The 55111-nt window shown below is 63.6% G+C and carries 60 protein-coding genes, 2 tRNA genes and 1 pseudogene (2 of these 63 only partly in view); 19 read left to right on the forward strand and 44 right to left on the reverse strand.

Annotation, left to right across the window (positions count from 1 at the left end; translation table 11 throughout):
- The 4 genes in view from ctaD to ACXMDM_RS08110 are tightly spaced (at most 7 nt apart) and all read right to left on the reverse strand, a layout consistent with a single transcriptional unit that may run on beyond the window.
- Positions 1-131 carry the 5' portion of a cytochrome c oxidase subunit I gene (gene ctaD / locus ACXMDM_RS08095; protein ID WP_071801319.1) on the reverse strand. Its footprint begins 1573 nt before the window's first position, so only the first 131 of its 1704 coding nucleotides appear in the window; it begins with the start codon at positions 129-131; the stop codon falls past the left edge of the window.
- Between the two features lie 7 nt (positions 132-138).
- Positions 139-1080 carry a cytochrome c oxidase subunit II gene (locus tag ACXMDM_RS08100; RefSeq protein WP_071801320.1) on the reverse strand — a complete coding sequence of 314 codons (942 nt, stop codon included), beginning with the start codon at positions 1078-1080 and terminating at the stop codon, positions 139-141.
- A complete protein-coding gene (locus ACXMDM_RS08105; RefSeq protein WP_071801321.1) occupies positions 1077-1676 on the reverse strand; it encodes a DUF2231 domain-containing protein in 600 nt (199 codons plus the stop codon). Before ACXMDM_RS08105 ends, ACXMDM_RS08100 begins: the two co-directional genes overlap by 4 nt.
- A complete protein-coding gene (locus ACXMDM_RS08110) occupies positions 1676-2173 on the reverse strand; it encodes a DUF2231 domain-containing protein (protein WP_259723059.1) in 498 nt (165 codons plus the stop codon). Before ACXMDM_RS08110 ends, ACXMDM_RS08105 begins: the two co-directional genes overlap by 1 nt.
- Before the next feature lie 131 nt (positions 2174-2304).
- On the opposite strand from ACXMDM_RS08110, the gene ACXMDM_RS08115 reads away from it, so the two are divergent.
- Positions 2305-2835: a DUF308 domain-containing protein gene (locus tag ACXMDM_RS08115; protein WP_071801323.1), complete on the forward strand. Its 531-nt coding sequence runs from the start codon at positions 2305-2307 to the stop codon at positions 2833-2835.
- Between the two features lie 27 nt (positions 2836-2862).
- Here ACXMDM_RS08115 and ACXMDM_RS08120 read toward each other — a convergent pair whose 3' ends face one another.
- From ACXMDM_RS08120 to ACXMDM_RS08145, 6 genes and pseudogenes are all read right to left on the reverse strand, one after another.
- The gene (locus ACXMDM_RS08120; RefSeq protein ID WP_259723058.1) at positions 2863-3009 is read right to left on the reverse strand and encodes a hypothetical protein; all 147 of its coding nucleotides are present in this window, start codon (positions 3007-3009) and stop codon (positions 2863-2865) included.
- Between the two features lie 45 nt (positions 3010-3054).
- On the reverse strand, positions 3055-4404 hold the full coding sequence (gene ggt, locus ACXMDM_RS08125; RefSeq protein WP_499569351.1) for a gamma-glutamyltransferase: 1350 nt from the start codon (positions 4402-4404) through the stop codon (positions 3055-3057).
- A gap of 67 nt (positions 4405-4471) precedes the next feature.
- Positions 4472-4855, reverse strand: coding sequence for a gamma-glutamyltransferase (locus ACXMDM_RS08130; RefSeq protein ID WP_499569353.1), 384 nt, complete (start codon positions 4853-4855; stop codon positions 4472-4474).
- Positions 4842-6713 (reverse strand): hydantoinase B/oxoprolinase family protein, encoded by a 1872-nt coding sequence (locus ACXMDM_RS08135; RefSeq protein ID WP_499569355.1) that lies wholly within the window; start codon positions 6711-6713, stop codon positions 4842-4844. Before ACXMDM_RS08135 ends, ACXMDM_RS08130 begins: the two co-directional genes overlap by 14 nt.
- A 374-nt stretch (positions 6714-7087) precedes the next feature.
- Positions 7088-8554 (reverse strand): annotated as a pseudogene (locus ACXMDM_RS08140) (hydantoinase/oxoprolinase family protein); the annotation flags it as partial.
- 19 nt (positions 8555-8573) lie between these two features.
- Positions 8574-9065, reverse strand: coding sequence for a YajQ family cyclic di-GMP-binding protein (locus ACXMDM_RS08145; protein WP_259723055.1), 492 nt, complete (start codon positions 9063-9065; stop codon positions 8574-8576).
- Between the two features lie 65 nt (positions 9066-9130).
- Between ACXMDM_RS08145 and ACXMDM_RS08150 the strand changes: the two genes are divergently transcribed.
- Complete coding sequence (locus tag ACXMDM_RS08150) at positions 9131-9580, forward strand: MAPEG family protein (RefSeq protein WP_259723054.1); 450 nt, start codon at positions 9131-9133, stop codon at positions 9578-9580.
- 35 nt (positions 9581-9615) lie between these two features.
- On the opposite strand, the gene ACXMDM_RS08155 is transcribed toward ACXMDM_RS08150, so the two are convergent.
- A complete protein-coding gene (locus ACXMDM_RS08155; RefSeq protein ID WP_259723053.1) occupies positions 9616-10491 on the reverse strand; it encodes an SPFH domain-containing protein in 876 nt (291 codons plus the stop codon).
- A 134-nt stretch (positions 10492-10625) separates the two neighbouring features.
- On the opposite strand from ACXMDM_RS08155, the gene ACXMDM_RS08160 reads away from it, so the two are divergent.
- Entirely contained in the window at positions 10626-11063 is a 438-nt protein-coding gene (locus ACXMDM_RS08160) for an NfeD family protein (RefSeq protein WP_259723052.1), read from the forward strand.
- An 11-nt stretch (positions 11064-11074) separates the two neighbouring features.
- Here ACXMDM_RS08160 and ACXMDM_RS08165 read toward each other — a convergent pair whose 3' ends face one another.
- Positions 11075-11587, reverse strand: coding sequence for a DNA recombination-mediator protein A (locus ACXMDM_RS08165; protein WP_259723051.1), 513 nt, complete (start codon positions 11585-11587; stop codon positions 11075-11077).
- 27 nt (positions 11588-11614) lie between these two features.
- Positions 11615-12733 carry a phosphotransacetylase family protein gene (locus ACXMDM_RS08170; RefSeq protein ID WP_259723050.1) on the reverse strand — a complete coding sequence of 373 codons (1119 nt, stop codon included), beginning with the start codon at positions 12731-12733 and terminating at the stop codon, positions 11615-11617.
- 95 nt (positions 12734-12828) lie between these two features.
- On the opposite strand from ACXMDM_RS08170, the gene ACXMDM_RS08175 reads away from it, so the two are divergent.
- Positions 12829-13557: an NAD-dependent epimerase/dehydratase family protein gene (locus ACXMDM_RS08175; protein ID WP_071801331.1), complete on the forward strand. Its 729-nt coding sequence runs from the start codon at positions 12829-12831 to the stop codon at positions 13555-13557.
- On the opposite strand, the gene map is transcribed toward ACXMDM_RS08175, so the two are convergent.
- Entirely contained in the window at positions 13554-14417 is an 864-nt protein-coding gene (gene map, locus ACXMDM_RS08180) for a type I methionyl aminopeptidase (protein WP_071801332.1), read from the reverse strand. The genes ACXMDM_RS08175 and map overlap by 4 nt on opposite strands.
- A 55-nt stretch (positions 14418-14472) precedes the next feature.
- On the opposite strand from map, the gene ACXMDM_RS08185 reads away from it, so the two are divergent.
- The 7 genes from ACXMDM_RS08185 to gltX all read left to right on the forward strand — a co-directional run bounded on the left by ACXMDM_RS08185 (position 14473) and on the right by gltX (position 17845).
- Positions 14473-14784: a peptidase gene (locus ACXMDM_RS08185; RefSeq protein ID WP_071801333.1), complete on the forward strand. Its 312-nt coding sequence runs from the start codon at positions 14473-14475 to the stop codon at positions 14782-14784.
- Positions 14785-14825: 41 nt separating this feature from the next.
- Entirely contained in the window at positions 14826-15278 is a 453-nt protein-coding gene (gene rplS / locus ACXMDM_RS08190) for a 50S ribosomal protein L19 (RefSeq protein WP_071801334.1), read from the forward strand.
- A gap of 79 nt (positions 15279-15357) precedes the next feature.
- Positions 15358-15430 (forward strand) — tRNA-Trp (locus tag ACXMDM_RS08195).
- A 36-nt stretch (positions 15431-15466) separates the two neighbouring features.
- Positions 15467-15655 carry an SH3 domain-containing protein gene (locus ACXMDM_RS08200; RefSeq protein WP_006043540.1) on the forward strand — a complete coding sequence of 63 codons (189 nt, stop codon included), beginning with the start codon at positions 15467-15469 and terminating at the stop codon, positions 15653-15655.
- 24 nt (positions 15656-15679) lie between these two features.
- Complete coding sequence (locus ACXMDM_RS08205; protein ID WP_259723049.1) at positions 15680-16180, forward strand: NADPH-dependent FMN reductase; 501 nt, start codon at positions 15680-15682, stop codon at positions 16178-16180.
- Between the two features lie 111 nt (positions 16181-16291).
- A tRNA-Asp gene (locus ACXMDM_RS08210) sits at positions 16292-16365 on the forward strand.
- A gap of 40 nt (positions 16366-16405) precedes the next feature.
- Positions 16406-17845: a glutamate--tRNA ligase gene (gene gltX / locus ACXMDM_RS08215; RefSeq protein ID WP_259723048.1), complete on the forward strand. Its 1440-nt coding sequence runs from the start codon at positions 16406-16408 to the stop codon at positions 17843-17845.
- Here gltX and ACXMDM_RS08220 read toward each other — a convergent pair.
- Complete coding sequence (locus tag ACXMDM_RS08220) at positions 17816-19108, reverse strand: cation:proton antiporter (protein WP_233830698.1); 1293 nt, start codon at positions 19106-19108, stop codon at positions 17816-17818. The genes gltX and ACXMDM_RS08220 overlap by 30 nt on opposite strands.
- A 132-nt stretch (positions 19109-19240) precedes the next feature.
- On the opposite strand from ACXMDM_RS08220, the gene polA reads away from it, so the two are divergent.
- Together polA and ACXMDM_RS08230 are read left to right on the forward strand one after the other, a co-directional pair.
- On the forward strand, positions 19241-22174 hold the full coding sequence (polA, locus tag ACXMDM_RS08225; protein WP_259723047.1) for a DNA polymerase I: 2934 nt from the start codon (positions 19241-19243) through the stop codon (positions 22172-22174).
- An 85-nt stretch (positions 22175-22259) separates the two neighbouring features.
- Positions 22260-22715, forward strand: coding sequence for a hypothetical protein (locus ACXMDM_RS08230; protein WP_071801338.1), 456 nt, complete (start codon positions 22260-22262; stop codon positions 22713-22715).
- On the opposite strand, the gene ACXMDM_RS08235 is transcribed toward ACXMDM_RS08230, so the two are convergent.
- Genes ACXMDM_RS08235 through ACXMDM_RS08250 form a run of 4 tightly spaced genes read right to left on the reverse strand, consistent with a single transcriptional unit; the run spans position 22712 to position 26950 of the window.
- On the reverse strand, positions 22712-24697 hold the full coding sequence (locus ACXMDM_RS08235) for a polysaccharide biosynthesis protein (RefSeq protein WP_259723046.1): 1986 nt from the start codon (positions 24695-24697) through the stop codon (positions 22712-22714). The genes ACXMDM_RS08230 and ACXMDM_RS08235 overlap by 4 nt on opposite strands.
- Entirely contained in the window at positions 24694-25206 is a 513-nt protein-coding gene (locus ACXMDM_RS08240) for a hypothetical protein (RefSeq protein WP_259723045.1), read from the reverse strand. Before ACXMDM_RS08240 ends, ACXMDM_RS08235 begins: the two co-directional genes overlap by 4 nt.
- Complete coding sequence (locus ACXMDM_RS08245; protein ID WP_259723044.1) at positions 25203-26114, reverse strand: archaeosortase/exosortase family protein; 912 nt, start codon at positions 26112-26114, stop codon at positions 25203-25205. Before ACXMDM_RS08245 ends, ACXMDM_RS08240 begins: the two co-directional genes overlap by 4 nt.
- Positions 26111-26950 (reverse strand): HpsJ family protein, encoded by an 840-nt coding sequence (locus ACXMDM_RS08250; RefSeq protein WP_259723043.1) that lies wholly within the window; start codon positions 26948-26950, stop codon positions 26111-26113. Before ACXMDM_RS08250 ends, ACXMDM_RS08245 begins: the two co-directional genes overlap by 4 nt.
- Positions 26951-27086: 136 nt before the next feature.
- Between ACXMDM_RS08250 and ACXMDM_RS08255 the strand changes: the two genes are divergently transcribed.
- Positions 27087-29465: a GumC family protein gene (locus ACXMDM_RS08255; RefSeq protein WP_259723042.1), complete on the forward strand. Its 2379-nt coding sequence runs from the start codon at positions 27087-27089 to the stop codon at positions 29463-29465.
- A 113-nt stretch (positions 29466-29578) separates the two neighbouring features.
- Here the strand turns inward: ACXMDM_RS08255 and ACXMDM_RS08260 are convergent, their stop codons facing one another.
- Positions 29579-30256, reverse strand: a complete 678-nt coding sequence (locus ACXMDM_RS08260) for a hypothetical protein (protein ID WP_259723041.1) — start codon at positions 30254-30256, stop codon at positions 29579-29581.
- A gap of 508 nt (positions 30257-30764) precedes the next feature.
- Positions 30765-31577, reverse strand: coding sequence for a hypothetical protein (locus ACXMDM_RS08265; protein WP_499569366.1), 813 nt, complete (start codon positions 31575-31577; stop codon positions 30765-30767).
- Positions 31578-31829: 252 nt separating this feature from the next.
- Here ACXMDM_RS08265 and ACXMDM_RS08270 point away from each other — a divergent pair, with 252 nt between their 5' ends.
- Both ACXMDM_RS08270 and ACXMDM_RS08275 read left to right on the forward strand, forming a co-directional pair.
- Positions 31830-32885, forward strand: a complete 1056-nt coding sequence (locus tag ACXMDM_RS08270; RefSeq protein ID WP_259723039.1) for a hypothetical protein — start codon at positions 31830-31832, stop codon at positions 32883-32885.
- Positions 32886-33343: 458 nt separating this feature from the next.
- A complete protein-coding gene (locus ACXMDM_RS08275; RefSeq protein WP_499570386.1) occupies positions 33344-33544 on the forward strand; it encodes a type II toxin-antitoxin system PemK/MazF family toxin in 201 nt (66 codons plus the stop codon).
- A gap of 90 nt (positions 33545-33634) precedes the next feature.
- On the opposite strand, the gene ACXMDM_RS08280 is transcribed toward ACXMDM_RS08275, so the two are convergent.
- The 13 genes from ACXMDM_RS08280 to ACXMDM_RS08340 all read right to left on the reverse strand — a co-directional run bounded on the left by ACXMDM_RS08280 (position 33635) and on the right by ACXMDM_RS08340 (position 41937).
- Complete coding sequence (locus tag ACXMDM_RS08280) at positions 33635-34051, reverse strand: type II toxin-antitoxin system VapC family toxin (protein WP_259723038.1); 417 nt, start codon at positions 34049-34051, stop codon at positions 33635-33637.
- The gene (locus tag ACXMDM_RS08285) at positions 34038-34277 is read right to left on the reverse strand and encodes a FitA-like ribbon-helix-helix domain-containing protein (protein WP_259723037.1); all 240 of its coding nucleotides are present in this window, start codon (positions 34275-34277) and stop codon (positions 34038-34040) included. The genes ACXMDM_RS08280 and ACXMDM_RS08285 overlap by 14 nt, the downstream gene beginning before the upstream one ends.
- A 162-nt stretch (positions 34278-34439) precedes the next feature.
- Entirely contained in the window at positions 34440-35414 is a 975-nt protein-coding gene (locus ACXMDM_RS08290; protein ID WP_259723036.1) for an MraY family glycosyltransferase, read from the reverse strand.
- Positions 35411-36337 (reverse strand): hypothetical protein, encoded by a 927-nt coding sequence (locus tag ACXMDM_RS08295; protein ID WP_259723035.1) that lies wholly within the window; start codon positions 36335-36337, stop codon positions 35411-35413. The genes ACXMDM_RS08290 and ACXMDM_RS08295 overlap by 4 nt, the downstream gene beginning before the upstream one ends.
- Positions 36334-36720, reverse strand: coding sequence for a type II toxin-antitoxin system VapC family toxin (locus tag ACXMDM_RS08300; protein WP_259723034.1), 387 nt, complete (start codon positions 36718-36720; stop codon positions 36334-36336). Before ACXMDM_RS08300 ends, ACXMDM_RS08295 begins: the two co-directional genes overlap by 4 nt.
- Positions 36720-37001: a type II toxin-antitoxin system Phd/YefM family antitoxin gene (locus ACXMDM_RS08305; RefSeq protein WP_259723033.1), complete on the reverse strand. Its 282-nt coding sequence runs from the start codon at positions 36999-37001 to the stop codon at positions 36720-36722. Before ACXMDM_RS08305 ends, ACXMDM_RS08300 begins: the two co-directional genes overlap by 1 nt.
- A 90-nt stretch (positions 37002-37091) precedes the next feature.
- Positions 37092-37652 (reverse strand): ElyC/SanA/YdcF family protein, encoded by a 561-nt coding sequence (locus ACXMDM_RS08310; protein ID WP_259723032.1) that lies wholly within the window; start codon positions 37650-37652, stop codon positions 37092-37094.
- Positions 37653-37665: 13 nt separating this feature from the next.
- On the reverse strand, positions 37666-38427 hold the full coding sequence (locus tag ACXMDM_RS08315) for a glycosyltransferase (protein ID WP_259723031.1): 762 nt from the start codon (positions 38425-38427) through the stop codon (positions 37666-37668).
- Positions 38428-38486: 59 nt separating this feature from the next.
- Positions 38487-39344, reverse strand: a complete 858-nt coding sequence (locus ACXMDM_RS08320) for a glycosyltransferase (protein WP_259723030.1) — start codon at positions 39342-39344, stop codon at positions 38487-38489.
- Between the two features lie 55 nt (positions 39345-39399).
- The gene (locus ACXMDM_RS08325; protein WP_499570388.1) at positions 39400-40551 is read right to left on the reverse strand and encodes an IS3 family transposase; all 1152 of its coding nucleotides are present in this window, start codon (positions 40549-40551) and stop codon (positions 39400-39402) included.
- Positions 40500-40961 (reverse strand): helix-turn-helix domain-containing protein, encoded by a 462-nt coding sequence (locus ACXMDM_RS08330; protein WP_313772235.1) that lies wholly within the window; start codon positions 40959-40961, stop codon positions 40500-40502. The genes ACXMDM_RS08325 and ACXMDM_RS08330 overlap by 52 nt, the downstream gene beginning before the upstream one ends.
- A gap of 57 nt (positions 40962-41018) precedes the next feature.
- A complete protein-coding gene (locus ACXMDM_RS08335; RefSeq protein WP_499569371.1) occupies positions 41019-41366 on the reverse strand; it encodes a hypothetical protein in 348 nt (115 codons plus the stop codon).
- 10 nt (positions 41367-41376) lie between these two features.
- A complete protein-coding gene (locus ACXMDM_RS08340; RefSeq protein WP_313772327.1) occupies positions 41377-41937 on the reverse strand; it encodes a WcaF family extracellular polysaccharide biosynthesis acetyltransferase in 561 nt (186 codons plus the stop codon).
- A gap of 35 nt (positions 41938-41972) precedes the next feature.
- Here ACXMDM_RS08340 and ACXMDM_RS08345 point away from each other — a divergent pair, with 35 nt between their 5' ends.
- Both ACXMDM_RS08345 and ACXMDM_RS08350 read left to right on the forward strand, forming a co-directional pair.
- A complete protein-coding gene (locus ACXMDM_RS08345) occupies positions 41973-42221 on the forward strand; it encodes a FitA-like ribbon-helix-helix domain-containing protein (protein WP_313772328.1) in 249 nt (82 codons plus the stop codon).
- Positions 42221-42631 (forward strand): type II toxin-antitoxin system VapC family toxin, encoded by a 411-nt coding sequence (locus ACXMDM_RS08350; protein WP_313772329.1) that lies wholly within the window; start codon positions 42221-42223, stop codon positions 42629-42631. Before ACXMDM_RS08345 ends, ACXMDM_RS08350 begins: the two co-directional genes overlap by 1 nt.
- On the opposite strand, the gene ACXMDM_RS08355 is transcribed toward ACXMDM_RS08350, so the two are convergent.
- The 3 genes from ACXMDM_RS08355 to ACXMDM_RS08365 all read right to left on the reverse strand — a co-directional run bounded on the left by ACXMDM_RS08355 (position 42604) and on the right by ACXMDM_RS08365 (position 44987).
- Complete coding sequence (locus tag ACXMDM_RS08355; protein WP_499569374.1) at positions 42604-43620, reverse strand: glycosyltransferase family 4 protein; 1017 nt, start codon at positions 43618-43620, stop codon at positions 42604-42606. The genes ACXMDM_RS08350 and ACXMDM_RS08355 overlap by 28 nt on opposite strands.
- Positions 43621-43698: 78 nt before the next feature.
- Positions 43699-43821, reverse strand: a complete 123-nt coding sequence (locus ACXMDM_RS08360) for a hypothetical protein (RefSeq protein WP_499569376.1) — start codon at positions 43819-43821, stop codon at positions 43699-43701.
- Positions 43818-44987: a glycosyltransferase family 4 protein gene (locus ACXMDM_RS08365; protein ID WP_499569378.1), complete on the reverse strand. Its 1170-nt coding sequence runs from the start codon at positions 44985-44987 to the stop codon at positions 43818-43820. Before ACXMDM_RS08365 ends, ACXMDM_RS08360 begins: the two co-directional genes overlap by 4 nt.
- A gap of 612 nt (positions 44988-45599) precedes the next feature.
- Between ACXMDM_RS08365 and ACXMDM_RS08370 the strand changes: the two genes are divergently transcribed.
- Positions 45600-46634: an IS5 family transposase gene (locus tag ACXMDM_RS08370; protein ID WP_499569380.1), complete on the forward strand. Its 1035-nt coding sequence runs from the start codon at positions 45600-45602 to the stop codon at positions 46632-46634.
- An 87-nt stretch (positions 46635-46721) separates the two neighbouring features.
- Here the strand turns inward: ACXMDM_RS08370 and ACXMDM_RS08375 are convergent, their stop codons facing one another.
- From ACXMDM_RS08375 to ACXMDM_RS08405, 7 genes are all read right to left on the reverse strand, one after another.
- Complete coding sequence (locus tag ACXMDM_RS08375) at positions 46722-47276, reverse strand: hypothetical protein (RefSeq protein WP_499569382.1); 555 nt, start codon at positions 47274-47276, stop codon at positions 46722-46724.
- A 5-nt stretch (positions 47277-47281) separates the two neighbouring features.
- On the reverse strand, positions 47282-48088 hold the full coding sequence (locus tag ACXMDM_RS08380; RefSeq protein ID WP_499569384.1) for a glycosyltransferase family 2 protein: 807 nt from the start codon (positions 48086-48088) through the stop codon (positions 47282-47284).
- A 6-nt stretch (positions 48089-48094) separates the two neighbouring features.
- Positions 48095-49264, reverse strand: a complete 1170-nt coding sequence (locus ACXMDM_RS08385; protein ID WP_499569386.1) for a glycosyltransferase — start codon at positions 49262-49264, stop codon at positions 48095-48097.
- Complete coding sequence (locus ACXMDM_RS08390; RefSeq protein WP_499569388.1) at positions 49261-50400, reverse strand: glycosyltransferase family 4 protein; 1140 nt, start codon at positions 50398-50400, stop codon at positions 49261-49263. The genes ACXMDM_RS08385 and ACXMDM_RS08390 overlap by 4 nt, the downstream gene beginning before the upstream one ends.
- An 11-nt stretch (positions 50401-50411) precedes the next feature.
- On the reverse strand, positions 50412-52220 hold the full coding sequence (locus ACXMDM_RS08395; protein ID WP_313772444.1) for an ABC transporter ATP-binding protein: 1809 nt from the start codon (positions 52218-52220) through the stop codon (positions 50412-50414).
- Positions 52220-53353: a DegT/DnrJ/EryC1/StrS family aminotransferase gene (locus ACXMDM_RS08400; RefSeq protein WP_313772443.1), complete on the reverse strand. Its 1134-nt coding sequence runs from the start codon at positions 53351-53353 to the stop codon at positions 52220-52222. The genes ACXMDM_RS08395 and ACXMDM_RS08400 overlap by 1 nt, the downstream gene beginning before the upstream one ends.
- A gap of 570 nt (positions 53354-53923) precedes the next feature.
- A protein-coding gene (locus tag ACXMDM_RS08405) for an IS5 family transposase (protein WP_499569391.1) crosses the window boundary here: on the reverse strand, positions 53924-55111 show its 3' portion. It continues 384 nt past the right edge of the window; 1188 of the gene's 1572 nt are visible here — the last part of the coding sequence; the start codon falls outside the window, past its right edge — the gene reads right to left on this strand; its stop codon occupies positions 53924-53926.

Consider the following 55111-nt stretch of genomic DNA (forward strand, 5'->3'; position numbering starts at 1 on the left):
GTGGCGATGTATTGAATCCCGATCACCTTGGCATCGGTGTTGAAGCTGAAGTAACGCTTCCAGCTGTTCGGAGCCTTGGGCTGCGGCGTGGGGGCGGCGCTGAGGCCCGGATCGAAAGGGGTGATGGTCATGGCGCGATCAACCGTCGTGGGGAAGGGTGTTGGAGCCGGGGACGTTCACCATCGGCGGCGGCGCAGGAACCACAGTGGCGTATCCCGACGGCCGCGTGCGGCTCTGGCGCAGGGCGTACTCCCTGGAGGCATCGCTGAGTCCGGGCTGCAGCGGCAGGCGGCTGGCCCGGCGCAGCCAGTCCTGGTAGTCGGTTTCGCTCTGGACCACCACATCCACCTGGTTGGCGGCGAACCAGGTGCCGCTGTATTCCGAATCCCGCAGCCGGTAGCGGCCCTCCCGGGTGGGCGTGAGGAAAAAGGCAATCGAGCGGCCCGGGATCACCTGCTGCTTGAGCCGGAACGCCGGCACATAGAAGCCATGGATCACGTCTTCGCTGCGCAGCTGCAATCCCACCCGGCGATCCAACGGCAGGTGCAGCTCGGTGGCGCTGACTGCCGCACCGGGGTAGCGGAACTCCCACGACCACTGGCGGGCGATCACCTCGATCTCGGCCTGCGGGGCCACGGCGGCACCGCTGGCGGGCTGCTGATCACTGGCCAGCCGATCGCCGTGCACATGGTCCATCGGTCCGATCAGACCGATCTGGCGGTTCACATCGATCGTGTAATAGGCGATCCCCATCACCAGCAGCAGTGGAATCACCGTCCAGATGATCTCAAGCTTGGTGTTGCCTTCGATCGGCTCGGCGTCACTGATGTCGTACTTCGCCGCCCGGTTGAACAGCATCACCCAGGCCATTACCGACACCACCCCGGCGAAGACAAAGGTGGCAACGGCTGTCTCGAAGCTGAACAGGCCATCCACCAGGGGTGCGGCGCTGGAGGCCTGCACCGGCAGCCAGCCGAAGGACTGCTGGCCCATCCAGAAGCTGAACCAGACCAGCAGCCCGATCCAGAAGACCAGCCCAGCGATGGCTGGCAGGTTGGGGCGCGACGGCGTGCTGGTCATGGCAGGGCCTCGTTGAGATCGGCACCGGCCGCCAGCAGCTGGTTGGCCGTCACATGCACCCCGAACTCAACAGCCAGCTGGGCGCCGAGGGTGCCATGCCAGGCCATGGCGCCCAGCAGCAGCACGCCGGTGAGCAGGTAGCTCCACTGCACCTGACGGCCCATTTCGCTGCGCCAGTCGAAGCGCTGGAAACCGCGCCAGAGCGTCATCGCCACGATCGCGAACAGCAGGGCCACGCCGCCGGCTCCATGCCAGAGCATGGTGGCGGTGCTGCCCATGCCGAAGCTGCTGACGACGCCCGGCAGCGGCACCGCCAGCTGCATCTCCACGAAGCCAGCGGCCACGGTGAAGAAGCTGATCAGGCAGCAGGCCAACAGGTTGTACCAGCCCACATCGTGAAAGCCGGCGCGGGTCACCGGCAAGGCCAGGAAACGGAACAGCCGTTTCTCCAGGGGAAACACCGCCCCGGCGATGTCGAAGGCAATCGCGATCACGAACAGGCCGATGCTGAGATGCACCAGGTTCGGATGGATCGGCAACCGGTAGGGCAGGTTGTTGGCACCCAGGCTCAGCAGGTGCAGGTTGGCTGGATCCATCACACCTGTCCTGCCCGCATCGCTTCCACCACCCTGACGGTGTGCAGCCCGTAGACCCAGATCAGCTGGTTGCCCAGTATCACCTGCACCACCACCAGGGCACTGAGCAGCGAGCCGGCCCCCAGGAAGGCCAGGGGCAGCTTGAGCGGGTCACGGCTGCGGATCACGTAACGCCAACCGGTGAGCACCGAGAGCACGCCGGCGAGCACCCAACCGAGGGTGCTGTGCAGGTTGAGGATGTCGCGCGAGGCGCCGTAGGGGTTGGCCAGTCCGGCCTCCACCTGGCCGAAGATGATCGCGATGAAGATCGCCGCGGTGGCGAACAGCAGATTCCAGAAGCTGACTTCAAACAGAGCGGGCTTCCTGGCGCACACCCCAATCAGGTCGAAGACGAAGGCGATCAGGGCCATCGCAATCACGAAGTGCACGACGATCGGATGGATCGTGTCCATCCAGGGAAGGTTGCGATCGTTGAGCTGGGGCAACAGCTCGAACATGGGCGGGGATGAAGCTGTCCCCCCATTCCAGCTTGCGGAGGGGCCTTCTGCGAACCCTGCTCGCTTATCCAAACGCTCCTTGAGCTTGTGGATCGGACCCCCCTTAGCCTGAACGCACTCGTTTTTTCGCTTTGACGGCTCCCGCCTCCCGCCCGCTGCGCTGGCTTACAGCCGGTTTGCTGTTTGCCGCCGCCGGCCTTTCGATCGCCCTTCCTTTCGTCTCGGCCACCCTGCTGACCATCGGCATCGGTGGGGTGGCGATCGCCGCCGGGGTGGCCCAGCTGATCCGACTGACCGGCAGCGGCAGCCTCAGCGACAGGGTGTTTCGCGGCTTCTCCGCCCTGCTCTACATCGGCACCGGTGTCTGGATTCTTCTCAATCCGGTTGGCAGTGAGGTGAGTCTCACCCTCTTCGTTGGCCTGCTGGTGGCCTTCGAGGGGGTGATGGAACTGGCCGCCGCCGCTGCCAGTGCCGTTCCGGCTCGGGGTCTGGTTCTTATTGATGGGCTGATCACCACCTTGCTCGGGGGACTGCTGGTTGCCCAGTGGCCCAGCGACAGCCTCTGGGCCCTCGGCACGCTGTTCGGTGTGGCCCTGGCGCTCTCGGCCGTGAATCTGTTAACGGCGCCAGCTTCGGCTGCAGAGGCCGCTTCACCCAGCTGAAGGTTCGTTCTGTCAGCAGCTCATTTTTTATTCCTCCTTGCGCCGTCCCACCAGCCAGAAGGCTCCGAGCACGGCGCCAAGGAGCACGGCAATCTGGATCAGGCCGCCGCTCCACATCCACTCCTGGGAGGTCATCTCGGCAACAGGGCCCAGGGGGGCGAGAGAAGCAAGCAAGGATCCAGCTGCAAAGGCGCTGCCCACAGTCTGCGGGAGTGAGCCTCATTCGCCGATGGCCAGGGATCCGGAGCGGCGGGGGTCGGCCACCCCCAGGCTGCCGCCTTCCGGCAGCGCTTCCACCGAATGGGCCGAGCCCATCGCCCGTGATGGTTGCAACTGGTGGCCCAGGTTTTGCAACAGCCGCAGGGTGTCGGGGCTGAGCCCCTGCTCGTGGCTGAGTTGATCGGGCCAGAGTTGGCTGTGGATCCGGCTGGTCGCCACGGCTGAAGCCAGGTTGAGGCCGTGCTCGAGGCGATTGAGCAGCACCTGCAACACGATGGTGATGATGCGGCTGCCACCCGGGCTGCCGGTGGCCAGGAGTGGCCCGCCGCGTGGGTCGAGCACCAGCGTGGGCGCCATCGAGGAGAGTGGCTGTTTGCCAGGCGCGATCGCGTTGGCCTCCCCTTGCACCAGGCCGAAGGCGTTAGGCACGCCCGGTTTGGAGGTGAAGTCGTCCATCTCGTTGTTGAGCAGGAAACCGGCGCCGGGCACGCTCACCCCATTGCCGTAGGAGAAGTTGAGCGTGGTGGTGGTGGCCACCAGGCTGCCGTCGCGGTCGATCACCGAGAGGTGGGTGGTATTGGGCCCTTCCGGGAGGCCGGGCGCCCGCGGCGAGAGCTGCTGGGAAGGCACGTGTCGGTTGGGCTGGATGCGAGCCCTTTGGCGGGAGGCGTAGGCGGGGCTGAGCAGCTCTTCCAGGGGCATCGCCACGAAGCGGGGGTCACCGAGCAGGGCGTTGCGATCCAGGTAGGCCAGGTTCATCGCTTCCACCATCACGTGCAGGCTGGCGGCGCTGTTGAGCCCCATGGCTGCCAGGTCGAAGCCCTCGAGGATGCGCAGCAGCTGGATCAAGGTGACGCCACCGGAGCTGGGCGGCGGCATGGCGATGACGGCATGGCCGCGCCAATCCCCGATCAGTGGCGTCATCGCCCTGGCGCGGTAAGCGCGGAGGTCGGCGGCGCTGATCAGCCCGCCTTGCTCACGCATCAGAGCCACCAACTGGTTCGCCACCGGCCCGGCGTAGAAACCCGCTTCCCCTTCGCGGGCGATACGGCCGAGGGTGGCCGCCAGCAGGGGCTGGCGCAGCCGATCACCGGGCGCGTAGGCCAGACCGTCGGGTTTGAAGAACAGTTGGGCCGATGTGGGGTCGGCCTTGAGCCGTGGGGCCGCCGCCTTCAGGGAAGCCGCCAGCTCCGGGCTGACCACGATTCCATCCCTGGCCAGGGCGATCGCAGGGGCGATCACGGCGGCGAGCGGCAGGCGTCCGTAGCGGCGCTGGGCCAGCACCAGCCCGGCCACGGTGCCAGGCACGCCCGTGCTCAGCAGGCTGCGGGTGGCCTTGAGGCGATCCACCGATCCATCGGCAGCAAGGAAGAGATCGGCCCGGGCAGCCAGGGGGCCTTCTCCCGGAAATTGATCGTCACCGCCCGCCCCCGTCCCACCCGCGTCTCCCCTCCAGCAGGGGCGCTCCTGCCGTTGCCGTGTCGGGCCGCCACAGCACCAGAAAACCGCCGCCGCCGATGTTGCCGGCCTGGGGCAGCGTCACCGCCAGGGCGAAGGAGGTGGCCACCGCGGCGTCCACGGCATTGCCACCCCGGCGCAGGATGTCACGCCCTACCCGCGACGCTTCAGCTTCCTGGCTCGCCACCATGCCGCCACTGGAGCGCACCGGCGAAAAGCGCTCTCCGCCTTCCTGCAGCACGTTGGCGCTGGCCAGAGGTGTCAGCAGCAGGCCGCTCCCCAGAAAGCACTTCGCCAGCAGGCCCCAACTCAGAAGGCCCAGCCGCTGTTCAGGCCTTGCCATAGCCACCGCCACCGGGAGTTTCGATGATCAGTCTGTCGCCGGCCTCCACGGCCAGCTCAATGCTGCCACCCAGCTCCTGCTCGCGGCCATCGGCGCCGATCCAGCGGTTGCGGCCCGGCTGGCCAGGACCACCGCCGGCGAGGCCGAAGGGCGCCACCTGGCGCGATCCGGAGAGGATCGCAGCGGTCATCGGCTCGAGAAAGCGGATCTCCCGCACCACCCCGTCGCCACCGGGCCAACGGCCGCTGCCACCGCTGCCCCGCCGCAGGGCGAACGATTCCAGGCGCACCGGAAAGCGTTCCTCAAGGATTTCGGGATCGGTGAGGCGAGAGTTGGTCATGTGGCTCTGCACGGCCGAGGCGCCGGCAAACCCCACTCCATCCAGCTGGCGGCCGGCGCCGCAACCACCGCAGATCGTCTCGTAGTACTGGTGGCGGCTGTCGCCGAAGCTGAGGTTGTTCATCGTGCCCTGGGCCGCGGCCATCACGCCGAGCGCTCCAAACAGGGCGTTGGCAATGGCTTGGGAGGTTTCGACGTTGCCCGCCACCACGGCGGCCTCTGGCCCCGGGTGCAGCAGGGAGCCGGGCGGCACGATCAGCTGCAGCGGCCGGAAGCAGCCGGCGTTGAGCGGCACCGCTTCCCCCACCAGGCAGCGGAACACGTAGAGCACCACCGCCTGGGTGATGGCCAGGGGCGCGTTGCGGTTGCCGCCGTCCTGGCGGGAGGTGCCGCTGAAGTCGATCACGGCCCGGCGGCCGCGGCGATCGATGTGCACCGCCACCTCAATCACCAGGCCGCCATCGAGGGGCAGGCGGAACTGACCAGAAGCGAGGCGATCGATCACCCGCCGCACCGCTTCGGCACCGTTCTCCTGCACGTGGGCCATGTAGGCCCGCACCACCCCCAGCCCCTCGCGCTCGACCAGGGCCTGCAGCAGCCCGGCGCCCAGCTGGTTGGCGGCCACCTGGGCCTGCAGGTCGGCCAGCAGCTGCTCGGGGTTGCGCACCGGCCAGGGGCTGGCCGCCAGTCGCCGCCGCCAGTCATCGGCCAGGAGTTTGCCCTGCCGCAGCAGCGGCACGTTGTCGAGCAGCAGCCCTTCCTGCGCAAGCGTCTGGCTGAAGGGGGGCATCGAGCCTGGGGTGATCCCGCCCACATCGGCGTGGTGGCCGCGGGAGGCCAGGAAGAAGTCGGGGAGTGGGAAGGACTTTTTGTTGCCATTGCTGTTGCCCTTACTAGTGCTGTTGCGATTCCCATCCGCGAACACAGGAGTAATCACGGTGAGATCGGGCAGGTGGGTGCCGCCGTGGGCGGGGTGGTTGGAGACGATCCCATCGCCGGGCCGCAGCGCTGGATGGTCGCCGCGGCGCACCGCCGCCAGCAGGCCGGCGACGCTGGCCCCCATCGAGCCCAGATGCACGGGAATGTGCGGTGCATTGGCCACCAGCTCGCCGGCCGCGTCAAAGAGAGCGCAGGAGAAATCGAGGCGCTCGCGGATGTTCACCGAGCGGGCGCTCTGCTGCAGCCGCACGCCCATCTGCTCGGCCACGGCGCTGAAACGATGGTTGAACAGCTCCAGGCTGACTGGATCGACGGCCTCGCGGCCCCGCTGAGCCGCTGCCTCGCCTGACACTTCGGCGTGGGTCAGCAGCAGGATCCCGCCGGCCTGCAGTTCCGCCGTCCAGCCAGGGGCGAGCACCAGGCTGCCGGTGGCCTCCACCACCAGCGCCGGCCCGCTGAGCAGCGCTGCCGGCGGCAGATCCTCGCGACGGTGCAGGGGAACGTCGTGCCAGTTGCCGCCCCAGTAGAGGCGGATGCGTTGATCCTTGCCCCTTGCGGCGTGGCCGCTTTCAGTGAGCAAACAGCTTCCGGTTCGGGGCCCGGGTCCACCAGCTCCACCAGCAGCCACTCCACCACCAGATCAAGACCTTCTGGCCCGTCGCCCTCGGGGCCATGGCCGAAGCGCTGGCGATGGGCCCGCTCGAAGGCCTCGCGCAGGGCCGGCGCCGCAGCCAGGGGCAACGGCAAGGTCAGCTCACTGGCGGCGAGCCGCACCCCAACACTGAACTCGGCCCTGGGGGCGGGATTCGCTTCAACCAACGCGGCGGCCCGCTGCCGCAGGCGCTCCACCAGTGCCGCATCAAGGGGTTCGCGCACCACCTCCTCGCGTAGCAGCCGCTGGTCGGCCAGGCCGATGCCATAGGCCGAGAGCACCCCGGCTAAGGGATGGAGCAGCAGCCGGCGGATGCCCAGCCGCTCGGCGAGGGCGCAGGCGTGCTGGCCGCCGGCGCCGCCGTAGCAAACCAAGGTGGCACCGCGGATGTCATGGCCGCGCTGGATCGAAATCCGCCGGATCGCTTCGGCCATGCGGTCGTTGGCGATCGCCAAGGCACCTTCCGCCAGGGCTTCAGGCGTGCTCGCCTGTCCCGTCGTCAGGGAAACCCGCTTGGCGAGCTCCTGAAACAGCTGGCTCACCCGCTCGAGATCGGGCCCCTGATCGCCGCCGGGGCCGAACACTGCCGGAAAGGCCGCCGGCTGCAGGCGGCCCAGCAACAGGTTGGCGTCGGTGATGGTGAGCGGCCCGCCGCGGCGGTAGCAGGCCGGGCCTGGATCGGCCCCGGCCGAGGCCGGCCCCACCTGCAATCGCTGGCCATCGAAGTGGAGCAGGGAGCCACCCCGGCCGCCACGGTGTGGATCGGCAGCCGCTCCGCCTGCAGGCGGAGCCCGGCGATCTCCGTCTCCTCCAGCCGCTCCCAGCCACTTCCACTGCCAACGCCATCGCCACGTCCATTTCCACTGCCGGGCCCGGCGGCCTCGGCATGGAACACATCGGTGGAGGTGCCGCCCATGTCGAAACCGACGATCGGCGTGTACCCGCCCGCCAGCTTGACGGCGGCCACCAGGCCCCGGCGGGGCCCGAGAGGATCGTGTCCTTGGCGCAGAGCAGTTCCGGGGCGATCAATCCCCCGCTCGACTGCATCACCCGCAGGCGGCAATGCGGCCCCAGCTCCCGTTGCAGCCGCTCCAGGTAGGCCGCCAGCACCGGGGCGACGCAGGCCTCGACCACGGCGGTCTGGGCACGGGGCAGCAGGCGGGGGCGCAGGCCCACCCGGTGGGAGAGCACCACCGGTTTGAAGTCGAAGCGCTGCAGCCAGTCGCCCAGCTGCCGCTCATGGCGGGGATGGCGGCAGCTGTGCAGCAGGGCGACGGCGCAGCTGCTGATTCCGCCGGCCCGGGCCTGGCTGATCGCCTCCTCCAGCTCGGCATCGAGCCGTAAGGGGGCCAGTTCCTGGCCATCGGCCGCCAGCCGCCCCTCCACCTCCAGCACCTGGCGATACAGGGGGCCGGACGCTCGATGCCAAGGGCAAACAGATCGGGGCGGTGCTGATCGCCGATCCAGAGCGCATCGGCGAAACCGCGGGTGATCAGCAGCAGCGTCGGGGCGCCCTGGCCCTCCAGCAGGGCGTTGGTGGCCACCGTGGTGCCCAGCCGCACCTCCTCCACCGCCCCTGGCGGCAGCGGCAGGCCAGCGCCCACCCCCAGCAGCGTGCGCATGGCGGCCACGGCGGGATCTCCCGGCTGCCCGGGTTGCTCGGAGAGCACCTTGCGCACCACCAGCTCGCCGCTGGGGGCGCGACCGACCAGATCGGTGAAGGTGCCGCCCCGGTCGATCCAGAACTGCCAGCCGGAACCGGGGCTCACGGCTTTCAGGGAGCTGGCTTCAGCGATAGTTCTCGAACTGCAGCGGCAGCTCCAGATCCTCGGCGCGCAGCAGCTGGATCACCTGCTGCAGGTCGTCCTTGTTTTTGCCGGTGACCCGCAGGCTCTCGCCCTGGATGGCCACGGTCACCTTCTTGATCTGATCGCGCACGGTTTTGGAGAGCTTCTTGGCCAGCTCCTGGCTGAGGCCCTTGCGCAGCTTCACCACCTGCTGGACGCGGTTGCCACCCACGGGCTCGGCGCTCTGAAAGTCGAAGATCTTCAAGGACAGCTCCCGTTTGGTGGCCTTCTGGCGCAGTACGTCGGTGACGGCCTCCAGGGTCATGTCGCTGGCGGTGGTGATCGTCAGGCTGGCTTCCTCCAGCTCGATCTCGGTTTTGGAATCCTTGAGGTCGTAGCGCTGGCCCACTTCGCGGCGCGCCTGATCAATGGCGTTCACCAGCTCCTGCCGATCGAAATCCGAAACCACGTCAAAGGAGTAGCTGTCGGCCATGGCAAGGGAGCGCGGCGAGGGGGGCGCCCAGCTTAGAAAGAGGCCTCCGACCCTCCGCAGCCGCCATGTTTGCGACCCTTTCCGCCACTGTCTCCTTGGGCAGCCCGGCGGCAGCTCCGGCCTGGTCGTTGCTGCTCGCTGGCGCCGTGGTGATCCTCAGCCTGGTGCCGCTTGGCATGGGCCGCGCCAAGGCCGATTTCACCCCCGCCGATCTGGCCGCCCCGCGGGCGATGTTCGAGCGCCTGCCGGCTTGGGGCAAGCGGGCCAGCTGGGCCCATCAGAATTGCTTCGAGTCGTTCAGCCTGCATGCGCCGGCCTGCCTGCTGGCGCTGCTGGCCGGCGTCGATGCCCCGCTGGCGATTGCGGCGGCCTGGCTGCATCCACTGCTGCGCGTCGCCTACATCGGCGCCTTTGTGGGGAATGTGCCACCCCTGCGCGGTCTCTGCTGGCTGGTCGGTCTGCTCTGCAGCGCCGTGCTCTACGGCGAGGGGCTGAAAGCGGTGCTGGCGGGCTGAAGCGGCTGAAATCTGGCGAGCCTGGTGCTGGCCGCTCACCCCTGCTGCAGGCCGCGCAGGGCGGTGAGCAGCGAGGCCGGGCTCTGGGGATCCACCATCAGCACGCTGCCGCCCTTGGCGTTGCTGAGCTCCTCTCCCATGGTGATCCAGTCGCGGGCCAGCAACAAGCGCAGGGCTTCGGAGCCCGATGGGCTCGAATCGATCAGTCGGGCCAGTTCGCCGGCGGCCAGGGCCCTGGCCTTGGCCAGCATCTCCTGCTGCTGGGCCTGGGCTTCGGCATCGAGCAGCACCGCTTCGGCCCGCCCTCTGGCGGCATTCACCTCGGCCTCCCGCAGCCCTTCAGAGCGCAGCACCGCCGCCCGCTTCTCGCGCTCGGCGCTCATCTGCAGCTCCATGGCCTGCTGAACGCCAGGGGAGGGCATGATGTCGCGCAGCTCCACCCGGGTCACCTTGACGCCCCAGGGGTCGGTGGCCTGGTCGAGTTCCCGCAGCAGCATCTCGTTGACGTCCTGGCGGGTGGTGAAGGTCTGGTCGAGGTCGAGCTTGCCCATCTCGGCCCGGATCTGGGTGAGCACCAGATTCACCATCGCCGCCTGCAGATCATCAACGGCGTAGTGGGCCTTGGCATGCTCCAGCAGCTGCCAATACACCACCGCATCCACCGTGATCGAGACGTTGTCGCGGGTGATGCACTTCTGCGGGGCGATATCGAGCACCCGTTCCTTCAGCGACTGGTTGCTCACCACCCGCTCCAGGCCAGGCAGCACGAAGGAGAGGCCTGGCTGCAGCTGGCGGTCGTAGCGGCCCAGCCGCTCCACCAGCAGGGAGCGGCCGCCGCTGGTCACCTTGACGCCGCTGGCACCGAGGACGGCGATCACCAGCAGGGCGGGAATCGAAAGCAGACCTTCCATGGGGTGCCAGTGCGCAGGACAACTCCCCTCAATCGAGGAGCCGAACCAGGCTAGGGACGGCGCGTTCTCGCCCCGAGCAGGCAGTTCCTCCAGACTGGATTTCGCCGCCCTGTTTCGATGAGGCCCCTGCCCTGATGATCCCCCTGATCTGGCTGGTGGCCGGAGGTGGCCTGTTGTTGCTGGAATGGATCTTTCCCAGCATCGATGGCCTGCTGATCGGCGCTGTCGCCGCCCTGTTGCTCTCGGCGCTGACCGCCCTGTGGCCGGGCCTGGCCGCCGGATTGCAGCTGGCGGGATTCCTGGTTCTGTTCCTGGCGGGCTACGGCGTTCTGCGCCGCTGGTCGTTGCGGGGTCGCCTCCAGCCCGACGCACTCAGCAGCCCCGGCAGCGAACGGGCTGAAGTGATCCAGGCCTTCAACCATCTCGGTAAGGGCCGGGTGCGCTGGCAGGGCCAGAGCTGGCGGGCCGAACTGCTTGAAGGGCCCGCCGGCAGCCTGGCTCTGGGCGATGAGGTGGTGGTGCTGCGCCGCGTCGGCACACGGCTGGAGGTGCTGGCCGCCCCTGATCCCTGATCGGGGGCTGATCAATCGAAGAACATCAGGCTGACCACCTTGCCCATGTCCTCGGCGGTGCGGCAGCTGGAGAGCAGGGTTTCGCTGTCGTGGAAGGCGAAGCAGATCAGCTGGTCGGAGCGGCCGATGATCTCCTGGTTGCAGAGGCTGCTGGCCATCGGCAGGGGCAGGTCGTCGTGCTCGGGCTTCTCCACGAGGTGCAGCACCTTTTCGAGCTGGTCGCGCGATTCGCCGGGTTGGCGCTCCAGGCTCTGGGGCAGCAGCACCGTCAGCCGGCCCGGGTCGATGCTCAGCACGCCGCGGATCACCGCCGCGTTGACCCCTTGGGAGCCGGAGGTGACCAGGTTGTGCCCTTCCTGGGCCAGGGAACGCGACACCAGCTCCACCAGGTGGATCGAGACCACCGGCACGTGGCGGCTGCCGAGGATGGCGATCCGGCGTTTGCCCGTGTCCTGAAGCAGGGCCAGCTCCTGGGCGAGGGTGTCTATCCGGTCCAGGGAGGGCAGATCAAGAGACCGGGTCACCGAGATCAGGCAATCGACCGCAAGAAACTAGCAGCGCCCTTGCGGGGCAAGCCCATTCGCCAGCTGCAGGCGCTCGAGCAGGCGTTCGAAGCGGCAGTGCTCCTCCACCAGCCGCATGGCATAGCTGGCTTTGACCGACTCGTGCAGGCGCACATGGCCGAAGGCGCGCTCGATCACCTCCACGGTGGTGAGCGTGTCGTGATCCACCTTGAGCACTGGAACATCCAGTTCTTCGGCGCGGCTGATCAGCTGGGCCAGCGGTTCACCGACACCGGTGAGGATCAGGCACTGGGTGGAGGCTTCCAGGGCCGCCAGCTGGATGTCGGTGCGATCAGCGCCGGTGACCACGGCCATGTTGCGACGACGGCGGAAGAACTCCATGGCGGAGTTGACGTTCATCGCCCCGATCGAGAGGGTTTCCACCAGCAGATCGAGCCGCTCGGGGCAACACAGCACCCGGGCGCCGAGGCGCTCAACCAGTTCCTCGACGGTGACGCTGCGCAGCAACGGACTGCGCGGCATCACACCGAACACCGGCAGCCCGAGCCGTTCGATCGCTGGTACCACCTCAGCGTTCATCTCCTCCACGTCCTCAGGGTTAACGGCATTGAGCACGACCCCGGCCAGCCGCTCACCAAGCTGAGAGCGGGCCTGCAGCAACGGCTCCACGCTGCGGCTGTCGGCCCAGAGGTGGACCAGCACCACCGGCGCTTCAAGGCCTTGGGCCAATTGGGAGAGGCTGAGCCCGTAGAGCAAGCCTTCACTGAGGCTGCCGGCGGCTTCCAGCAGGTTGATGCCATCGGGATAGGCCTGCAGCTGCTGCTGCAGCTGGGTGAAACGATCACCGGCGCTTAACGACCCCGCCAGCAGGCGATCGCTGGCCGTGTCCGGGTGCTGCAGATCCAAGGACGGCAACAAGTTGGCTGCGGCCAGGCCCAGCATGCTGCCGATGAAGGCAACGTCATCGTCGATCAGGCGTGTCTCGCCATCGTCTTGGCCGGAGCGACCGAGGCGAAGGCTGGTGGCCAGCGGCTTGCCGAAGCGCACGGGCACGCCCTGGCGGGTGAGCATGCGCGCCAGACCGAGCACAAGGGCCGACTTGCCGCTGAAGGGATCGCAGGACCCGATCAGCAGGGTGCTGCTCATGAATGATCCGCGCCAGGGAGAACCAATCTAGGTGGGGGCCGCTCAGCCGTTGGCAACCGGCCACCGACACTGGGTGGCCGTGTGATTCCCTGCCGGTGTTCCGCCCCCTTCTTCCCCTGCGCGATCGAACCGTGGCGGTCAGTGGCGCCGCTGGTTCTCTGGGTCAGGCCCTGCTGCGCCGCTTCGATGGCCAGGGAGCACGGCTGATCGGCCTGACCAGCCAGACCAGCCCCCTCAGCATCGCGGGCAGCTCCGGTGCGCCGATTCCCCTGCGTTCGGTTCAGTGGCGCTGCGGGGAGGAGCAGGCCCTCGGCGCGTTGCTCGAGCAGGTGGACATTCTGGTGATCAACCACGGCGTTAATAGCTTTGGTGACCGCAGTGCTGGAGCGGTTGAGCGCAGCCTGGAGGTGAACGCGCTCAGCGCCTGGCGGCTGGTGGAGCTGTTCCTCTCCCTGCCGGAGCGCCCGGCCGGTAGCCCGGCCCGGGAGCTGTGGGTGAACACCTCAGAGGCGGAGATCCTGCCGGCAGTGAGCCCGCTGTATGAGATCAGCAAGCGGCTGCTGGGACAGCTGCTGAGCCTACGGGCCCTCGATTGCAGCGGCGCCAACCCCTGCCGCATCCGCCGCCTGGTGCTAGGGCCGTTCCGGTCCGGCCTCAATCCCTACGGCGTGATGGGCGCCGACTTTGTGGCTGGCCAGGTGATCGCCCAGGCACGCCGCCATCTGGGCCTGATCATCGTGACCCCCAACCCGCTCACCTATGCGCTGATGCCGCTGGTGACGGCCCTGCGCCACGGCTACTTCCGCTTGACCAGTCGGGCTTAGAAGTCGCGGTCGGTGAGGATCTCGCAGCCGTCACTGGTAACCACAATCGTGTGCTCCCACTGGGCCGAGAGGCTGCCATCGGCGGTGACCACGGTCCAGCGGTCGGCCAGGGTGCGGCAGACCTTGCTGCCGGCGTTGAGAATCGGCTCCACCGCCAGGGTCATGCCGGCACGCAGCTTGACGTTGGGCAGGTCGTTGGTGCGGAAGTTGAACACCGAAGGCTCTTCGTGCAGGTTGCGGCCGACGCCATGGCCGGTGTAGTCCTCCACGACGGCATAGCCGTGGGCTTCGACGTGGTCTTGAACAGCGCCAGCGATGTCGAGCAGGGTGTTGCCGGCCTTGACCTGGGCCAGGCCCTTCATCAGCGACTCCTGGGCCACCCGACTCAGCCGGCGCGCCTCCTCGGAGCTCTCACCCACGCAGACGGACACGCAGCTGTCGCCGTGATACCCCTCGTAGTAGGCGCCCGTGTCGATCTTGAGCAGGTCGCCTGCGCGGATCACCTGTTTGGAGCTGGGGATGCCGTGCACCACCTGGTTGTTGATGCTGGCGCAGATGCTGGCCGGGAAGCCGTGATAGCCCTTGAAGCTGGGGGTGGCCCCCATCGAGCGGATGCGCTTCTCAGCCTGACGGTCCAGGTCGGCGGTGGTCATGCCGGGAGCGGCCAGTTCGAGCAGTTCGCGCAGCACGGTGGCGACGATGCGGCTGGCCTGGCGCATGATCTCGATTTCGCGCGCCGACTTGATCTCAACGCCACGGCGGCCTTTCTGGATGCGCGGACCGGTCTGAACGGCGGTGGCCGTCGCCGCTTTCTTCGGTGTGGCGGTGCCCGTGGCCAGCAGGTCGGCGAACAGATTCATCGACGGGCGCCCTAACAATTCAGAATCACAAGCTACCAACTTTCCGGCAGCGACCATGCAGGCCATGGCAAGACTGCGGCGCTGGCACGGCCGCTTAGCCCCGCTGGTGCTGGCACCACTGTTGCTCACCGTGCTCAGCGGCATGGGTTACCGCCTGCTGCGTGACTGGGGAGGCCTGAGCCGGGACCAGGCCCACGTGCTGATGGTGCTGCACGAGGGCGAATGGCTCGGTCGCCATGGCGAAACGGTTTATGTGGCCCTCAATGGGCTGGGCCTGCTCTGGATGCTGGCGACCGGCTTCGGCATGGCGGTGCAGCAATGGCGCCGTTCAGCGCAGGCGAAGCCCAAGACAGAGCCTGAAAGCTGAGGCGTTACAGTTGTTGTTTGGCCAGAAACCTCGGAACTGGGATGGCAGCGGAAATCAACGAAACCGATTCAACGGCAGCTACTGCAACGGCAGCTCCAGAGGCAAGCCCAGAGGCTGCGAAGCCGGCTGGCCCCAAGCTTTGCGCCTATGACCTGATTAAGGCCTTTGAAGCCGAGCAGCTCAAGAGCGATCTGCCTGAGCTCTATGTGGGCGACACCGTTCGCGTGGGCGTGCGCATCAGTGAGGGCAACAAGGAGCGGGTTCAGCCTTACGAGGGCGTGGTGATTGCCAAGCGCCACGGCGGCATGAACGAAACGATCACCGTCCGGCGCATCTTCCAGGGCATCGGTGTGGAGCGGGTGTTCATGCTGCACAGCCCGCAGGTGGCCACGGTCAAGGTGGAGCGGCGCGGTAAGGTTCGCCGGGCCAAGCTCTTCTACCTGCGCGATCGGGTTGGTAAGGCCACCCGCGTCAAACAGCGTTTCGATCGCTGAAGTTTCCTTCCAACGTTTTTATTCGTCGTTTCAATTTCCCGGTGCTGCCCTTGGGCACCGGGCGAAAGGGCCTCTTCTTGCGCCGTTAGTTCAGTTGGTAGAACGCAGGTCTCCAAAACCTGATGTCGGGGGTTCAAGTCCTCCACGGCGCGCTCGATGCCCTTTCCTGCACTTTCCTGGTTCCGGACATGGAGTTGGATTTACAGCCCGGTGATGTGGTCAAAGTTCTGGAGTCTGCGGCTCTTGGCTGGGTCCGTGCTCGGGTGATCCGGGTCAAATCCGGTGGTCGTGTTGTTGTCCAAAGCGACCAGGGTCGTGAGTTCACCGCCCGGGGCAACCAGGTGCGCTTGATCGAACCGGCCGGCTTCCGTCCCTAGGCTCCCTGCAGCTTTGGCGTCTTCATGCTCATCCTGGCGGCCAGCAATGGCCATAACCTCGTCTTGGCGCGACGCGTCAGCTCGATTGCGGCGGAGCAGGGGCACGGCGTTGAGCTGATCGATCTTGTCGCCCTGGGTCTGCCGCTCTACACCCCGGCGGCCGAAGCGGTGGGACCAGGAGCGAATCTGGATCGGCTCGCCACTGAACTGCGCCTGCATCAGCGGCTGTGGATCTGTGCGCCTGAGTACAACGGATCGCTGCCCCCCAGCCTCTCCAGTGCCCTGGCCTGGCTCTCCCGGACCACCAGCGATTTCCGCAGCCTCTTCAACGGCCTGCCGGTGGCGCTCTCCAGCCACAGCGGCGGCAGCGGCCAGAAGGCCCTGAGCGCGATGCGGCTCCAGTTCTCCCACCTCGGCTCCACGGTGCTGGGGCGCGAGTTGAGCTGCAGCGACGAACGGGCGGCCAATCCAGAGAGCATCGCGGCGATGTTGGTGGAGCTGCACCGCCTGCCCACTCCTGGTTGACGGCGGGACAGGCGGCGGTTGATACTGCCGTGGTCGCTCTGGCGGCACCGATGGCCGCACCGGCGCCGGGTTGATTCCCGTCTGCCAGTACGCTGCCGGTTCGCATCATCTGGGACTGTAGTTCAACCGGTTAGAGCACCGCCCTGTCACGGCGGAAGTTGCGGGTTCGAATCCCGTCAGTCCCGTTTGGCTCTCTGAGCCCTTGTCATCAAGGAGAACGTTGTTGTGACGGTGCGGGTACGCCTGGCTCCCAGCCCCACCGGCACTCTTCATATCGGCACGGCCCGAACCGCTGTTTTCAACTGGCTGTTCGCCCGCCATCACGGCGGTGCGTTCCTGCTGAGGATCGAGGACACCGACAAGGAACGCTCCAAGCCGGAATTCACCGCCAACATCCTCGACGGGCTGGCCTGGCTGGGCCTGGGCTGGGACGGCGAGCCGGTGATCCAGAGCGAGCAAATCGAAGCCCACCGCGCCGCCATCGCCCAGTTGCTGGCCAGCGGCCACGCCTACCGCTGCTTCATGAGCGAAGCGGAACTTGAGCAGATGCGCCAGGAGCAGAAGGACCTCAACGCACCGCCACGCCACAACAACGCCCACCGCGATCTCAGCGCTGCCCAGCAGGCAGCCTTTGCCGCCGAAGGCCGCGAGGCGGTGATCCGTTTCCGCATCGACGACCAGGCCACGATCGTCTGGAGCGATCTGGTGCGCGGTGAGATGCGCTGGAGCGGCAACGACCTCGGTGGTGACATGGTGATTGCCCGCCGCGCCCCGGCAGCGGACATCGGCGATCCCCTCTACAACCTGGTGGTGGTGGTCGACGATGCCGCCATGGCGATCAGCCATGTGATCCGCGGCGAAGACCACATCGCCAACACCGCCAAGCAGCTGCTGCTCTATGAGGCGCTGGGGCTGCCCCTGCCGGTGTTTGCCCACACCCCGCTGATCCTCAATGGCGAAGGACGCAAGCTCTCCAAGCGCGATGGGGTCACCTCGGTGGCTGATTTCCGCGACCGCGGCTACACCGCCGAGGCGTTGGTCAATTACATGACCCTGCTGGGTTGGTCGCCGCCTGAGGGCATGGCTGAACGTTTCGGCCTGGCGGAGGCGGCGGCGGCCTTTGGTTTTGAGCGGGTCAACCGGGCCGGAGCCCGCTTCGACTGGGACAAGCTCAACTGGCTCAACAGCCAGGTGCTGCATGAGCGCAGCCCTGCCGTTCTGTTGGCCGAACTGCTGCCGCTCTGGCAGGCCGCAGGCTGGTGGGATTCGAGTGCTGATGGGGCCTGGGGCGAGCAACTCGCCGCCCTGCTCGGCCCGTCGCTGGTGACCCTGCAAGACGGCCTCGACCAGGCCCGTCCGTTTTTTGAATGGCCCGGCTACGACGCGACCGCGACCGGACAGCTGGCTTCGGCGGAGGCCCGCTCGGCGCTCGCTGCCCTGCTGGAGGCGCTGCCGGCTAGCGATCAACCGCTGGCCGACGCCACGGCCCGGGAGCTGTTGGCTGTAGCCGCCAGTGGGGCTGGCGTCAAGAAAGGCGTGGTGATGAAGAGCCTGCGGGCGGCACTGCTCGGCAGCCTGCAGGGCCCGGATCTGATCACCACCTGGTGCCTGCTGCACCCAAGCGGCGAAGATCGCTCACGCCTTGAGCGCAGCCTCGCCACCTGAGCCAAGCGAATCTTCGCTGGTCTCTTCGCCGTCCACTTCGTTTTCGCTGGGGGCGGGCCGCACCAGGCCGAGCAGTTTCGCCAATGGGGCCGCCGTCAGCCCCTGGATGCCCACCGTCATCAGGATCGTCAGGAAGACCAGGCCCTGCAGCTGGCCGGCCCCGGGAACCCCGGCTTCATCGAGCCGCAGGGCGAACAGGCTGGCCACCGCAGCGGTGACGATGCCGCGTGGGGCCAGCCAGGCCAGCAAGACCTTCTGGGGCAGGCTGAGCGGTAAGCCGGCTGTGGCGATCCCCATGGCCAGGGGCCTCACCACCAGCATCAGGGCCAGCACGCAGGCCACGCCACCGAAACCGAGCGGGCTGAGCTCCGCCCAGGAGACATCGGCGGCCAGCAGGGGGAACAAAATGCTGACCGCCAGCTGAGCCAGCTGGCGGATCAGGGTTTCGAGCTGGGCGGAATCGAGCTGGTCACGGCGACCCACCATCCAGCCAGCAGCCACGGAGGCCGGCAAGCCCGACTCGGGCAGCAGCACTTCGCAGCCGGTGAACATCAGAAAGAGGATGCCCAGGGTGAGCTGCAGGCGCAGGCCACTGGTGGGATCCACCGGCAGGCGGCGCAGCAGCTCGGAGAGCAACAGGCCACTGAGGAGGCCGATCACCACACCGCCACCGAGGCGAATCACCAGGTCGATACCGAGTTGCTTCCAGCCGCCCAGACCACCGAGTACCAGCTCCAGCAGCAGCAGCGCCAGGACGGCCGCGAATGGTTCGAGTACCAGGCCTTCGCCTTCAAGCACCTCTCCGAGGGGCGGCGCGAGGCGCATCTGCTGCACCAAGGGGGTGACCACCGTGGGGCCGGTGCCCAGCACGATCGCGCTGAACACCGCCGCCAACGGCCAGTTCAGCCCCGCCAGCCAGTGGGCCGCCAGCAGGCCGCAGGGCAGGGCCAGCAGCAAGCGCACCAGCACGATCCGCAGCACCGCCAGCCGTGCCACCTGCTGGGGCAGGTTGAGCTTGAGGCCGCCATCAAAGAGCACCAGGCTGACCAGCAGCCCCACCACGGTTTCGAGGCCGCTGCCCAGCTGAAAGGGGTTGACCAGGCCAAGGCCGGAGCGGCCGATCACCAGGCCGGCGGAGAGCAGCAGCACCACCGCCGGCAGGCCCGTGAGCACGGCCGTCAGCTGGGCCAGAGCGCCAGCAAAAACAGTGACTCCCCAGAGCAGTTCAAGCCGCTCGGGAGCATCGGTGATCGGAAGATTCAAGCGTTGATCGAGGTGTCTTGGGGGTCTTTCGGTTCGATCTCAATGGTGCTCAAACCAGAGCTGAAAGAAACCGATGGTAGGCAAGGGGATCTGCTCGCTCACAATGCCCCAGGAAGTGGCAGGCTGGCGCGAATGAAGGCAGCCCCCCAGTCCCAGGCCGGTCCGCCTCAGCAGCCCCTGTTGCTGCTGGTGGATGGCCACTCGCTGGCCTTCCGCAGCTTCTATGCCTTCGCCAAGGGCGGTGAGGGGGGTCTGGCCACCAAGGAGGGGGTGCCCACCAGCGTCACCTATGGCTTCCTCAAGGCGTTGCTGGACAACGTCAAGGGCCTCACCCCCCAGGGGGTGGTGATCGCCTTTGACACCGCCGAGCCCACTTTCCGCCACGAGGCCGACGCCAGCTACAAGGCCCACCGCGATGTGGCCCCGGAGCACTTCTTCAGCGATCTGGCCAACCTGCAGGAGATCCTCTCTGGGGCCATGGATCTGCCCCTGTGCATGGCACCGGGTTTCGAGGCCGACGACGTGCTCGGCACCCTGGCCAACCGGGCGGCGAATGCCGGCTGGCGGGTGCGCATCCTCTCGGGTGATCGCGACCTGTTCCAGCTCGTTGATGACGCGCGCGACATTGCCGTCCTCTACATGGGTGGTGGCCCGTACGCCAAGAGTTCAGGGCCGCTGCTGGTCCGGCGCGAGGGAGTGGTGGCCAAGCTCGGCGTGACGCCGGAGGAGGTGGTGGACCTCAAGGCCCTCACCGGTGATGCCAGCGACAACATCCCCGGCGTCAAGGGGGTGGGCCCCAAGACCGCCATCACCCTGCTCAACGCCCACCTCAACCTCGATGGCATCTACGCGGCCCTCGATCAGCACAAAGGTGCCCTCAAAACAAAGCTCGAAACCGACCGTGAGAACGCCTATCGCTCGCGCATGCTCGCCGAGATCCTGATCGACATCCCCCTGCCGGCCGAACCGCGGCTGACGCTCGGCGCCGTGGACGGTGCCGCCCTGGGCTTGCGGTTAGAAGAGCTTGAGTTGTTCAGTCTGGTGCGGCAGCTGGCGGCCTTTGAGAAGGCTTTCTCGGCCGATCACCAAGCTGAGGGCTCGCCGGACCCATTAGCGCCCGCCAGCACAGAGGAAACCGCACCAGGTCCCGCTGATCCGAGTGCGCCCAGCCTGCAGCCCCTGATCATCCAGAGCCCAGAGCAACTCCAAGCGTTGCTGTTGAGGCTGATGGCGGCCAGCGATCCCGCCCGGCCGATCGCCCTCGACACCGAAACCACCTCCTTGAATCCCTTCCAGGCGGAGCTGGTGGGAGTGGGCCTCTGCTGGGGTGAGGGCCCCGCCGATCTGGCCTACATCCCGATCGCCCACCAGTTCGGGGAAGCCACTGATCTGCTGGAGCAGGCACCGGTGCCACCCCGGCAGTTGCCCCTCGATGGGGTGCTCATGGCCCTCGCCCCCTGGCTTGAGAGTGCCCAGCACCCCAAAACCCTGCAGAACGCCAAGTACGACCGGCTGATCCTGCTGCGCCATGGCCTGAACCTGGAGGGGGTGGTGATGGACACCCTGCTGGCCGATTACCTGCGCGATGCCAATGCCAAGCACGGGCTGGAGGTGCTGGCGGAGCGGAACTTCGGCTTCGTGCCTACCAGCTTCACCGAACTGGTGGCCAAGGGCGACACCTTCGCGGCGGTGCCGATCGAGGCCGCCGCTCGCTACTGCGCCATGGATGTACACCTCACCTGGCGGCTGACGCCGCTGCTGCGCGGCCAGCTGCAGCAGCTGGGGGACGCCCTGCCGCAGCTGCTCGATCAGCTGGAGTTGCCGCTGGAGCCGGTGCTGGCCCGCATGGAGGCCACCGGCATCCGCATCGACAAGCCCTATCTGGCCACCCTGAGCGAAGAACTGGCCGGCGCCCTCGCCAGCCTCGAGGCCGGCGCCCGCGAAGCCGCTGGGGTGGAGTTCAACCTGGCCTCACCGAAACAACTGGGTGAGCTGCTGTTCGACACCCTGGGGCTGGAGCGCAAAAAATCGCGCAAAACAAAAACGGGCTGGAGCACCGATGCCGCCGTGCTCGAAAAACTCGAAGCCGACCACCCGGTGGTGCCGCTGGTGCTGGAGCACCGCACCTTGAGCAAGCTCAAAAGCACCTATGTGGATGCGCTGCCAGCCCTGGTGGAGCTCGAAACCGGCCGCGTCCACACCGACTTCAACCAGGCGGTGACCGCCACCGGACGGCTCTCCAGCAGCCATCCCAACCTGCAGAACATCCCCATCCGCACGGAGTTCAGCCGCCGCATCCGCAAGGCCTTCCTGCCCCAGGAGGGCTGGCAGCTGATCAGCGCCGATTACTCCCAGATCGAGCTGCGCATCCTCACCCACCTCTCAGGCGAAGAGGTGCTGCTGGAGGCCTACGCCAACGGCGACGACGTGCATGCCCTCACCGCCCGCCTGCTACTCGACAAAACCGAGGTGACAGCAGAGGAGCGCCGCCTGGGCAAAACAATCAACTTTGGCGTGATCTACGGCATGGGCGCCCAGCGCTTCGCGCGCGAAACAGGCGTGAGCCAGGTGCAGGCCAAGGAGTTTCTCTCGAAATACAAAGAGCGCTACCCCAGGGTTTTCGGTTTTCTGGAGCTGCAGGAGCGGCTGGCCCTCAGTCGCGGCTATGTGGAGACAATCCTGGGGCGTCGCCGCCCCTTCGCCTTTGACCCCGGTGGCCTCGGCCGGCTGAAAGGCAAGCCACCAGAAGAGATCGAGCTGGAGGTGGCCCGCCGCGCGGGAATGGAAGCTCAGCAACTGCGGGCGGCGGCCAATGCACCGATCCAAGGCTCATCGGCCGACATCATCAAGCTGGCGATGGTGCAGCTCGATCAGGAGCTGCGCGCCTCAGGGCTGCCCGCCCGACTGTTGCTGCAGGTGCACGACGAACTGGTGCTGGAGGCGGCCCCCGACGCCCTCGACACCGTTCTGGCCACGGTGAAACGGGTGATGGAGAACGCCGTTCGCCTCCGCGTTCCCCTGGTGGTGGACACCGGCTGGGGAGCGAACTGGATGGAGACAAAGTGATTGAAGAAGTGATCGAAGCGGCAGTCAGAGCGACCCTGCCAAGTCAGAATTTGATCCCTATTCGTGCCGCTGAGCACACCTGGTCTTGACGCCCTCCTTCCTGCCACCAGCTGAAACGCCGCGTCGCAACCGCCGACCACGCAAGCGGGAGTTGTTCTGCCCAGCCCACCCTGAGCAGCAGTTGCTGGGCAACGGCCGCAAGTATTTTTTGCATCTGCTCACCCCCGAAGAGCTCAAGCAACGGGGCATGAGCGACAAGAAGGCCCGCCTGCTGATCCAGGCCTACCCGGTGCTGGTGCTCAGCAACGAATGGCTGGAGCAACTGTTCTGTCCTGAGTGCGGCTGCAGCCGCTGGTGCCATGTGGCACGGCTGGATCGGGTGGAGCACACGGTGCGCTGGGCACCGCGCGAACTCTGGGAGCAGGTGGCCCATGTGGATCCGGTGGTGGCCAACCCGAGCGTGAGCGAGTTCAGCCGCCGGGAAGCAGGGCGCCAGCGTCAGAAGCGTGCCGACAACAGCCGGTACTTCGATCCTGGCTAGGGGGTGATTGCGGGCTCATTATTCGCAGTATTCGGCCCGTACTCGGGCACCAGTTGCTGCAGAACAGCCACAGCAGCTTGCTCATCCCAGACCGCCAGAGCCTGTTCCATCTGGTCCATCAGCTCGGAGAGGCGATCGGCGGCTAGAGCGCTCTCGTGGGCCAGATGAATCAGCGGATGGGCGGTGGGACAATCTGAGTCCCCGATCAGCAGCTCCTCATAGAGCTTCTCGCCGGGTCGTAGGCCCGTGAACTGGATCGAGATGTCGCCGTCGGGATGGTTGGCGTCGCGGAGTCGGCAACCGGAGAGCCGAACCATCTGGCGCGCGAGGTCAACGATGCGCAACGGTTCGCCCATGTCGAGCAGGAAGACCTCACCGCCCTGGGCGAGGCCCGCGGCCTGCAGCACCAGCTGGGCCGCCTCCGGAATGGTCATGAAGTAGCGGGTAATCTCGGGGTGGGTCACGGTGAGCGGCCCGCCGCTGGCGATCTGCTCACGAAACAAGGGCACCACCGAACCGGAAGACCCGAGCACGTTGCCGAAGCGAACCATCGAGCAGACCGGACCCGCTCCGGTGGCGGTGATCCTGGCCGCGGCAGCCTGAACCAGCAGTTCACAGGCGCGCTTGCTGGCCCCCATCACATTGGTGGGGCGCACGGCTTTGTCGGTGGAAATCAGGATGAAGCGTTCGAGATCGCAGGCCATGGCGGCCTCCAGGACCGAGCGGGTGCCCAGGAGGTTGTTGCACAGCCCCGCACAGATGTTGCCCTCCACCAGAGGCACGTGTTTGTAGGCCGCTGCGTGGAACAGCGCATCAACGTTGTGCTCCAGCAGGAGTTGTTGGAGGCGCGATTGATCCCGCACATCGCCCAGCAGAGGAATCAGCAACGGATGGCTGTGCAGGCCCGGTTCCGTCGCCAGCGATCCGAGTAACTCCTGCTCGATGGCGTAGAGGCCGGCTTCGCTCTGTTCCAGCAACACCAGCCGGGCGGGCTGCTGGCGCAGGATCTGGCGGCAGAGTTCCGAACCGATCGAGCCGCCGGCACCGGTGACCAAAACCGAGCGCCCGCAGACCGGAAGCCGCAGCAGATCAGGGTCAGGCGGGCTGGGGTCGCGGCCGAGCAGCTCCTCGATCGCCACGGGGCGGAGATCGGTCACGGCCTGTTCGCCCGTGGCGATCCGGGACAGGGAGGGCATCAAGAGCACGGTCAAGCCCATCCCACGGAGCTGCAGCGCCAATTCGCGTCGCCGGACCAGGGGGGCTGAGGGGATGGCCAGCAGCACCTGGCGGATGCCATGACGATCGATCAGCGCCGCCAGATCACGGCTGGAATGGATCGGCAGCTGCTGCAGCTGGCGCCCGCTGAGCGTGGGGTCATCATCCACCGCCGCAACGAGCTCGAAGCGTGGGTGGTGGCGCAACTCAGAGAGCAGCAATGAGGCGGCCTGGCCAGCGCCGAACACCAGGGTGGGAATTTTGGGGCTCGCTGGGCGAGAAGCCAACGCCACAGCCGCTGGGCCGTCGCCGCGAACGCGCAGCCAGTAACGCAGCAGATCACGTAAAACAATCCGGCTGGCCATCAAGGCAGCTGAAACGAACAGCCAGAACAGGAGCCAGAAGGCACGGAAAGGCGGATCGTCATGGCCGCTGAGGGTGCTCACCAGCAGCACCAGCAACACGATCGAGGCGGTGCGTGGCAGCAGGGCGTAGAGCGCATGACTGCCGGTGTAACGGGTCAGGCCCCGATACCAGCCGCTGATCCCCAGCACGGCGATGCCGATGGCCACCGCCAGGGGCAACAGGAACAGATTGCTGCGCAACATCGGCGAGAAGGGTGCATTCAGCCGCAGGGCAAAGGGCAGCCAGAAGCTGAACACGAACAGGGCCGAATCGAGCGCGATCAGCAGCAGGCGCCGGCTCAGCACCTCGGGGAAGGGCAGCGCCTCCAGCAGCCGCAGAACAAGCCGATCAGGCCGGATCATCGGGGCAGACTTTCCCACAGGCAAGTGTTGGCGCGGTAAGGCCGCAGGCCGACCAGCCAGGCCCCAATGTCCTGGGGGCTGGGCCGCTGGGGTGCCTTCCACGCCTGCCAGGCCGCATCAGTGGGCTGCTCGCTCTGGATCGTTCCGTTCGCATCCAGCACCACGCAACGCCCCTTGCTACCCGGTCCGATCAGGTCCTGACCGATCGCCTCGACAGGCATTTCGACGCCGGTGCCACTGCTGGCCAGGGTGAGCAGCCGCAGCCGAATCGGTGGCCCCCCGCCAGCGCCCTTGGGCTGGTAGTTGGCTGCTGCCACCAGGGTGAGTGCCGGCGGGGGATCACCAGGATCGTCAGCCGCCGGAGCCCGCCGGTAGACCCGGCCCTGGCGCTCGATCTGGTCCGGCAAGGCTGGCCACGGCCCTGCCCCTGGCTGGCGGAACAAGGTTTCCAGTGAGAGCACCGTTGCCCAGCCGGCCAGAGCGAAAAGCCCCCACGCTGGTCCATTCATGGCTTTGTGCTCCGCATCAAGCGGGTGTGATGCAGATTCAGCTCCAACACCAGCACCCAGAGCAGGCAGGTCAGGGCCATCGCCATCAGTGAAAAAAGATTCGAGCCCAGCCCCTCATGCCAGAAGCTGAAGCTGCGCCACTGGGCCAGCCCTTCGAGGCCAGGACTGAAATCGGTGTAGGCCAGCAGCACGATCCGCAGCAGATTCACGAAGAACGCCATGACAACAGCAAGCAGTCCGAGAACGAGCCCGGCTGCTACAGAAGGCCATCGTGAGGGGAAGGGCGGACCGGCGGGAGGGGGCAAAAGAATCACCAGCACCAATGCCGCCGCCAGGCAGAGCGCCATGGAGTTCACGCCCGTGCAGCTCGCATCGACCACCAGAACTTTGTCATTTAACAGGATGTTTCTGCCCTCGGAGAAGGCTGGACGACCCAGCACCCACAGCAGCAGCGAGGAGATCCAGGCGGTGAGCGAGGCCAGAGCATCGGTGGGTAGGAAGCGATTGATCAACACCTGGCCCGGCAGCAAAGCGCCAATCAGGCCCAGGGTGGCCAGGCCACTGGAGCGCCAGGCCAGGCCGCTGAGCAGGCCCAGCCCCAGCAGGGATGCCAGGGGCAGCAGATGCAGCAAGGGGTCGTAGAGGCGAGCCACGCGGCTGAGGACCAGCAGGCTCCAGAGCAGCAGCAGCAGGGCAGGCACCACCCTGTAGCCCGACAACTGCTGCAGGGGAGGGTTGGAACCCTGCTCTTCACGCTCCAGCAGCAGCAAGGCTCCTGCCAACCAGGACAGGCTGGCCATGATCGCGAAATCGGCCAAGCCCGAGCGGACCAGCAAGGTGAGCTGGGCTGCTGCCAGGGAGCAGAGCAGGGTGAGCCGCGCCCAGCCTTCCGCCGAGGCCCGGATCACGCAGGCTCCTCGCCTAGATCGGTGACTGATTCCTCTGCTGATGTCTCCTCTGCTTGCTCGTCGTCTTCCAAAGCCTGCCTGAGTCGGCGGGTCTCCAGCACCCGCTCCACGGTGGCCTGCAACGACCGCGGCCAGATGAACGAGGCCCCGAGGTAGTAGAGGGCATAAAACAGTGCCGTCAGGCTCAGCCGAACCATTTGGCGGGCCAGCTGACCGAAGGAATTGGAGCGGGCCAGCTGGGCCTGGCTGAGCAGGTTGGCCTCCGCCCGGGTGAGCAGCCGTTCCACCTGCTGGCGCAGCTCCGGCAGCGTGCTGTTCTGTTCCAGGGGGGTTCCCTCCTGTTGCAGGGCCTGCAGGATCTGGGGCTGGCTTGCCACCACCTGCCGCAGCCGCTCCACGCTGGTCTCAGCTTCCAGTTGCTGGCGGAACTCGCTCAGGGTGTCCTGGGTGGTGCGCAGTTGAGCATCCAGTGAGTTCAATGTGCTGCTGGAGAGCTGCTGGCCCACCCCAACCACCGCCATCGCTGAGAGCAGGTAAAAAAGTGCAGCAGCACGCAGCAGCAGCCGCAACCAACGGGCCAGCCAGAATTCCCAGAGGGCCGGCAGGGCGTCGCCGCTGAAGCCAAAAAACAGAAACAACAACGCCACCGCCGGCAGGGTGGAGCGCTCCAGCACTTCAGCGATCACTCCCAGCAGGCGTTGGGGATCACCAAAGCGGGGAGGCAGCAACGTGGTGATCACGCTGGCCAGAAACACCAGAAAGAAGGTGTAGGAGCAGAGACGGGCGAGGTTGCGGGCTTTACGACGGCTGAAGTCATCCTGGAGCTCTATCGACATGAAATCGTCATGCAAAAAGCCTTGGCTCTGCAAGGCTACGACGCCTGCTGATCAGCTTCCCGTGCACCCAAAAGCACCACAGCCGCCATGGCGTACGGCCTGATCTCCCATAAGATCGGTTCAAAGTTCGGCAGATATGGCTACCAGCACCCCGAACACCCCAGCGCCAGCCGCCTATGCGCTGGTCCCGGCAGCCTCGCCCAGCGACGAGGGTGGCATCGGCCTCAATGGGCTGGTTCGGATGCTGCGCCGCCGCCGCCGGATTTTCCTGTTCACCGCCGTGGCCGTCACGCTGGTCGCCGGTCTGCGCGCGATCTATCTGCGCATCAACACTCCCGTGTTTCTGGGGGGTTTCAGCCTGCTGATCTCTGATCCGATCAATGAAAGCGGTGGGGCCAGCGGGGAGGCCGGAGCCGGTACCGGTGCTATTGGCTCGGTAGCCCGCAACGTGAGCCGCAACGATGTGCCCACCTTGATCCGAGTGCTGGAGAGCCCGGCGGTGCTGGAGCCTGTGCTCAGCGAACTGGTGAGCCGTTTTCCCGATCAGCCCATTCCCCAGGTCGACGTGAGCCTGGTGTCAGCCGATGCCAACCAGGGCAGCCCGATCCTGACTTCAGGGGTGCTTTCGGTACAGGCCCGGGGAGGTAGCCCTGAGCTGGTGCGCGAAACCCTGGAACTCACCGAGCAGGCCTACTTGAATTGGGCCCTGCAGCAGCGCCGAGAGAAGCTCACCGAAGGTGTGAAATTCCTCGATAAGCAAGCTCCAGACCTGCAAGCCCGCAGCGCTGAGCTCCAAGGCGAGCTGGAGCGTTTCCGAACCGACAACAATGTGTTGGCCCCGGAGGCGGAAGCGGCCTCGGTGCGCGGCCAGGCCGAAACGCTGCGCCAGTCGTTGGAGAACCAGCTGGCCGAGCGCCGCCGGCTGCAGCAGGTGCGTGCCGATGTGGCGGCCGGGCGGCTGACAGCCCGCAGTTTCTCCAGCACCGCGGGCGATGGCGGCGGTGGCGACAACTCCGGATCGGGCACAAGCGTGACTCTGGATGTGCCCAACCAGCCCATGCTCAGCGAACTCAATCGCCTGGATGCGGAGATCGCCGCAGCTCGCTCGATCTATACCGCCAACTCTCCATTCCTGCGCAACCTGCTCAGTGCCCGCGACCAGCTCCAGCCTGCGCTCCAGCGCAAGGAACTTGAAGCGGTGGATGCCACCCTGCAGCAGCTCAATGGCTCGATTGCGGCCTTGAACTCCCAGATCGGCGGCACCGACGCCCGTTTCCGCAGCCAACCGCCGCTGCTGCGCCAATACGAAGCTTTGCAGAACAAATTGGTGATTGCCCAGAACAATCTGGCCAGCTATCAGAGCACCCGTGATCAGTTCCAGCTGGAGATTGCCCAGAACAACGTGCCCTGGAAGGTGATCAGCCCAACGGCGGTGAACCCCAACCCGGTGGCACCCCTGTTGGGGCAAGGCCTGCTGCAGGGCTTGTTGCTGGGCGTGGTGGCCGGTGGTGGTGCGGCCTTGGTGCGTGATCGCCTGGATCATGTGTTCCATTCGGCCGGTGAAGTTCGTGACGAGCTCAAGGTGCCACTGCTAGGCCATGTTCCTTACATCTCCTTCTTCGAAGGGGTGCGGCGTGACAAGCGCTTCTTACTCAAAGACCTTGACGCCCAACAGACCGGCATGGCCGGCTACCAGCGTTTCACCTATCAAGAAGCCTTCCGCAACCTTTACACCAGCCTGCGCTTCATGAACAGCGACCGAACGGTGAAATCGGTGGCCGTGAGCAGTTCGGTGCCGTCAGAGGGCAAGAGTTTGCTGATTGTGCTACTGGCCAAAACCCTGAGCGAACTGGGCAAAACAGTGCTGCTTGTGGACGCTGACCTCCGCCAACCCCAGGTGCACCACAGGCTTGGACTCAACAACTTGAGCGGCCTGTCCAACCTGCTCACTGAGCAACAAACTGACTGGCGCTCAATGCTGCAGACCGTGCCGGACCATCCCAACTGGCAGGTGATCACCGCCGGCCGGCGTGTGCCCGACCCGCCGCGGCTGTTGAGTTCTGAACGGATGGGCCATCTGGTTAAAGAAATTGCCGACACCAGCACCTTTGACCTGATCCTTTACGACACCCCGCCCACCCTGGGCTTGGCTGATGCCTCCCTGCTGGCCGAAAACCTCGATGGCATTTTGCTGGTGGTGGGCCTCAACAAGGTGGATCGCCAGCTGCCAGCTCAGGCTGTTGAGCGCATTCGTGCTGCAGGTGCACCGCTTCTGGGCGTGGTAACCAATTCGCGAATTGCCACAGGTGATCGAACCAACATCTATGGCTACTCGAGGTATGGCTACGAGAGCTACAGCAATGGTGCCCAAGCTCTTGATCCCGGTCCTGCTTACGATTATTATTCCACTAACGGCGTTGACCGAAGTCGGGCTCCGAAAGGACTAGCTGCGCTCGTCCCTAACCGTGCAAACCTGAGGCGTTGGAAAAAAGGAATTGGGTCTTGGCTTGACTAAAAAACACCTAACTCTTGTCGCTCTATTCTTCAGACAATAGAATATTCTGGAAGTATATTCTATTAAAACAAGACAATGTTGGCATGCTTGAGTAGTATTCAAGCTATTTCTATCTATATTTTTGGCGGCGAATCATGTGTGGCTTTTAAACGGGCGAGGCGTCGGCGGTAGCGTTTCAGGCCTGCGAGGGGCAACAGTGTCAAGACCGATAAGGGAGCAGGGATTTGGCGCAAAAAGCCACTGCGAAGAGTGAGATCACGACGTTCCGTGGCGGTTAAAAAGTTAGAATTTCCAGCATTGAAATAGTCTCCGAGAGCATCAGTTCCACCAACAAAATTCACAATCTCGCTTGGTGTATTGTTTAAGCCTGTGCCTGCAAGGTTGAGTGATAAACAGGTGGTGCTCCCAGCGGGGCAGCCGCCTGATGTCACACCAAAGTACAGAGTATCAGTGGAAGAATTATAGTAGCCGTTGTTACCAGTGAACTGAAAAGTTTGTGTATTGGCAGTATTGCTAGTGAAGGTGAGATTGATGCTATCGATAACATTGCCACCAACATAATTAAAACTGCCTGTGACTGTGCCTGATCCGGTAAATCTAAAAAAGAAAAAAGGGGGTGATCGAAAATCCAGCTCTAAACCATCCGGCGGATTAACTGCTCCCTCAAACACATACTGCAGTGCATGGGCAGCTCCTTGACAGGCCAACACAGCCATAGAGGTGGCCATTACATAACCAAGGCCATGACTGGCCAATCGATTGAGCTTGGCGTGATTGCTAGGAGGAGCCATGGCTTTAGGTGGATCTTAAATTGATGCACAATCTGTCCAGACAGAGCAATGTTAAAAGGAAAGGTCTTTTGTTTGAGGATTTTGGTTGACGCATTAGAAAAAGGCTTTAGTACAAGCATACCGCTGTTCCTGTTTTCCTCTTCGAATTATTTGCTTGCATAGGCTAGCGTTTGCCGCATCGATATGTCTTACACAATCAAATATCCACTCTTTCCAAGCTATTCTATAAGCGCCGCGTATTGGCTTGACGTTGAAAATATTGATTAATGAGCGCGGTAACTCGCTTGAATGGGATTGCGAGACGCCAAGTGGAAAGACAAGGCTAAACGATGGAAGAAGTTTTAAAAAGATACAGAGTAATTATTGAGGCTATATTGTTTGCCGGAATTAAACTATTTTAGATCCTCGCCAATCTTACTGTCAAAATGGAAGTATTTATTAAACTATTCAACATATTATGATTGCGTGATACAAAGATTCGGAAAGAATTGGACCAAAGGCGCAAGAATCAAGCTTGTGGCCTAGTTCCATCAAGATATCTGGCCTTGATGCGTTTGTAATTTACAGTGAAAAACGAAAATAGCCCTAAAGCTCCTAGAGATCCAGGTGCCGGGATGCGTCTAAATGTCCCGTCAATACGTAAAAAGTTTTGCTGATTTTCATTGGTAATAGCAAAGGTGTTTCCAGAAACGAAAAATTCGATATCAGTATCTATAAACTCAGTTGTATTGGGAATGCTAAATATATTGTTTGGTTGCGTAATCTCAATTCTATCAGGGCAAGGACTATTGGGGGGTGGAGCTGTAAAAGCACAAGGGGGGGTATTTGAGGTTTCATCAATGCTTATCGGTACAGCGGCAGTAACAAAAAATGGAATTAGATTATCGTCAAGGAAATCATACCTAATGTTCCAAGTTACTTGTGCAATGGCAGTAAAGATAGGAAAGTTAAGATGATTCAGAACAAATACATTATTTGCTGTGAGCGTATTTCCGTTCGTCGGGATTAAAACGTTAAATGTTGAGCCGTAGGCACGAAGGCCGCTCCTGTTGGTGGCAGCAGGAATGCCCCAGCGAATGCCGGAAGGGTTTTGGTTGTTGGGTGCAGCTTGGGGAATGGGTGCGGGTGCCAAAAAGCCGCCGCCTGCCGGTGGTCCAGTTTGATTCTCATAAGTAACACCTGCTGCGGCTGGGCCAACAGGAGCGCTCCAGAAACTAGAAGCACCCACAAAGGTAAGAGCCAATGCGGGCACGGGAGCAGCCAAGACTGAGCTGAAACCAAGTATGGCGGCAATTGGAAGACGCTTCAAAACCTTAATCATTTCGCTTAAACTTAGTTGAATTCTGTGCCTGGTTCGACTCTGTGGAGTCGCTTTTGTATCTGTCCATTACGGCAGAATTTTACTCTGCCGTGGGTTTGCTCGCGAACTCTATCGAAGGCAGTTCCAAGAGGACGTTGCGGGAATAATCCGCGCGCCATCGCCATGCCCACCCGGCGCTGGCCTGGTTCTGCGGCTGGTCTACCAGAGGCCGGCGGATGTCAATGTTGAGGAAGGCCCTGTTGAGGTTTACAGTTGTATTCCGTTCATTCTGGCCAAATTCATTTCGTCGAACGTGGTGGATTGATTGTATTGTTTTGGAGAAGATCAGGTTTGGCTAATTTCGTGCATAGATTGAAGGTTGATCCGTCATTGATCAGCCATTGGGTAGCTCAATCTTTTACCAGCTCAGCCAGTCAAATGATGATGTTTGCAAGCTCTTGGATTCTTCGGCTTGCTAAAAGGGAGGGTTCCTTCCACGCTGTTTTCGGCTTTTCCTTGTGTCCGGCAATACTCCTGGTTGCAGCTACGCCGAAGCCGGTTCAAGCCTTTACTGTTTTTTCGGGAGTTGATGTCTGCACAACTTGCGGTGGCAGTACACGTTTGTCTGCTTTCCCCAATTCACTCAACGCCAGCAATAACTTTCAGAGCATTCTGCAGGGTAATTTTGTTCAAACTTTTGACAATCAGACAACATTCGTGCCAAATACAAGTTTTTCTACCAATAGCCCTATCGTGCTGTCTTTCCCAGATGCTGCTGGGCCTAACATTATCGCCACACTTGGTGGAGCTGGCCCTAACCCGGCCCTCATTGTGGGGGCGATCCGGAACACTCCTGGCACAACAACCAATGGCTTTGGGCGTTATTCGATTAGCAATAATCAGTTTTTGGAAGTGCCAGCGGGTGGCACGAATCAGTTCCAGATTAGTGTAAGTAGGGCGATTGCTGTGATCGGGTTCTATGGTGTTGACATCGGAGATTTTGGCGGCAGCTTGACATTGGAGTTGTTTAATGGAGCGACCAGTTTGGGCACTCGCCTTGTTCCAAGTCCAACAGGGTCATCCGGAAGCACGGATGGTTCTATCCTTTTCTATGGCATTGCCACGTCTAATCCTGCTGAAGTGTTTGACCGCGTTGTGTTCAATACTACGATCGGAACCGGAGATGTCTTTGCCTTTGATAATTTATCGATTGCTTCTCTTCAGCAGGTTGTCCCTACACCCGCTCCAGCGGCTGGTGCCTTGTTTCTCCTTGGTGTGATTGGTCGTCTTCGGCGCCGCTATTCACCCAGCCATCATCAGCCTCAGTAAGGGGATACTGAAATGATCAAAGCATCTGGGCTTTTGTATGGCTGGACGGTTTAGGTGCGTTTTCGTTGATTTGACAATGGGGCCAGATCGATGGCGCTCTTGGATTATTTGGCCAGTGAAAGCTATTCTCTAGATTCTTGTTATGGTCTTTTGGACTTATTGACACCGCAGCAGGGCGGCTTGTAGATGCGCGATCTGCAAGTCTGCTGCTGGCTTTTTCTCTGGGTGTGATGTCCCGTCAGCCCTTGTTGTCACGCCGTCAGTTTTTGCTGGGCTCGTGGCTGCAACGAGGCAGGGCTAGGTGTGTCGTCACCCCCCTTTGTCAGCTGAACAACGTGGTGGGACTGCATACCTCGCCGCCGCGGCCGACCTCCCGCCGGCCGAGAACGGAGCCCTGGAGCAGGCGGAGACAGATCCCGTCAGTGGCGGTGCCGATACACAGAACGATCTCTGGTGCGATGATTCGCCGCGGCGAAATCTGGGTGTCGCGCCTCCACCCGAATCAGGGCGCAGACGTAGGGAAAGTCGGTCCGATGGTGGTGATCCAGGTGGATCCGCTGTCGGAGGCGGGGGTCGCCACAGTGCTTGTTGTGTCCCTGACAACCCAGCAGCGCCGCGGTGCCGAAGCCCCGCGCCCTCGATCGCACGCGAATCGTTGAAGGCCCCCTCGCCATCCTCACCAGAGCGGAGATGGCCACCCTCGAGCAGGCACTGAGAAGCGGGATGGGGATGGTGTGAAAGCGCGGCAGCTAACTGAAGGGATTCAGCAGACGAACCCCGGTTCCGGCGAAGTCAGCTGTGTTTCGCGTGACCACCGTGAGGTCATGCAGCAGGGCAATGGCAGCGATTTGCTTGTCGATGGCGTGGTGGGGATCGGGCACCCGCAGTCGCCCCCAGAGCTGAGCGGCATCTCCATCCAGCGGAAGCACCCGATCGCCGTAATCCTTCAGCACCTGCTCAATCCAGTTCTCCAGCAACCCGGCCTGTTGCTGATCACCGCGGTGGCGAATCAGGTAGACACCACGGCGAAGTTCGCCAATGGTGATCGCCGAAAGAAACAGCGGGGTATCGTTGCGGGCAACCTCTGCCCAGAAGGCAATCAATCCAGGATCAGCGCGGCTGGCCTTGCGCGCTTCGCTGATCACGTTCGTGTCAAACAAAAACATCGGCTGCCTCATCACCGTGCTCGCAAGCCCGCTGGAAGTCGGCATCGCTGCCCACATCCGGCATAGTGGCCAGCAGCTCGGCCAGGGTCCGCCGTGGGGGTGCCAGCAGAGCAGCGGCCAGGATCACCCGATGTTCGGCTTCTGCGCTGAGCCCATGGGCCCCAGCGCGCTTCTTGAGAGCCTGGACGATGGCCTCATCGACGCCACGCACCAAAAGGTCTGCCATCTTCTTCAAGCACTTCGCTGATATCAATGCTATCGGTGCTGGGACTGGAACCCGATGGCCGGCTTGTCACGCGCGTCTCGTTCCTGTGGCTGGCTGCTGATCACAGCTGGTCTGGACTTGTTGCTTGTTGGGCTCGGGGTGGTAAGGATGGCCCGAATGGATTCAGCCTCCCCGCCCCTCGGCCTGCTGAACGGCCGTGGGAAACGGCACCGCCACTGTGCGCTCGAGCGCCACAGCCCAGGCCAGCAACACAGCCGCAACAGCCGACCCAGCCACCAAGCCACCCGCCAGCACCGCTGCCCCGATCGACGTGCTGGCCACCACGTAGGCCAAGCACACCCGACGGTGTGACCAGCCGGCCTGCTGCAGGCGCTGGTAGAGGTGCAGCCTGTGGGCCCGGAATACTGGCTGCCCAGCGGCGAGCCGCCGCAGCACGCAGATCAGTGCATCGGCCAGCAACGGCACGGCCACCAGCAGAAGCGCCAGGCCATCGGCAAGGCTGGGAGCCTGCAGCAGAACCCCGGCGAACACCGCCCCGAGGAAGGTGCTGCCCACATCGCCCATGAACACCCGCGCCGGGCTCCAGTTCCAGATCAGGAAGCCCAGCAGGGCCCCCACCAGCGGCCAAATCCAGGACGCTCCGGAGCTGATCGCGGCTACGGCGAGCACCACGGCCGAGCAACCGGCCACAAGGCCATCGAGGCCATCCATGAAATTGAAGAAGTTGATCACTGCCGTGATCGCGACTAAGGCAACGGCCAGCAGCAACCAACCGAGCCAACCGCCAACGAACGCTGCCGTGATCGATGTCGGCCCGACGACCAACAGCAGGACAAAGGCAGTGGCCAGCTGAGCTCCGTAGCGCAGAGCCGCCGGCAGATTCAGCCGATCATCAAAGAGCCCCACCAGCGCCAATGGCGCGCAGAGCAGCGGAACCAACGGCAAGGCCCAGAGGCAGCTCACCAATACGAAGCCCACCCCACCGCCGCGGGGCGTGGGCAGGCGGTGGGCGCTACGGGCATTGGGTCGATCGAGCAGGCCACGGCGCAGCAGGGGCAGCAGCAGCAGCAGCAGCAGCCAGCAGCTCAGTGCCGCCAGCGGCACGCTGATCCAGGCCGAGACGAGGGGAGTGCTCATGGCGGCGGCTGCACCTGGAACGGCTGGGGCGGACGCCCAATCAGATCTGCAACGCAGACAAACCCCGCCAGATCCGCGCTCAACCGCATCACCGCCTCGAAAGTTTTCGGCGACACCAGCAGCAGCGGTGACGCCAGCCACTGAAACAGATGGGTGGGCAGGCTGAGCAGCCGGCAGCGGGCCGCGCGCGGATCGCCCTGCTGGATCCGCTCCAGCAGGGCGCGATAGCTGAGGGTTTCGTCTCCACCCAGCGGCAGCAGTGCTGATTCACTCAGGGGCGATTCCTTCGCGGTGCTGGCCATCTCACGCCCCTGTTGAAGAGCCACCGCAACCAGATCGGCGGCGGCAATCGGCTGGCGCAGGCCCGTCTGGGCTGGAAGGGGAAGCAGCGGCAGCCGACGCAACACGTTTCGCAGCGCTTCCACATTGCGGTCGGCGTGATGGGCGCTGCGGCCGTGAATCAGGGTGGGAGCCAGGATCCGGGCGGGAACGCCCAGCTGCTCGGATGTCTGAAGCAGCAGGGTCTGGGAGTTAGCCAGGCGCGCCGACAGCTCTCGATCGAAGCGGTTGGCAGCGAAGCGCTTGGTGATCACGCTCGACGACGAGCAAGCCACCACTCCCCTCAGCTCTGAGAGTGCTGCAGGCTTGTGGCGGGCCATCGCAGCCAGGAAGGGCGCCAGCAGCCAGATGGGGGCGAAGCTGATCCAGATCTGGGGCCCCGGGGGCAGGGCAGCGGCGGCGGTCTCAAGCCCTTGCCCCGAGAGATCGCTGAGATCGCAGTGCTGCCACCACAGCCCGGCCATACCTGGCGGGCGGTGGCGCCCAAGCCCAACCCAGGAAGCGCTCGCCTCCAGCTGCTCGATCAGCGCCTCAGCGCAGAGGCTGTTGGCACCGAAGATCACCAGGGTTGGCGCACCGCTCACCACAACCTGCGGCAGGGGAAGCTGGCCAGGGCAGGATCGTCCGTGACCAGGGTGAGACCATCGAGTTCTGCCTGAGCGGCAAGCAGGCGATCGAAGGGATCACGGTGAGCCAGGGCGTAGCTGCCGGCCCTCAGGCCATGGCGCCAGGTCACCGGCAGAGCCACGAAGCCCTGAGCTTCCAGCAGCGTCCATCCCTCCTGCAGCACGATGTCGGCGGAAGGCAACCGACCCAGGCGGTGCTTGGTGGCGATCTCCCAGGCCGACGCCGCACTGACGAAGACCTGCTGAGATGGATCGACGAGAGCAGCCAGCACCGGTGCGGAAAGTAGTTCCGGCTCGGCCAACCACCAGAGCAGAGCGTGCGTATCGAGCAATAGCTGCATCAGGGAAGCAAGGAGCTCTCGAAGGTGTGCAGCTCTTCCTCAGGGAGCGGAGCCAGCAACACCTCCAGCCCGGGTAGGTGTAGGCGGCCCTTCAACACACCGGGCTGCCGCCTGGGCTGAGGCTCTTCCAGAGGAACAAGCCGGGCCCAGGGCCGCCCACCCTTGGCGATCACAATCGTCTCTCCGGCATGGGCCGCATCGATCAGGCGAGAGAAGTGGGTCTTCGCTTCATGCACATTCACCATGCGCGTCTCTTCAGCTGGTGAATCCTCTAGTCGCATGGATTCGCACGGCCAATGAAATCAAATTAGTCCACCCCTGGACCAGATCGTTCACTCCAAAGGCCAGGCGATCGGCTCCACGCCATGAGGTCATGGCTGCCGTTGCAGGAAGGCCGGGCGGCCATCCCAGCCGGTGGCGCGCCAGAACTGGGAGCGGAGCTGATCCCGCAGGCGCCGCAGCGGGTTTTCGGCGGGTGCGTCGATCGGCACGCCCAGACCTTCCACGCGGATTCCCTTGGCGCCGAGAACGATTTCGGCGATAGTCCGGGCCCTGGGCAGATGGGGCTCATCCGTCACCACGGTGACCTGGCCCAGGGGCACGCTGCCGCTTTGGCTGCGGATCCAGTCGGCCAGGCAGGTGAGCTGGCCCACCGTGTCGACGCCGCAGGTGAGGGTGGTGACCCGCGCCAACGCCGCCGGCCCCGGTTGGCGGGCGGCAATCTGCCTGCGGGCGATTCCCTGCAGGTAGGAGAAGCCCTGGATCACCAGCTGCTGCGTGGGATCCTGCTGCCAGAGATCAAGGGCTGCTGTGGTGCGGCGCGGATCCTCAGAGAGCACCACGATCGCTGCGCCGCCAGCTGCGGGCCAGAGTGCTGGCGCCAGCCAGGGCCAGGCCAGCCACCCGCCAGCCGCCACTGCAGCCAGCGTCACCAGGGCAGGTGGTTTACGCCAGCGCACTGAGAAACCTCTGGGCGTAACGGAGCAGATAGGGGAAGGGCCAGCACCAACCAAAGGCACGCCGGTAGGCGCAACGCACCTCATGGAGGCGCCGGCGGTGCTGCACGCCGCTGACGCCTCCCTGCGCCATGTGGACGAGTTCAAGATCAAGCGTCTGCACCCGCAGTTGCGGATCGAGGCAGAGCTGCAAGAAGTAGTCGAGGTCTGCGGAGAGGCGAAAGCCTGGGGCGTAACGGGACAGGCGGGAACGGGCGCCTGGCCCGATCAGGGTGGCCTGGTGGGGGGGCGTCGACCCCAGAAACAGCGAACGCCGGTAGGTTGCGCGCCAGCGAAAAGCGGTGGAACGGCCTGGGCGAGAGCCCTTCACATAACTGCCCCTGCAAACGAGCAGATCAGGCGGTGCAGCCTGTGCAGTCAGATCTTCTAGTGCTGCCATGGCTCGCTCGAACACATCCGGTGCTGGTGCCCAGTCGTCGGAGCCCCAGAACAGCAGCCAGTCGTGGGGGCCGGCGGCGGCGAATCCCTGGTTCATGGCCCCGAAGATCCCAGGCTCGGCCGGATCCTGCGGCTGCCAGCAAAGGCGAGCATCCTGGTGGCAGAGCTGATCGAGAAAGGCGCGATGCTCCGGCCCGCTTGGCCCATCGATGAACAAGACGCTCCAGCCGCTGAACGTCTGGCGGCGCAGCGATTCCAGCAGCCGTGGCAGCAACCGGTAGGAATCCAGGGTGGGAACTATCAGCAGAAGCATGGACTCTGAGCCGGGTTCAACCGCTTCACCGAGGCAACAGCTTCATGAAGGCAACAGCTTCACGAAGGCAGCCGGGAATTTGACAGTTCAGATTCCACGAACTCAGGGCACGGCCCCTCCCCCAGCAACCAGCCGTACAACCGGGCGGCCATGGCCGCGACCCGGGGCCAGCTGAACTGGGCTTCCACCAGCGCCCGCCCGCGTGCGCCCATCGCGGCGAGCTCCGCCTCGGGGAGATTCAGCAGTTGGCGCAGGCCTCGCTCGAGATCGTCGGTTGTGGGCTCCACCTTCAGCGCCGCTCCGGCGGCATAGGCCTCAGTCAGATTGCAGGCCGGACTGAGCAGAGCAGGCAACTGCCAGCTCATCGCCTCAAGCGCCGCTAACGGCAGTCCCTCGCTCAGCGACGGCAGCACGAAGGCTGAAGCTGCCGCCAGACACCCCTCCTTCTCGGCAGCAAAACGGGGCCCGAAGGTGAGGCAGCGATCCAGATGCGCTGATCCATGCCGGCTGAGGCGGTGCAGCGGCTCTTCCGGCCCTACCACCGCCAGCCACCAACCCTTGCGGCGCGCTTCCGGCCCAAGGCGATTCCAGGCCTCCAGCAACGGGGCCACGCCTTTCTTGGTGTGTAGTCGGCCCAGAAACAGCAGCACCCGTTCGCCGGCAGGCACGCGCTCGCTCCAGGGCGGCGGTGGACGCGGCTGGAACCGATCAATGCTTGGGGTGCCATTGGGCAGGATGGCGATCGGTCCGCGAAAGCCGAGGGCCCGGATCGAGCGGGCCTCAGAGTGGCTGAGCGCATGCAGGCAACGGGCCCGCTCCAGGGTCTGCTGTTCCCAGAGACGCCAGACCGGCGCCTTCTTCCAGCGGTGCCGGGCCAGGGCCCAGGCATCGAGCATGCCGTGGGGAGCGATCAGCACGGGCAGCTCCTGCTCCAGCGGTGACTGCCAGGAAAGATGACGCTCCTGCCGCTGATCAAGCGGCCATGGCCAATGTAGCTTTTTCGTTGTCCAATTCTGGCGGTGGCGGGTTGATCCACACCACTTCGGGTTGACGCCAGCAGCGCGTTGAGTGGCTCCATCGGCGGGGATGCAGTTGACGCGCCTGTTCATAGACGTGGGCTCTGTGTCGGCAGATTTCGACGGCCTGGCCGCAATGGCGCTGGTGGGGCGTGACGAACTTGATGCCGCTGTGGCGGTGCTGGTGGTTGTACCAGACCACGAATGACGCCACCCACAGGCAGGCCTCGTCCTTGCTGCTGAACGGACGGCTCGGGTAATCGGGCCGGTATTTCACGGTGCGGAACAGGGATTCTGAGTAAGGGTTGTCGTTGGAAACCCTTGGCCTGGAGAAGGATCTGAGTACACCGAGCTCCTCCAGCCTTGATTCGAGCGTGGCCGCGCGCATGGCATTGCCGTTGTCGGCGTGGAGAATCAACGGAGGGCGCTGCTGGGTCCCGAATCCCCGATGGCGAGAGATGCGCTCGCGCAGGCAGGCCCTACTCACCAGATCAGCAGCAATCTTGGCGTCCTCTCGTTCAGCGATATCCCAGGCCACGACTTTGCGGCTCCACACGTCGATCACCAAATAGAGGTACAGCCACACACCACGGACAGTGGTGGGCAAGTAGGTGATATCCCAACTCCACACCTGCTTGGGGCCATCGGCTCGGAGCCGCGGCACTGGTCTGGGTTCCTGAGGAGGCCTGGCACGGCCACGGCGATGGGCTTGCCCATGGGTGTAGAGCACCCGGTAAAAACTGCGCTCCGAGCCGATATAGAGAGAACGGTCAGCAAGGATCGGCACGATCTGTCCCGGCGGCAGCGCGGCGAATTCCGGCTGGTTGCAGGTGAGCAGGATCCGTTGGCGTTCCTCATCGCTGAGGCGGTGAGCCACATGGCGATGGCTGCCTTTCCTGCCATCGGTCCCATCCCCATCACCTGCGAACTGTCGGCGCCAGCGCTGCAGTGTGGTCAAGCCCACGCCCAGCAGCATGGCCAGCTCACTGGCTCGGGCTCCGTCAGCGATGCCCTCATCCAGGATCTGCAGGGCCTTCCGGCGATCGTCCGGGGTCGTCAGTCGTCCCCGTCCTCTCCCCAGAAGGCCTGGATCTTTTTTGCCGCCAATAGCAGGGCGGCTGCTTCTGCAAGGGCCTTCTCCTTACGGCGCAGCTCCTGTTTGAGCTGCTTGATTTCACGCTGGTCCTGCTGATGGCGGTGGTCCAGATCCTTCTGCTCTTTCAAGGTGAGCACTGGCTTCTTGTTGGCATCCTGGGCTGCTTGGCGCCAGCGGTCTACCTGCTTTGGGAAAAGACCACGCTCCCGGCAGTAGGCGCTGAGCTCAGTCGAGTTAAAACCAGCGGTCTCCAGCACCACCGTGAACTTGTCGGTGGCACCCCAGCCCTCGGGATCTTTCGCCGATGCCGGCACCACTTCACCCTGCAACCGCCAGGTCTTCCTCCATTTGTAGAGGGTGATCACGTGGATGCCCAGCTCTTCTGAAATCCTGGCCACGCTCTGCCTGTGCGGTGGGCTCATCCGCCTTCTCACATCAGCCTTGACGGCCTCGCTGTATCCACGCATTGAACTGCTCCATTAAGCCCCCTGGTGGTGAAAGTGGTCGAGATGGAGAGGCGTCAACTTTGCTGGCAGAGGGGGCAGCAGCCGCGCCAGGCGGGTGGGGAATTGCCAGAGCCCGTGCACATGCAGCAGATCGGGCCGCAGAGCGCGCAACTGAGCGGCCAGGCGACGGTCGCCCAGCACGGGCAATTGGCCGCAACTGGCGTACCACTGCGCGGAAATCCCGCGCTGCTGCAGAGCCTCAACCAGCTGGCCAACGGAGCTATCGACACCCCCTGGAGCAATCCCGTCGGTGCGGGAGAGATGAAGGATCGAAACGGGCTCGGTAGGCAGGGGCAAGGGATCCATTCGCTGCTGGAGCATAGGCAAGGCCTCAGCGGCGCCCCACCACCAGCGCCGGATGACCCGCCACGATCACGCCCGGCTCGATCAGCCCGGAGGCCACCGCAGCCAACGCCACCACAGCTCCAGCACCCACCTGGGTGCCAGGGGCCAACATCGCCTGGGCCGCGATCCAGGCGTCGTTGTCGATCAGGATCGGCGCCACCTTCAGCTCAAAACCGGGCGAACGAACATCGTGGTTGCCGGTGCAGAGATAGGCGCCCTGGGAGATGCAGACCCGATCGCCGAGCGTCACTGACGCCAGGTTGTCGATCCACACCGCTTCCCCCAGCCAGCAGTGGTCGCCCACCACCAGGCGCCAGGGACATTTCACGCGCAGCCTGGGTTTGAGCCGACCACCGGCGCCGATCTGCGCCCCGAACAGCCGCAGCAGCCATTGGCGCCAGGGCGTGCCCGGCAGCTCTGAGGCCAGCAGCGGTAGCCCGACCAACAGCCAGAGGGCCTGGCGCCAACGCGGGGCTCCAGGAGTCCACCAGCTGGGCAGGCGGTAGTGGCCGAGGTCTTGCACGGGCCGGGGCAAAAGGGGATCCATCGCTAGCATTAAGTCATCGCTGTGCTGGCAAAGTGATGGCAACGATCAGTGTCAGAGGACTGGATGATTCGCAGCTGGAGCGCCTGAAACAGGAAGCACGCGCTGAAGGTGTGAGCCTGAACCGCAGGGTGCTGCAGGTGTTGCAAGGATCCACGGCAACACCAAAATCGGGTTCTCACCATGATCTAGATGCCCTGATCGGTGCCTGGAATGACGAAGACGCAGCAGAATTTGCCGCCGCCGTTGCCCCATTTGAGGCCATCGATCCAGCCCTCTGGAAGTAATGCGGCCGATCGCTCTCGATACCAACACCTATGCCGCGTTCCTGCGAGCGGAACCAGTGGCCACCAAAGTGTTTGAGAGTGCAGATGTACTCCAGCTGAGCACCGTGGTTCTGGGGGAATTGCTTGCGGGGTTTGCCTGCGGATCACGGGAAGAGCGCAACCGCGATCAACTGGCGCAATTTCTGGCTTCCCCACGGGTCAGTGCCATGCCCCTAACGAGCACAACCGCCGACGCCTATGCGTTGATCTACCGAAGCCTTCGCAAGCGCGGCACCCCCATTCCAACCAATGACCTCTGGATCGCCGCGTCTTGCCTGGAGCACGGCACAGCCTTGTTCAGCTACGACAAGCACTTTGCTGTTGTTGAAGGGTTGCGCTGGGGTCAGAGCCTGGAAGCGTTTCTCCCCTGAGTTGACAGAGCATCGAGCTGGCAGGCAAGAGCCAGCGCCAGAAAGGCAGCCCCGCGCGGAAACCTGGGATAGCCATGGGCCTGGTGAACGGCTTGTTCCAGCCCACCAGCAAAAGAATCCAGGCTGAACGCCTCTAGCCGCCTGCGAGCTTCAGCCAACATCCCTAGGCGTTCGGAGAGGGGCTGGGCTTCGGCGCGGTGCAGGGCGACGGTGAGCTGGGCGGGGTCGGCTGGATCAAACAGCCAGCCCGTTTCGCCGGGGGTGATCAGATCGGCCGCGCAGCCGCAGGCCGTGCTCACGATCACCTGCAGCCCTGCCGCCATCGCTTCATTCACCACCAGCCCCCAGGTGTCTTTGCGGCTGGCCAGCACCAGGGCTGAGGCCTGGCCGTAGGCGCAGGCGATCGTCTCCTGGTTGCGGAAGGGCTCCACGCCAACCTTCTCCGGCTGGGGCAGCCGGGCGATCGCCTCGCCCAGGGCTCTTGCCTGCGGGCCCTCGCCACCACCGCCGATCAGGCGCAGGCCCCAGCGGCCACCCTGGCGCTGATAGGTGGCATAGGCGGCCAGGAGCCCGTCAAGGTTCTTCTCGGGGATGGCGCGACCCACCCAGAGAAAGTGCGGCACCCTTTTCAGTGCTGACGCCTCGCTGCGGGCGCAGGTTGCAGCAGCCGAGAAGAAGGCGTTATCCACCACATCCCACGGCTGAACAATGGCTGCTGCGGGGAATCCGAGCTCTATGAGATAGGCGCGACTTTCCTGGCCGGCCACGAGCGCGGCGCTGTAATGGCGCAGCAGCAGGCGCTTGCTCCACTCCCTGAGATGCTGCCGCGGCGCATCTCGCCAGCGGCTGTCGGCAATCAAAACCGCAGGAATGTGGCGGCGCCGCGCCTGCCAGAGCAGCTGTCGGTAGGCCCGATCGGCCCAGCCCACGGTGAGCACCACATCGGGGCGCACGCCATCGAGCAGGGCGGTGAGTTGCCGCTCAAGCAAACGTGCAGCTGGATCCTGCTCTGGGCCGTCGGCACCCTGAAGCGCATGGCGGCGATAGGTGCCGGCAGGCTCGAAGCTCTAGGGATATTCCTGCGAGTGGGGCCGGGTTTCGAGCACCTCCAGATCGAGATGCGCGAGCGCGGCCTGGAAGCGGGCATTGTGATACGGGCCGATGCGGTGCAAAGCCAGAAGGGCCCTCATGCGCCGATCGCCCCCAGCACCGCCAGCAGCCGCTCGCCATAGCGGGCCCAGCTGTACTCCTGGGCCCGCTGGCGGGCCGCCGCCGCCATGGAATTCCGTAAGGCTCTATCCGCCAAAAGCTGCTCGATGCGATCGGCCAGGGCTTCGGCGTCGCGGATGGGCACGAGAAAGCCCTCGATGCCGTCGCGGATCACGGAGCCGCACTGGGGCGTGGTGATCACCGGCAGGCCAGAGGCCATGGCTTCGAGGGCCGAGAGCGCCATGCCTTCGGCGAGGGTGGGCAGCACGAACAGATCAGCTCGGCGAAACTCCTGCTGCACCTGGTTGCGGGGCACCGCTCCGAGATAGGTGGGGCCCAAGAAAAGGGGATCGCTCACGTTCACCAGCTGCGGACCCACCACCCGGCACTCGAAGCGCAGGCCTTTCGCCTGCAACAGGCGGCAGGCCGCCGCCAGCACGTGGCTGCCCTTGCGCAGGCCGACCTGCCCCACCATCAGCAACCGGCCAGGTTGGGGATCAGGCTCCAGCGCCAACCACTGCTGCGGCACCCCATAGGGAACGATCCGCAGCCGGGCCCGATCACAGCCCAGCGCCACGGCGCTCTGCAAGCAGGCGGCCGACGGCACCAGCACCCGATCACACAAGCTCCATTTTTCAAGGCTGCGGCACAGATCCCTCGCCACGGAATCTTTGCAGGGACCGCGGCGTTCGATGCCGGGATAGCGGCGTTGCTCATCGAGCAGCAGCAGGCCGGCGGCTGGATCCAGGAACTGCTCATGCACCACCTTCAGGCCCCACGCCTTGGCTTGGCGGAGGGCGTCAAGGTCGTTGTGAACGAAGTTGGTGTAAACGGCTTCTGCCCCCGCGAAGCGCTCGCGCAGGGCACGCTGCAGCAAGGGAGCGGCGCTGTCGCGGCGGCAGAGCATGGCGAGCGGCTGGTCGTGCACCAGATTTCGGGGCAACTCCTGGGGTAGACGCCGGCTCAGGAGGCGCTCAAGGGGTCGAGGCCGTAGACGGCTGGGCAGCCATCGCGCCAGCGCCTGCAGCGGGCGGTGCTCGGCGTGGATGTCGGTGTAGAAGGCAGCCAGGCAGGCGGCATCGGCCAGCACGGCCGGTACGGCGTAGTGGTGGCGGGCGCCGGGTTGGAGAACGGCGTAGCGAGGCATCAGTGCGCCTGGCCACAAAATTCAGTCATTCATGACGGTGTTGATCTCCTCCACCTCGCATCCTTTGAAGCAAATCAATTTTGTGTAGCTCACAAGTCCACCAAAACAATGAGGCGCTGTAAGTGGCCAAGATAAGCGATTTTACAAGGCCATGAATTTTGCTCGCAGCCTATTAAATTAATCTTCATTGCGAGAGGGTGTCATCGCATTCGATGGATATGTGGCGCTATCAACAACCGGCCAACAGCGAAACCGAACATCCTTAACGGTTTAGTACGCACTAAATCATGCCAAGAAAGCGAACGGCCAGCCAGCAATCGAGCCCACCCCCAAATCCTAGCTCGCAACCGAACTCGCAAGAATGTGGCCTTGCTGCCACGGGCGTAGAAGGGCATGAAGGCCAAAGGACCTTTTAGCGCATCAGCTTGGTGAGACCGGCCTAACCCTGATTTCGAATGTTCTGGATTAGCAATGCCACCATGTTCCCCAAACTGCCGATAGGGGAGGTAGCTTTCAACACCGCGTGCCTTAAGGGCACCTCGAAAAATCAACAAGCCAATGCACTATGCCCTGGTCTGAGCTAGATTAGATTGATGACATTCTAATTCTGCAGTGGGTCAGAGAGGCTTCTGGGATGAACAGCAAAGAGTCGCAAAGCTCAAGGAGAAGAAACCGGTTCTCCAGCGACTTTCTGAATCGATCCCGTGGGAATCATTCCGGCCACTTCTCGATAAGGGCTATGTGCAAGAGCGCAGGAGCAATGCTGGGCGTAAGAGGATTGATCCCTTGATCCTGTTCAAGATGCTCGTTCTCCAGCAGCTCTTTAATCTCAGCGATGAAGAGCTTGAATTCCAAGTCAATGACAGACGCTCCTTCGAGGAGTTTGTCGGCCTTGGCGTGATGAACAATATTCCGGATGCAACTACTGTGGCTTTTTTTAGGGAGCGTCTCCGCAAGGCAGGGGTCATAGAGGAGCTGTTTGAGATGTTTGAGGCGTATCTCCGCACTCAAGGCCTTCAAGCTCGTGGAGGTCAGATCATCGATGCAACTCTTGTCCCGGTTCCCAAGCAACGCAATACCCGCGAAGAGAACAAGGAAATCAAAGCAGGGAGGCTGCCGGAAGGCTGGGATGAAAGCCCAGATCGGTTGCAGCAGAAAGACTTAGACGCTCGATGGGTCAAGAAGAATGGTATCAGCTACTACGGCTACAAGAACAGCATCTGTATCGATGTTGACCATGGATTCATTCGCAGGTATGCAATTACACCAGCCAATATTCATGATAGTCAGATGCTTCCACGGCTCCTTGATCCAGAAAATGAGCACGACTTTGTATGGGCGGACTCAGCCTATTCAGGGCAGTGCTTTGAAGAACTGCTTAGCTTGGGAGGCTTTGAAAGCCTGATCCATGCAAAGGGATCTCGCAGTCACCCGCTCAATGAGGCAGCTAAGGACCTGAATCGTGTCAAGTCCGCAATTAGGGCCTGTGTTGAGCATGTCTTTGGTTGCATGACCATGTCAATGGGTGGAAAGCTGACGAGAAAGATTGGACTTCCAAAGAACGAGGCATGGTGGGGCCTCAAAAATCTGACCTTCAACTTCCTTCGATATCTTCAGCGCACGACCCAAGTGGTGGCAGCGGCCTAAGTCGCAGACGGACGAACCCTGATTGCAGGGTAACTTGTCAGTGTTTTTTGTCGGCTTCTGATTTTCCGCCGCCCTCTGGCGGCTTTTTCATGCTCTCAGAGCTGAGGTAGATTGGCCATTATTCGAGGTGCCCTTAAGCCAATAGCCTAACCCTGCATCCCAAGGAGCATAGACACCGCTGGGATTGACAATGCACTGTTCTTCAAAAAATTTCAGCATCATCATTGCCACTGCTGGAGCTATTACATACGCCACCGTTCCCCCGGCATGGCCTCGGGCACATTTTGGAGACGACGGCATATCCCAAAACTGAGGGCCACAGGCATAAAGATATGCCAAGCTAGTATGAATACGATCTGCAGGAATGGGCAGTGTCAGCCCTCCAAAGCCCAATACCGGAACAAAATCTGCCTCAACGATAATCGAGGGTGCATCACTCATTGCAACCATGCGCCAGGCATTGGCATGATTAACGAGACATCGATAGCTGGCGGAACAGGATTGCTCTTGTTCCGAGTAGGGACCGCGCACAATCTGCACTAGAAAACCTTCGGAGATCAGCACTTTGCTCAATACTGAGACGTCTTCTCGGTGGGCAACAATAAAGACATTTTTGGAGAATTGATTTAATGCTGCTGACATCGTAACTATGCGATTTTCATTGTTTTCAAGCGCTCCTCCATCAACATCACACTCAGCAGAAGCTCCACATACATCCGCTGAAACGCATAGAACCAGCCGCGCCAGCCATCCAGCAGGCCCCGCTTCCAGATCAGACAGATCAACAGAATGGCAAACGGGGCGATCACATGCAGACGGCGGATGCGGTCGGCAAGGGAAAGCTGCGCCGCGGGGGTGGCGTTCAGCTTGGCCACTTCCAGCCTGAGATACCGCTCCTGAGCCCAGAGCCAACGAGCCAAGGGTTTGCGATCGTCATGGAGGATCGGCTCACTCAGCTCTCCGCAGCGGCCCTGGAGCACCAAATCCTGGGTGTGGCCATCATCCACGTACCGGCCATCTTCTCGGCGAAACAAGGCGATTCGGGGGGGGAGCACCGTGCCGGAGAGGGGCCTACCGAAGACGCAATAGCGAAAGGGGATCCGGTAGCCAGCCAGGCCTGGAGAATCGCTGTCATTGGCCTGCTCGGTGGCCCGCGCAATGGCCTGCTGTAACCGATCGGTGATCAGGTAGTCGGCATCCAGGCTCAACACCCAGTCCTCGCTGATCTGGTCCAACCCGAAATTCCACTGGCGCGCATGCGACTCAAAACTGCGCGTGAACACCTCCACCTGTGGATGCTGGCTCAGGATCTCCAACGTGCCATCCGTGCTGCCGCTGTCGATCACCACGATCCGCCGGGCCCAGCTGAGCCGCTCCAGCACCCGGCCGATGTTGGCCTGCTCGTTGTAGGTGAGGATCAGCGGGGTGATCAGCTCAAGGGATTGCACGGTCATCACCAATCAAGCCACCGGCAACCGGGCCTGCAGACAATCGGCATAGGCCTCCTTCAGGTTCGCTCCGATCACGTCCCAGCTGAAGGATTTGCTCGCCAGTTGCCGCGCTGCTGACCTCATCTCCGCTGTTGGACCCGCCAGGGCGGTGATCAGGCACTTGGCCAGGGGTTCGACCTGGCCTGGCACCATCCAGCCAGCGCCGGCTGCCTCGATCTGCTCGGCGATGGCCACTTCTGGCGAGAGGATCGGCGGCGTGCCGACGGCCAATGCCTCGATGGCGGCGATGCCGAAGTTCTCCGACGCCGAGGGCAGCACGAACCAGTGGGCCACCGCCAGCTCCTCCCATTTCGCCCGTCCCTCCAGAAAGCCCAGCCAGCGGCATCGATCGCCCAGGTTGAGAGCCTGCGCCCGTTGGCGTAGGGCCGTCACGTAGTCGGCCTCGCCGTCGCCGGCGATGGCCAGCTGCCAGGCGGCGCCCGGCGCGCGGGCCTGCACCAGGGCCAGGGCATCGAAAAGTACTTCCAGCCGTTTCTTGGGATGGAGCCGGGAGAGAAACAGAAAGCGCACCGGTGGCGCTGCTTCAGGGAAAGGAAGATCGGGCGGTGCCTTCACCCCCAGGGGCAGCACCAGGCCCGGCGCGGTGAGCCCCAGCTGCCGGGCCTCGTCCTCCTCAGCGCTGGTGGTGAAGTGCAGAGCCGCCGCCCCCTCCAGATTGGCGCGCTCGAGCAGGCGAAGATAGAGTCGCTTACGCCTACTGCCCTGCTGCAGACTCCAGACGCAGAGCTGGCCAATGGTGCTCACCACATAGGGAATGCCAGCGCTGCGGGCATAGGCCATGGCGCCGCTGGAGGGGTAGGAGAACAGGGCATGGATATGCAACAGATCGAACTGTTGCCCGTGGGCTCTCAACCAGCGGCTGAGCCCGGGGCTGAAAGCGAAATCGCGCACGGCCGCCACAGGCGCAGCCCAGCGCCGGAACAGCAGCACCGGCACCCCTTCGACAGCAGACCACTGGCCGATCGGCAGATCGCAGAGGCTGCCGGGGCCGTGGTCATCGGTGCTGAGAATGCGCGCATCCACCCCCGTCTGCCTCAGGGCGGCCGTCATCTCCAAGGCGGCCACGCTGGGCCCGCCGCGCAGGGGGCTGATCGAGGGGATCACGTGCAGCACCTTCACAGTGGCAGCCCGAACGGTGGCAGCCCGGTGATGGCGGCATAGAGCGTTTTCAATTCAGCGCCGTAAGCCTTGAGGTTGTAGCTGGCGGCCCGTTTGATGGCCGGCTGCCGCCGCCGGCAGCGCGCCGCTTGATCGCGCCAGTCAGCCTCGATCGTGCGGGCAGCGCCAAGGGGATCCAGCGGATCGATGGGCACTCCCACGTCAGCGGCCAGCTCGGTGAGCGGAGGGCGATTGCTGCAGTAGACGGGACAGCCTTGGGCCATGGCTTCGAGCACAGGCCAACCGAATCCCTCCTCCAAGGAGGGAAAGATCAGGCCCTCGGCGTGGGCGTAGGCGGAGCGCACCAGGCTGTCGTCAACGTTGGTTAGGGGTGTGATCCATTCGCCAGAGCCAAGGCGAGCGATCAGGTCCGTTTCTTGAGCGTTGAGCGGTGCACCGATTAGCAACAGCGGGAGGCGAAGGCAGCGAGCCAGCAACTCGGCGTGAATGCGCAACACCATCGAGCGATTCTTGTACCAGGCGCTGCTGCCCACATGCAGCCAATAGTGCAGCGGCAGGGCCTGATGCCGCTGGGGATCCGGCACCAGAAAAAAGGGATCGAGCGGGTTCGGCAGCAGCGTCATTCGCTCGGTAGGAAGCTGCCAGAGCGACAGCGCATCGCCTCTGGATGCTTCGGACACACAGAGCAAATGGCGGCAGCGGCGCAGGCAGCAAGCATTGATCCACTGATACGGGCTGAAGCGCGGCGAGGGATGGGTGCTGGGCTGGCCGGTGCCGGCGCGCAGGGAAATCAGATCATGCAGGGTGAGCAGATGGGGACGCTGCTGAATCAGGGGCAGGTAGACAGCGTTGCCTTGGTCAAGGATGTGAACCAGGCGAGGCCTGGACCTGCCTGGCCGGTGAACGATCCAGAGGAGGCGCAGGGGGAACAGCAGAAACTTGTCGAGAAAGCCCGCCCAGCGAAAGGCGCGCGCGTGGGCTGGAAACCAGCGGCAGAGCATGGGTTCTGGCCGTACCAATCGGACAGGAACGTCCTGCAGACGAAGGGCCTGCATCACCAGCTCCGCATAACGCTGCATGCTCACCTGGCGATCCGGGAGGTAATTCCCCACCAGCAGAATTGGAGCCGAGCCCACGGGAGGCACCTTTAACAAAACGGCGTTTGCTCCGGGCTAAGAACGAACTCTTGCTGCTCGCTCTGGCGATTCCAGAGCTGGCGGTAGAGCCCCTGAGGATGCTCAATCAGCTGCTCGTGACGCCCCCGTTCCACGATTTGGCCATTTTTGAGCACCACGATCTGGTCGGCCTGGCGCACGGTGCTGAGGCGGTGAGCAATCACCAGCAAGGTGGGCTGCCGTTCCAGGTTCGCCAGTGCTTGCTGCAGCAGCCATTCGCTCTGGCTGTCGAGGGCGCTGGTGGCCTCATCGAGGATCAGCAGATCGGGATCACGCAGCAGTGCCCGCGCCAATGACAAGCGCTGGCGCTGGCCGCCGCTGAGGCGATGGCCGCGCTCACCGAGCAGGGTGTCGTAACCCTCGGGCAGCTCGGCGATGAAGCCGGTGGCCTGAGCTTGCGCCGCCGCCGCCTCGATCTGGTCGCGACTGACCCCCAGACAGCCGAAGGCGATGTTGGCCGCCACGCTGGCGTTGAACAGAAAGGTGTCCTGGCTCACCACGCCCAGCCGCCGCTGCCAGCTGCCCAGGTCGAGCTGGCCAAGGTTGTGGCCATCGATGAAAATGCTTCCCTCGCTGGGCTCATAGAGGCCGGTGAGCAGATCAGCGATCGAACTCTTGCCCGCTCCGCTTGGGCCCACCAGGGCCAGGGTGTGGCCGTGGGGCAGTTCCAGGCTGAGCTGGCGCAGCACCCAGGGCTCCTGGGGGCCGTAGCGCAGCCCCACCTGCTCGAAGCGGATGCCCTGGCGCAGGGCATCGAAGGGAACGCCGCCGCGGCGGCGGAATGGCTGGCCGCTGGGCAGCAGAAACCGGTTGAGGCGTTCGAGGTCAGCGGCGTTGGCGTTGAGGCTGGTGAACGACTGGGCCACGATGTTGAGCACCATGTTCATGCGCTGCAAGGCCAGCACAAAGGTGACCAAGCTCGGCAGCACGCCGGAAACCCGCGCGCCGAAGGCCCCCACACTCACCAGGGAGATGGCCGACACCACCAGGATCGGCAGCAGGCTGTCGAGGGGGTCAAGGGCGGCGGTGAGGCGGCTCTGGCGGCGACGCGCTTGCTCCTGTGCGTCAAGCGCGGCTTGAAAGGAGGCCACGGCGGCATCGAGCTGACCAAGGCTGTGCAGCAGCCGCAGGCCCTGGATGTCTTCGATCAAGCGGCTGCTGATTGCCACGCCGGTGTGGCTGAGGCTGTAGGCCGTGCGGCGGATGCGCGGCAACAGGTGCCGCTGTAGCACGCCCACGACGGCACCGATGGCAGCGGCGGCCAGCAGGAGCCAGGGCGAGAGGCTGATCAGCACCACCAGATAGGCCACGCCCATCAGCCCCTGGGTGAACAGGTTGTTGAGGGCGGCGATCTGACGCTCCACCGCCGCCGGACCCGTGTTGGCCAGTTCGGTGAGGTCGCCCACGCGATAGCTGCTGGCATGGCCGAAGCCGAACTCCAGGATGCGCTGATGGATCAACGCCTGGATGCGCTGAAAGCAGCGGGCTGAGACGTATTCCACGCTGACGCTGCTGAGGTATTGCAACAGCGCCTGGGCCGCCTTGAGCCCCACCGCCAGCAGGATCAGCAGCATGAACAGCCGCTGGGACGGCAGTGGCGTTAAGGCGGGCCACCAGGCCGGCAGTGTCCCCTGGCTGGCCACCTCCACCGCGAGATACACGGTGCCGAGGCTGGCGCCCTCCAGCAACGCCCGGCCCAGGTTGCCGATTGTGGCCAGCGCCAGCAGCCGCCACTGGTCGCGGGCGGTGCGGCGGATCAGGCGTGTGGCCGGATGGACCATCAGCCAGCTGGCGGCTGCCAGGCCTGGCAGATCAGCGCACAGATCCGCTCCACCTCCCTCAGGGGCAGATCGGGATAGATCGGCAGACACAGCACCTGGCGTGCCGCCCGTACCGCCTCGGGGTAGCAGGCCGGATCGGCGCTGGCATTGCTGCGGTAGTACTGAAACTCGGGGATGAGGGGATGGAAGTAGCGCCGCGCCACAATGCCGTGGCCGCGCAGCAGCTCCAGCAGGGCATCACGGCTGATCGGTGCGTCGTCTTGCACAAGCACGGGCAGATAGGCGTAATTGGGCTGTGCGGCCTGGCTGAAATCCGGCAGTTGCAGGTGATCCAGGCCAGCGAGATGGCGCTGATAAGCCTCGGCCACGGCTCGGCGCTGGGCAATGGCTGCCGCCATTCCCGGCAACTGCGCCAGCCCCACTGCCGCATGCAGTTCACTCATCTTGGCGTTGATGCCGTTGACAGCCACGCTGACCTCATCAACAAAGCCGAAGTTCTTGAGGCGATCGATGCGTTTTTTGGTCTTGGCGTCAGGGCTGATAATGGCGCCGCCCTCAAAGGTGTTGAACACCTTGGTGGCGTGAAAGCTGAGAATCGAAAGATCACCGTGCTGCAAAAGCGAACCGCAGTGGCAATCCACCGCGAAGGCATGGGCCGCGTCGTAGATCACGCGCAGGTTGTAGTCGTCGGCGAGGCGCTGAATCACCTCCACATCGCAGGGAAAGCCGTAGCAATGCACCGCCAGAATGGCGCTGGTGCGCGGCGTGATCCGTGATTCGATGCTTCGAGGATCGAGCCCGAAGGAGCGGGGGTTGATGTCGGCGAACACTGGTTCGAGACCATTCCAGCTGAGCGCTTCGCTGGTGGCAATAAAGGAAAAGGGGCTGGTGATCACCTCGCCTTGTAGCCGCAGGGCTTTGAGGGCCACCAGCAGCGCCAGGGTGCCATTGGCAAACAAAGACAAGTGCTCCACGCCCAAATAAGCGGCCAGCTCTGTTTCCAATTGCTGATGCAGCGGGCCGCCATTGGTAAGGATGCGCCGATCCCATACACCCTCCAGCAGCTTCACCACATCCGCCAGCGGCGGCAGGTGCGGGCGGGTGACGTAGATCGGCTCCGGCGCTGAGGTCATGGAGCTAGTCGGTGCACTGGGTAAGGTATGGCATCTTGACAGGGCCTTGCGCAATAGCGGAAGCTTGCTAGCACGATCCGGAAATAGTGAGGGATTTTGCGAAAAACAATTTTCCAGGCAAAATGCTGAGACTCAAGCCTGATTGGGCCAGATCAATCAGGACCTAAGGACCGCCAGTTGTGCGGATGGAAACAGAGCTGGGCTTCAAATTAGTAGACCAAGCAGGAATTCTAATCAGAAAAAGGACTTCCGATGAAGCCCATATGAATGCATCAGCTTGGCCTAAGGAAAAGCCTGGTGATGCTGCCAATGTTACCAACAAGCAGAGGCAATAACAAAGAAGCGGTTTAGATTTAATGCGAACTAAAACTACTAAAACCAAGAAGGAAAGGAATTTATGCTTAGGATTGGCCGAGCAAGGAATGCCAGAATGAAATTTATGCAAAGCCGGAACTACGGTGGTTTACGTAGGCTCCTGCGTGAACTCATTAGGGATTCCTGAAAAACGAAACCAAGGCAGCCCCTCAAAATCCAGGTACTTCGCCGAAACAGCCAGCGGCTCGAGATTTTCTATACCGCAATCAGCAAATCGCGCGATTGGCCGCTGAGCGAGTAGTAGCCCTCTGAGTCGTCGGACTGGAGGCTGTACAGACCCAATAACCAACCCAGAACAAGGACAAAAAAGAGGCGCAGCAGCCTCAGTACCTTCTCGGAGCACATCACGATAAAGGCCATCGAGATCGTGGTCTCGGCACCATGCTTGAGTTTGGCCATGATGCGATCCAATGAATACTTGCGCTTGCCAGCACCAAAGGATCCCTCCACCTCATTGCGTCGGCGCTGATCAGCACTGAGTTGCTGCTTGCGGGCAGCATTCAGCTCTGGGTTCTTTGGGGGACGCCCCAAAGGCTTGCCTGAGAGCCGGATTCCGTTTCTCATGCAGAAGTGCCTATTCTCGCGATTGATGTAGATACGATCAGCGCAGATCCGCTCTGGGTAGCAACCATTGTCCTTCTTGTATTTTTCTGCCTGAGCAATGAGATCTCCACCTTCGTTGTCTGGATCCCAACTGATGCGATGAAGAAATGGGAATCCATTCTCCACAGTGACGCTGATTTTGGCACCAAACTCCACAGCTGCCCTTGCTTTTCCTCGAACGATCGGCCTTACCTGCTTCTGAACCAGGTGCACCAGCCGATGGGGAATGCTTCTGGAGTTGCTTTCAAGAAGGATGGCTTGCTGCCGTGCCAGTTCACTGCAGGCCAGAAGCTTCTGCCACCAGTGCTGCTTGAGGGCAGAAAGGCTTGCCCCAACAGCGATCAACGCGTCGATCGACTCAAGATTGCGCTGCAGGTAGCTGAGCTGCTTCCTCACTGCAGCCTTGATTTTGCGCAGCCTTGGCTTTTTCTGCTTGGCGATCGTGAGGAAGCTGAAACGAGCTTTTTCGCGGTTGTAGTGGGGGCGATGGCGTCCAAACCCTGTGGACTGATGGCAAAGATCATCGATAATCTTTTCAGTGCCATTCCTGGCCTCGTTGAGCAGCTTCAAATCGGTAGGGTAAGTAATGTCTGCAGGGGTGCAGGAAGCATCAATGCTGATCGTTCCCCAGTTCTTGCCTTCTGGCCAGTCAGCTGGCTTGATCATCGAATCAAGTGAGAGCTGCGCGCCACCGTCTCCATCTTGATGATCCGGCTCATCGCTGTCATCAACTCTGGCAGCGACAGCTTCAACCAGTATTTCTTTGCCGCGCTGCACGAT

It is taken from the genome of Synechococcus sp. CS-603 (assembly GCF_977929215.1).

Coding starts and splice junctions, on each gene's coding strand:
- ACXMDM_RS08105 (WP_071801321.1), bottom strand. CDS start 1,676: ATGGATCCAGCCAACCTGCACCTGCTGAGCCTGGGTGCCAACAACCTG.
- map (WP_071801332.1), bottom strand. CDS start 14,417: ATGAATCTGTTCGCCGACCTGCTGGCCACGGGCACCGCCACACCGAAG.
- ACXMDM_RS08110 (WP_259723059.1), bottom strand. CDS start 2,173: ATGTTCGAGCTGTTGCCCCAGCTCAACGATCGCAACCTTCCCTGGATG.
- ACXMDM_RS08255 (WP_259723042.1), top strand. CDS start 27,087: ATGGCTACCAGCACCCCGAACACCCCAGCGCCAGCCGCCTATGCGCTG.
- ACXMDM_RS08155 (WP_259723053.1), bottom strand. CDS start 10,491: ATGGAAGGTCTGCTTTCGATTCCCGCCCTGCTGGTGATCGCCGTCCTC.
- ACXMDM_RS08395 (WP_313772444.1), bottom strand. CDS start 52,220: ATGGTCCATCCGGCCACACGCCTGATCCGCCGCACCGCCCGCGACCAG.
- ACXMDM_RS08130 (WP_499569353.1), bottom strand. CDS start 4,855: ATGGCAAGGCCTGAACAGCGGCTGGGCCTTCTGAGTTGGGGCCTGCTG.
- ACXMDM_RS08360 (WP_499569376.1), bottom strand. CDS start 43,821: ATGAGGGCCCTTCTGGCTTTGCACCGCATCGGCCCGTATCACAATGCC.
- ACXMDM_RS08250 (WP_259723043.1), bottom strand. CDS start 26,950: ATGTCGATAGAGCTCCAGGATGACTTCAGCCGTCGTAAAGCCCGCAAC.
- ACXMDM_RS08330 (WP_313772235.1), bottom strand. CDS start 40,961: ATGAGCCCACCGCACAGGCAGAGCGTGGCCAGGATTTCAGAAGAGCTG.
- ACXMDM_RS08150 (WP_259723054.1), top strand. CDS start 9,131: ATGTTTGCGACCCTTTCCGCCACTGTCTCCTTGGGCAGCCCGGCGGCA.
- ACXMDM_RS08260 (WP_259723041.1), bottom strand. CDS start 30,256: ATGGCTCCTCCTAGCAATCACGCCAAGCTCAATCGATTGGCCAGTCAT.
- ACXMDM_RS08300 (WP_259723034.1), bottom strand. CDS start 36,720: ATGCAGCTATTGCTCGATACGCACGCTCTGCTCTGGTGGTTGGCCGAG.
- ACXMDM_RS08400 (WP_313772443.1), bottom strand. CDS start 53,353: ATGACCTCAGCGCCGGAGCCGATCTACGTCACCCGCCCGCACCTGCCG.
- ACXMDM_RS08345 (WP_313772328.1), top strand. CDS start 41,973: ATGGCAACGATCAGTGTCAGAGGACTGGATGATTCGCAGCTGGAGCGC.
- ACXMDM_RS08350 (WP_313772329.1), top strand. CDS start 42,221: ATGCGGCCGATCGCTCTCGATACCAACACCTATGCCGCGTTCCTGCGA.
- ACXMDM_RS08170 (WP_259723050.1), bottom strand. CDS start 12,733: ATGAGCAGCACCCTGCTGATCGGGTCCTGCGATCCCTTCAGCGGCAAG.
- polA (WP_259723047.1), top strand. CDS start 19,241: ATGAAGGCAGCCCCCCAGTCCCAGGCCGGTCCGCCTCAGCAGCCCCTG.
- ACXMDM_RS08285 (WP_259723037.1), bottom strand. CDS start 34,277: ATGGCAGACCTTTTGGTGCGTGGCGTCGATGAGGCCATCGTCCAGGCT.
- rplS (WP_071801334.1), top strand. CDS start 14,826: ATGGCAGCGGAAATCAACGAAACCGATTCAACGGCAGCTACTGCAACG.
- ACXMDM_RS08235 (WP_259723046.1), bottom strand. CDS start 24,697: ATGATCCGGCCTGATCGGCTTGTTCTGCGGCTGCTGGAGGCGCTGCCC.
- ACXMDM_RS08335 (WP_499569371.1), bottom strand. CDS start 41,366: ATGCTCCAGCAGCGAATGGATCCCTTGCCCCTGCCTACCGAGCCCGTT.
- ACXMDM_RS08380 (WP_499569384.1), bottom strand. CDS start 48,088: ATGACCGTGCAATCCCTTGAGCTGATCACCCCGCTGATCCTCACCTAC.
- ACXMDM_RS08305 (WP_259723033.1), bottom strand. CDS start 37,001: ATGCGACTAGAGGATTCACCAGCTGAAGAGACGCGCATGGTGAATGTG.
- ACXMDM_RS08200 (WP_006043540.1), top strand. CDS start 15,467: ATGGAGTTGGATTTACAGCCCGGTGATGTGGTCAAAGTTCTGGAGTCT.
- ACXMDM_RS08375 (WP_499569382.1), bottom strand. CDS start 47,276: ATGTCAGCAGCATTAAATCAATTCTCCAAAAATGTCTTTATTGTTGCC.
- ACXMDM_RS08185 (WP_071801333.1), top strand. CDS start 14,473: ATGCAGGCCATGGCAAGACTGCGGCGCTGGCACGGCCGCTTAGCCCCG.
- ACXMDM_RS08240 (WP_259723045.1), bottom strand. CDS start 25,206: ATGAATGGACCAGCGTGGGGGCTTTTCGCTCTGGCCGGCTGGGCAACG.
- ACXMDM_RS08365 (WP_499569378.1), bottom strand. CDS start 44,987: ATGCCTCGCTACGCCGTTCTCCAACCCGGCGCCCGCCACCACTACGCC.
- ACXMDM_RS08280 (WP_259723038.1), bottom strand. CDS start 34,051: ATGTTTTTGTTTGACACGAACGTGATCAGCGAAGCGCGCAAGGCCAGC.
- ACXMDM_RS08340 (WP_313772327.1), bottom strand. CDS start 41,937: ATGGATCCCCTTTTGCCCCGGCCCGTGCAAGACCTCGGCCACTACCGC.
- ACXMDM_RS08315 (WP_259723031.1), bottom strand. CDS start 38,427: ATGCTTCTGCTGATAGTTCCCACCCTGGATTCCTACCGGTTGCTGCCA.
- ACXMDM_RS08100 (WP_071801320.1), bottom strand. CDS start 1,080: ATGACCAGCACGCCGTCGCGCCCCAACCTGCCAGCCATCGCTGGGCTG.
- ACXMDM_RS08160 (WP_259723052.1), top strand. CDS start 10,626: ATGATCCCCCTGATCTGGCTGGTGGCCGGAGGTGGCCTGTTGTTGCTG.
- ACXMDM_RS08275 (WP_499570386.1), top strand. CDS start 33,344: ATGATTCGCCGCGGCGAAATCTGGGTGTCGCGCCTCCACCCGAATCAG.
- ACXMDM_RS08290 (WP_259723036.1), bottom strand. CDS start 35,414: ATGAGCACTCCCCTCGTCTCGGCCTGGATCAGCGTGCCGCTGGCGGCA.
- ACXMDM_RS08145 (WP_259723055.1), bottom strand. CDS start 9,065: ATGGCCGACAGCTACTCCTTTGACGTGGTTTCGGATTTCGATCGGCAG.
- ACXMDM_RS08265 (WP_499569366.1), bottom strand. CDS start 31,577: ATGATTAAGGTTTTGAAGCGTCTTCCAATTGCCGCCATACTTGGTTTC.
- ACXMDM_RS08205 (WP_259723049.1), top strand. CDS start 15,680: ATGCTCATCCTGGCGGCCAGCAATGGCCATAACCTCGTCTTGGCGCGA.